The sequence below is a fragment of the Actinopolymorpha sp. B9G3 genome, assembly GCF_040120725.1.
GTDB lineage: Bacteria > Actinomycetota > Actinomycetes > Propionibacteriales > Actinopolymorphaceae > Thermasporomyces.
On the sequence record NZ_JBEEAB010000025.1, the window covers coordinates 1 to 57,671 of the forward strand.

50 protein-coding genes and 2 pseudogenes (1 of these 52 running past the window's edge) are annotated in these 57,671 nt (G+C 66.7%); 30 read left to right on the forward strand and 22 right to left on the reverse strand.

Annotation, left to right across the window (positions count from 1 at the left end; all coding sequences use genetic code 11):
- Positions 1–61 precede the first annotated feature (61 nt).
- The 4 genes from ABNF93_RS29340 to ABNF93_RS29355 form a co-directional block, all read right to left on the reverse strand.
- Positions 62–796: an alpha/beta fold hydrolase gene (locus tag ABNF93_RS29340; RefSeq protein WP_349331467.1), complete on the reverse strand. Its 735-nt coding sequence runs from the start codon at positions 794–796 to the stop codon at positions 62–64.
- 201 nt (positions 797–997) lie between these two features.
- Positions 998–1,624, reverse strand: a complete 627-nt coding sequence (locus ABNF93_RS29345) for a GGDEF domain-containing protein (protein WP_349331468.1) — start codon at positions 1,622–1,624, stop codon at positions 998–1,000.
- A gap of 182 nt (positions 1,625–1,806) precedes the next feature.
- Positions 1,807–1,908 (reverse strand): HRDC domain-containing protein, encoded by a 102-nt coding sequence (locus ABNF93_RS29350; protein WP_349331469.1) that lies wholly within the window; start codon positions 1,906–1,908, stop codon positions 1,807–1,809.
- 520 nt (positions 1,909–2,428) lie between these two features.
- Positions 2,429–3,517, reverse strand: a complete 1,089-nt coding sequence (locus tag ABNF93_RS29355; protein WP_349331470.1) for a winged helix DNA-binding domain-containing protein — start codon at positions 3,515–3,517, stop codon at positions 2,429–2,431.
- Positions 3,518–3,596: 79 nt separating this feature from the next.
- Between ABNF93_RS29355 and ABNF93_RS29360 the strand changes: the two genes are divergently transcribed.
- The 5 genes from ABNF93_RS29360 to ABNF93_RS29380 all read left to right on the forward strand — a co-directional run bounded on the left by ABNF93_RS29360 (position 3,597) and on the right by ABNF93_RS29380 (position 8,171).
- Complete coding sequence (locus tag ABNF93_RS29360) at positions 3,597–4,343, forward strand: phosphotransferase family protein (RefSeq protein ID WP_349331471.1); 747 nt, start codon at positions 3,597–3,599, stop codon at positions 4,341–4,343.
- A gap of 348 nt (positions 4,344–4,691) precedes the next feature.
- On the forward strand, positions 4,692–5,681 hold the full coding sequence (locus ABNF93_RS29365; RefSeq protein WP_349331472.1) for a pirin family protein: 990 nt from the start codon (positions 4,692–4,694) through the stop codon (positions 5,679–5,681).
- A 109-nt stretch (positions 5,682–5,790) separates the two neighbouring features.
- Complete coding sequence (locus tag ABNF93_RS29370) at positions 5,791–6,633, forward strand: hypothetical protein (protein WP_349331473.1); 843 nt, start codon at positions 5,791–5,793, stop codon at positions 6,631–6,633.
- A protein-coding gene (locus ABNF93_RS29375) for an IS3 family transposase (protein ID WP_349331474.1) occupies positions 6,596–7,890 on the forward strand; the annotation gives its coding sequence in 2 pieces (ribosomal slippage) (positions 6,596–6,869 and positions 6,869–7,890; 1,296 coding nt in all). Before ABNF93_RS29370 ends, ABNF93_RS29375 begins: the two co-directional genes overlap by 38 nt.
- Before the next feature lie 47 nt (positions 7,891–7,937).
- Entirely contained in the window at positions 7,938–8,171 is a 234-nt protein-coding gene (locus tag ABNF93_RS29380; RefSeq protein ID WP_349331475.1) for a hypothetical protein, read from the forward strand.
- 111 nt (positions 8,172–8,282) lie between these two features.
- Here the strand turns inward: ABNF93_RS29380 and ABNF93_RS29385 are convergent, their stop codons facing one another.
- Entirely contained in the window at positions 8,283–9,257 is a 975-nt protein-coding gene (locus ABNF93_RS29385; RefSeq protein WP_349331476.1) for an aminoglycoside phosphotransferase family protein, read from the reverse strand.
- A gap of 423 nt (positions 9,258–9,680) precedes the next feature.
- A complete protein-coding gene (locus ABNF93_RS29390) occupies positions 9,681–11,795 on the reverse strand; it encodes an outer membrane protein assembly factor BamB family protein (protein WP_349331477.1) in 2,115 nt (704 codons plus the stop codon).
- Positions 11,796–12,234: 439 nt separating this feature from the next.
- On the opposite strand from ABNF93_RS29390, the gene ABNF93_RS29395 reads away from it, so the two are divergent.
- The 4 genes and pseudogenes from ABNF93_RS29395 to ABNF93_RS29410 all read left to right on the forward strand — a co-directional run bounded on the left by ABNF93_RS29395 (position 12,235) and on the right by ABNF93_RS29410 (position 17,137).
- Positions 12,235–14,166: a hypothetical protein gene (locus ABNF93_RS29395; protein WP_349331478.1), complete on the forward strand. Its 1,932-nt coding sequence runs from the start codon at positions 12,235–12,237 to the stop codon at positions 14,164–14,166.
- 425 nt (positions 14,167–14,591) lie between these two features.
- Positions 14,592–14,939, forward strand: a complete 348-nt coding sequence (locus ABNF93_RS29400) for a site-specific integrase (RefSeq protein ID WP_349331479.1) — start codon at positions 14,592–14,594, stop codon at positions 14,937–14,939.
- 304 nt (positions 14,940–15,243) lie between these two features.
- Positions 15,244–16,377, forward strand: a pseudogene (locus ABNF93_RS29405) (transposase); the annotation flags it as partial.
- A gap of 16 nt (positions 16,378–16,393) precedes the next feature.
- Positions 16,394–17,137, forward strand: coding sequence for a DinB family protein (locus ABNF93_RS29410; protein WP_349331529.1), 744 nt, complete (start codon positions 16,394–16,396; stop codon positions 17,135–17,137).
- A gap of 198 nt (positions 17,138–17,335) precedes the next feature.
- Here ABNF93_RS29410 and ABNF93_RS29415 read toward each other — a convergent pair whose 3' ends face one another.
- From ABNF93_RS29415 to ABNF93_RS29440, 6 genes are all read right to left on the reverse strand, one after another.
- Positions 17,336–18,085: a sugar isomerase domain-containing protein gene (locus ABNF93_RS29415; protein ID WP_349331480.1), complete on the reverse strand. Its 750-nt coding sequence runs from the start codon at positions 18,083–18,085 to the stop codon at positions 17,336–17,338.
- Positions 18,082–19,305 carry a hypothetical protein gene (locus ABNF93_RS29420; RefSeq protein ID WP_349331481.1) on the reverse strand — a complete coding sequence of 408 codons (1,224 nt, stop codon included), beginning with the start codon at positions 19,303–19,305 and terminating at the stop codon, positions 18,082–18,084. The genes ABNF93_RS29415 and ABNF93_RS29420 overlap by 4 nt, the downstream gene beginning before the upstream one ends.
- Positions 19,302–20,258: an N-acetylglucosamine kinase gene (locus ABNF93_RS29425; RefSeq protein WP_349331482.1), complete on the reverse strand. Its 957-nt coding sequence runs from the start codon at positions 20,256–20,258 to the stop codon at positions 19,302–19,304. The genes ABNF93_RS29420 and ABNF93_RS29425 overlap by 4 nt, the downstream gene beginning before the upstream one ends.
- Positions 20,255–21,151 (reverse strand): carbohydrate ABC transporter permease, encoded by an 897-nt coding sequence (locus ABNF93_RS29430; RefSeq protein ID WP_349331483.1) that lies wholly within the window; start codon positions 21,149–21,151, stop codon positions 20,255–20,257. Before ABNF93_RS29430 ends, ABNF93_RS29425 begins: the two co-directional genes overlap by 4 nt.
- A complete protein-coding gene (locus ABNF93_RS29435; RefSeq protein WP_349331484.1) occupies positions 21,148–22,008 on the reverse strand; it encodes a carbohydrate ABC transporter permease in 861 nt (286 codons plus the stop codon). The genes ABNF93_RS29430 and ABNF93_RS29435 overlap by 4 nt, the downstream gene beginning before the upstream one ends.
- 83 nt (positions 22,009–22,091) lie before the next feature.
- A complete protein-coding gene (locus ABNF93_RS29440; protein WP_349331485.1) occupies positions 22,092–23,384 on the reverse strand; it encodes an ABC transporter substrate-binding protein in 1,293 nt (430 codons plus the stop codon).
- 132 nt (positions 23,385–23,516) lie between these two features.
- On the opposite strand from ABNF93_RS29440, the gene ABNF93_RS29445 reads away from it, so the two are divergent.
- The 3 genes from ABNF93_RS29445 (at position 23,517) to ABNF93_RS29455 (ending at position 27,306) form a co-directional block, all read left to right on the forward strand.
- A complete protein-coding gene (locus tag ABNF93_RS29445; RefSeq protein WP_349331486.1) occupies positions 23,517–24,284 on the forward strand; it encodes a GntR family transcriptional regulator in 768 nt (255 codons plus the stop codon).
- Between the two features lie 147 nt (positions 24,285–24,431).
- Positions 24,432–25,484 carry an endonuclease/exonuclease/phosphatase family protein gene (locus ABNF93_RS29450; protein ID WP_349331487.1) on the forward strand — a complete coding sequence of 351 codons (1,053 nt, stop codon included), beginning with the start codon at positions 24,432–24,434 and terminating at the stop codon, positions 25,482–25,484.
- A gap of 10 nt (positions 25,485–25,494) precedes the next feature.
- On the forward strand, positions 25,495–27,306 hold the full coding sequence (locus tag ABNF93_RS29455; RefSeq protein ID WP_349331488.1) for a metallophosphoesterase: 1,812 nt from the start codon (positions 25,495–25,497) through the stop codon (positions 27,304–27,306).
- 46 nt (positions 27,307–27,352) lie between these two features.
- Here the strand turns inward: ABNF93_RS29455 and ABNF93_RS29460 are convergent.
- Positions 27,353–28,560, reverse strand: a pseudogene (locus ABNF93_RS29460) (IS3 family transposase); the annotation flags it as partial.
- A 355-nt stretch (positions 28,561–28,915) separates the two neighbouring features.
- On the opposite strand from ABNF93_RS29460, the gene ABNF93_RS29465 reads away from it, so the two are divergent.
- The gene (locus ABNF93_RS29465) at positions 28,916–29,266 is read left to right on the forward strand and encodes a helix-turn-helix domain-containing protein (RefSeq protein ID WP_349331489.1); all 351 of its coding nucleotides are present in this window, start codon (positions 28,916–28,918) and stop codon (positions 29,264–29,266) included.
- A gap of 58 nt (positions 29,267–29,324) precedes the next feature.
- On the opposite strand, the gene ABNF93_RS29470 is transcribed toward ABNF93_RS29465, so the two are convergent.
- Positions 29,325–30,899: an alkaline phosphatase D family protein gene (locus ABNF93_RS29470; protein WP_349331490.1), complete on the reverse strand. Its 1,575-nt coding sequence runs from the start codon at positions 30,897–30,899 to the stop codon at positions 29,325–29,327.
- Positions 30,900–31,542: 643 nt separating this feature from the next.
- On the opposite strand from ABNF93_RS29470, the gene ABNF93_RS29475 reads away from it, so the two are divergent.
- Both ABNF93_RS29475 and ABNF93_RS29480 read left to right on the forward strand, forming a co-directional pair.
- Positions 31,543–35,196: an alpha-glucuronidase family glycosyl hydrolase gene (locus tag ABNF93_RS29475; RefSeq protein ID WP_349331491.1), complete on the forward strand. Its 3,654-nt coding sequence runs from the start codon at positions 31,543–31,545 to the stop codon at positions 35,194–35,196.
- 45 nt (positions 35,197–35,241) lie between these two features.
- Positions 35,242–37,419: a hypothetical protein gene (locus tag ABNF93_RS29480; RefSeq protein ID WP_349331492.1), complete on the forward strand. Its 2,178-nt coding sequence runs from the start codon at positions 35,242–35,244 to the stop codon at positions 37,417–37,419.
- 116 nt (positions 37,420–37,535) lie between these two features.
- On the opposite strand, the gene ABNF93_RS29485 is transcribed toward ABNF93_RS29480, so the two are convergent.
- Entirely contained in the window at positions 37,536–38,543 is a 1,008-nt protein-coding gene (locus tag ABNF93_RS29485) for an aldo/keto reductase (protein ID WP_349331493.1), read from the reverse strand.
- A gap of 258 nt (positions 38,544–38,801) precedes the next feature.
- Here ABNF93_RS29485 and ABNF93_RS29490 point away from each other — a divergent pair, with 258 nt between their 5' ends.
- Positions 38,802–39,656 (forward strand): sulfotransferase domain-containing protein, encoded by an 855-nt coding sequence (locus ABNF93_RS29490; RefSeq protein WP_349331494.1) that lies wholly within the window; start codon positions 38,802–38,804, stop codon positions 39,654–39,656.
- A gap of 74 nt (positions 39,657–39,730) precedes the next feature.
- On the opposite strand, the gene ABNF93_RS29495 is transcribed toward ABNF93_RS29490, so the two are convergent.
- From ABNF93_RS29495 to ABNF93_RS29505, 3 genes are all read right to left on the reverse strand, one after another.
- Positions 39,731–40,297 (reverse strand): sulfotransferase family protein, encoded by a 567-nt coding sequence (locus tag ABNF93_RS29495; RefSeq protein WP_349331495.1) that lies wholly within the window; start codon positions 40,295–40,297, stop codon positions 39,731–39,733.
- A gap of 83 nt (positions 40,298–40,380) precedes the next feature.
- A complete protein-coding gene (locus tag ABNF93_RS29500) occupies positions 40,381–40,611 on the reverse strand; it encodes a hypothetical protein (RefSeq protein WP_349331496.1) in 231 nt (76 codons plus the stop codon).
- A gap of 141 nt (positions 40,612–40,752) precedes the next feature.
- Positions 40,753–41,808 (reverse strand): DUF5005 domain-containing protein, encoded by a 1,056-nt coding sequence (locus tag ABNF93_RS29505; RefSeq protein WP_349331497.1) that lies wholly within the window; start codon positions 41,806–41,808, stop codon positions 40,753–40,755.
- A 430-nt stretch (positions 41,809–42,238) separates the two neighbouring features.
- Between ABNF93_RS29505 and ABNF93_RS29510 the strand changes: the two genes are divergently transcribed.
- On the forward strand, positions 42,239–42,589 hold the full coding sequence (locus tag ABNF93_RS29510; protein WP_349331498.1) for an ArsC/Spx/MgsR family protein: 351 nt from the start codon (positions 42,239–42,241) through the stop codon (positions 42,587–42,589).
- Positions 42,590–42,640: 51 nt separating this feature from the next.
- Here the strand turns inward: ABNF93_RS29510 and ABNF93_RS29515 are convergent, their stop codons facing one another.
- Entirely contained in the window at positions 42,641–43,603 is a 963-nt protein-coding gene (locus ABNF93_RS29515) for a phosphotransferase family protein (protein ID WP_349331499.1), read from the reverse strand.
- Positions 43,604–44,572: 969 nt separating this feature from the next.
- Here ABNF93_RS29515 and ABNF93_RS29520 point away from each other — a divergent pair.
- From ABNF93_RS29520 to ABNF93_RS29535, 4 genes are all read left to right on the forward strand, one after another.
- Complete coding sequence (locus ABNF93_RS29520; RefSeq protein ID WP_349331500.1) at positions 44,573–44,749, forward strand: hypothetical protein; 177 nt, start codon at positions 44,573–44,575, stop codon at positions 44,747–44,749.
- A gap of 175 nt (positions 44,750–44,924) precedes the next feature.
- Positions 44,925–45,665, forward strand: a complete 741-nt coding sequence (locus tag ABNF93_RS29525) for a DUF899 family protein (RefSeq protein WP_349331501.1) — start codon at positions 44,925–44,927, stop codon at positions 45,663–45,665.
- 152 nt (positions 45,666–45,817) lie between these two features.
- Positions 45,818–46,732, forward strand: a complete 915-nt coding sequence (locus ABNF93_RS29530; protein ID WP_349331502.1) for a phosphotransferase — start codon at positions 45,818–45,820, stop codon at positions 46,730–46,732.
- Positions 46,729–47,637, forward strand: a complete 909-nt coding sequence (locus ABNF93_RS29535; protein ID WP_349331503.1) for a phosphotransferase family protein — start codon at positions 46,729–46,731, stop codon at positions 47,635–47,637. The genes ABNF93_RS29530 and ABNF93_RS29535 overlap by 4 nt, the downstream gene beginning before the upstream one ends.
- Positions 47,638–47,773: 136 nt before the next feature.
- Here ABNF93_RS29535 and ABNF93_RS29540 read toward each other — a convergent pair whose 3' ends face one another.
- Positions 47,774–48,364, reverse strand: coding sequence for an ATP-binding cassette domain-containing protein (locus tag ABNF93_RS29540; RefSeq protein ID WP_349331530.1), 591 nt, complete (start codon positions 48,362–48,364; stop codon positions 47,774–47,776).
- 108 nt (positions 48,365–48,472) lie between these two features.
- Here ABNF93_RS29540 and ABNF93_RS29545 point away from each other — a divergent pair, with 108 nt between their 5' ends.
- The 5 genes from ABNF93_RS29545 (at position 48,473) to ABNF93_RS29565 (ending at position 51,922) form a co-directional block, all read left to right on the forward strand.
- Positions 48,473–48,823, forward strand: a complete 351-nt coding sequence (locus ABNF93_RS29545; protein ID WP_349331505.1) for a PadR family transcriptional regulator — start codon at positions 48,473–48,475, stop codon at positions 48,821–48,823.
- Between the two features lies 1 nt (position 48,824).
- A complete protein-coding gene (locus ABNF93_RS29550) occupies positions 48,825–49,514 on the forward strand; it encodes an HAAS signaling domain-containing protein (RefSeq protein WP_349331506.1) in 690 nt (229 codons plus the stop codon).
- Between the two features lie 316 nt (positions 49,515–49,830).
- Positions 49,831–50,343, forward strand: a complete 513-nt coding sequence (locus ABNF93_RS29555; protein WP_349331507.1) for a SigE family RNA polymerase sigma factor — start codon at positions 49,831–49,833, stop codon at positions 50,341–50,343.
- Entirely contained in the window at positions 50,340–51,677 is a 1,338-nt protein-coding gene (locus tag ABNF93_RS29560) for a TolB family protein (protein ID WP_349331508.1), read from the forward strand. Before ABNF93_RS29555 ends, ABNF93_RS29560 begins: the two co-directional genes overlap by 4 nt.
- 14 nt (positions 51,678–51,691) lie before the next feature.
- Positions 51,692–51,922, forward strand: a complete 231-nt coding sequence (locus tag ABNF93_RS29565) for a hypothetical protein (RefSeq protein ID WP_349331509.1) — start codon at positions 51,692–51,694, stop codon at positions 51,920–51,922.
- 265 nt (positions 51,923–52,187) lie between these two features.
- Here ABNF93_RS29565 and ABNF93_RS29570 read toward each other — a convergent pair whose 3' ends face one another.
- Entirely contained in the window at positions 52,188–52,526 is a 339-nt protein-coding gene (locus ABNF93_RS29570) for a lipocalin-like domain-containing protein (protein WP_502877648.1), read from the reverse strand.
- Between the two features lie 357 nt (positions 52,527–52,883).
- Between ABNF93_RS29570 and ABNF93_RS29575 the strand changes: the two genes are divergently transcribed.
- The 4 genes from ABNF93_RS29575 (at position 52,884) to ABNF93_RS29590 (ending at position 56,413) form a co-directional block, all read left to right on the forward strand.
- Complete coding sequence (locus tag ABNF93_RS29575) at positions 52,884–53,789, forward strand: helix-turn-helix transcriptional regulator (RefSeq protein WP_349331510.1); 906 nt, start codon at positions 52,884–52,886, stop codon at positions 53,787–53,789.
- Positions 53,790–53,972: 183 nt separating this feature from the next.
- Entirely contained in the window at positions 53,973–54,992 is a 1,020-nt protein-coding gene (locus ABNF93_RS29580; RefSeq protein ID WP_349331511.1) for a zinc-dependent alcohol dehydrogenase family protein, read from the forward strand.
- A 245-nt stretch (positions 54,993–55,237) separates the two neighbouring features.
- Positions 55,238–55,597, forward strand: coding sequence for a cyclophilin-like fold protein (locus ABNF93_RS29585; protein WP_349331512.1), 360 nt, complete (start codon positions 55,238–55,240; stop codon positions 55,595–55,597).
- 33 nt (positions 55,598–55,630) lie between these two features.
- Positions 55,631–56,413, forward strand: a complete 783-nt coding sequence (locus ABNF93_RS29590) for a glucose 1-dehydrogenase (protein ID WP_349331513.1) — start codon at positions 55,631–55,633, stop codon at positions 56,411–56,413.
- Between the two features lie 1,154 nt (positions 56,414–57,567).
- Here the strand turns inward: ABNF93_RS29590 and ABNF93_RS29595 are convergent.
- On the reverse strand, positions 57,568–57,671 hold the final stretch of the coding sequence (locus ABNF93_RS29595) for a HupE/UreJ family protein (RefSeq protein ID WP_349331514.1). The gene runs 1,078 nt beyond the window's last position; the window shows 104 of its 1,182 coding nt (coding positions 1,079–1,182); the start codon falls outside the window, past its right edge — the gene reads right to left on this strand; its stop codon occupies positions 57,568–57,570.

Below are 57,671 nucleotides of genomic sequence, written 5' to 3' on the forward strand. Positions count from 1 at the left end.
TACCTCAAACGTCAAATGTTCGGCCGCGCAAACTTCGACCTCCTCCGGAAACGAGTACTACTCACATGACACCACCACCAACAGTCACCGACCGGCCCACCGCCTCACGAAATTTGAGACAGAACCGATTCCGGTGCACACCGCCGGTACCAATGGAGATGTGATGATCTTCCCACTCCACCCAGGCGAGCGATGCGGCATCGCGTGTCGCCGAGACCGGGTGCCTCATCAGCTGTGCGTACGCCTCGATGAGGCGGCCGTGATCGCGCCGGTAGCCAATGCCGGCCTGTTCGGCGTGGCTGGCCAGACGATCCCAGGCCTCGGGGAAGATCGCACCTACAGTCTCGGTGATCAATTTGACCTGGAACCGGTCGGTCGTGGTGACAGCCATGGCCACGATGCCAAGGACTCGCTCCGGGTGAGCCTGCGCGTACGCGAGGGCGAGAGTAGAGCCCCATGACACACCGTTGACCAGCCACCGGTCGATCTGGAGGTGCTCACGCAACCGTTCGAGGTCGTCGATCAGATGGGCCGTCGTGTTCTGGGTCAGGTCGTAGCCCGGCACGGTGACATGCGGCGTCGATCGACCGCAGCCCCGCTGGTCCAGGCCGATGACACGAAACCTCGACGGATCGAACCTGTTCCGGTAGCTGCCCTGGCCGAGGGTGCCGCCTGGTCCGCCATGCAGATACACCGCAGGAACGCCGCCAGGATCCCCCGACTCCTCCCAGTAGACCTCGTGGCCACCACCGACAGCCAGCAACCCGAACGCCCGCACCTCTGCCTTCTCGAACACGACGCGCGACCCTACCCGAACCCCCAGACCGAGATGCTCCACCGCCGCTCTCCGACGTCCACAGCAGGCGTGTCAGTTGGCCACAACCCTAAAACGAACGGCGGGGGACATGATCGGCGTTCGGTTAGGGATCCCTCACCGGAGGCTACTCGGCCGCCAAGGTATGGCTCATAGGTGAGGCTGGTGAGCGCCCGTCGGGGCTCAGAGTTGGTCGCTGTACTTATCGAGCGTGTCGTCGAGCGCCTCTCGCAGCAGGGACGCTTCCGTGCGGCCCGTCGCCGCAGAAAGCTTGGCCAGCTTGTCGAGGCCTGCACGGCTGTAGTAGTTGCTCTTGAGGACCATCTTCTCCTCGACATAGATCGCGACCTGGTCCCGCCCTCCGCGCTTGGCACGCATGAGCGCTTGGCTCGCGCTGCGCCAGAGATCTTCAGCCGTCGTGCCGTGTGGCGGGTTTGCAGCGACGCCGACCGAGGCGGAGCTCCGCAGTTCGTCGCTGCCGATGCCCAAGGAGGCGAAGTGGGAACGCATCTCGTCGAGGAGGATGAGGGCGTTCTCTGCCGACAGTCCGGGGAGCAGGACCAGATACTCGTCGCCGCCGACCCGAACGGCCTGCGCATCGGACGGCAGGTTGCGGTCGAGCGTGGTCTCCCACGCGACCAGGACCTCATCGCCTGCCTGCTGCCCATGACGTTCGTTGAGAGTGGCGAAGTCGTCGAGGTCGGTCATCGCCACCGCGATGGCAGCGCTCCCGCGGTGGAGCGCCTTCTCGAGCGTACGGAGGGCGGTGGATCGGTCGATGATCGACTTCCTCTTCCTTGTAGTAGCCATCACATATATATGCCACGTGTACTACGACCCGTCAAGCCGGCTGGTGCTGTGTACGACGCGTCACAGCTTTCGATCGTGGCCCACCGGTACGAAGGCCGCACGGACACGAAGCGGGACGGCTTCGCGTTCAAGGATCCGGGCGCCAAACCCGCCGCCCTCAAGGCGATCATCAGGCTGACGGCCTAGTTGCGCACCTCCGCGATCGCGATCAGCGTGGCGTCGGTGAAGGTGCAGTAGGCCGGTAGCCGCTGAACCTGTGCCTGACCCGTCCGCCAAGTCCGCAAGAGCTCGTCGAGCTCCCCGTCCTGGGTGGCCGGACATGTGGCGCACCACCACGATGGCCTGCAACCTGTTCATCTCTCGGCCTTTCGTCGGTCATTCTCGTTGACGATTTCGACGATGCCGGGCGGGACCTCGTTGCGTCGCCGCGATGGCCGCCGAAATGGAACCCGACCTCATCCGCGAACGCACCCTCGACGGACTCCCCCGGAGTGGCACGCAACCGCAACACATGCCGCGATCGGGCGGCTGCCGCGTAGGCCCGTGATGCTCGGCCTACCGCCAGAGCATGCCTCGCGGTTCAACGCCGTCTCGACGACGAAGGTCATAGTCCGAGGCATGCCGGAGGGCCGGCGGTTGACGGGACCGTCCGTCCGCACGCCGAAGGGCATCCGCTTTGATCGTGTCCGGTCAGGGATCCAGCTTCGTACGCGGGAGGTTCCCTTGCGGACACGGGCGGACCGGCAGGGATCATTGGCAACATCGCTTCATAGCTGCCAGGCCGACCGGTCTTAGCTGAAGCCGTCAACCGAGGCTCGTTACCACCCGGTGGCGGAGGTTGAGGAAGGCCGCCTGGTGGGCTGCGGCGGCGTCGAGCGCGTCGGCTTCGGCGGGACTGAGCGCGCGGTGGAGCACTGCCTTGACCACCAGTGTGTCCCTCGCGGGCGTGCCTTTCCAGCGCCCGGTCACCTGCCCGTCAAGCAGCACCCTCCCGTTCGGCAGCGCCGTGCCGGGAGGGAGCGCCCGGGCGGCGCCGGAGACGTCGATTACGTACTTGCTTTCGGCGAACGCGACCACGTACTCGTCGTAGGCCTGGACGAGGTGGACCGTAGGTGACGGCGCGGCCGCCGTCTCCTGCCAGCCCGACCAATACGACACCCCGTCGACGAGCTCGCGGCGCAGTCGATCGCCGGTCAGCTCCACGCCCCGCGCGATGTCCCTGAGCGTGAGGCTGGACCACCACCGGAGATCCTTGGCGGTGGCTGGGCCGTGGCTGGTGAAATAGCGGCTGACCAGCTCGGCCAGCGCCTCGTCGGGATCGCGGGCGGGCGCCGGCGGCACGCGCCCCTCCAGCAGTGTGTATGTGTGGTGCTTGCCGCGCACCGCCCCGCTGCATATGAGCCCATCGAGCTCGGCGTGAATCAGGACGTACCCCAGGGCGAAGCCCGCGGTCGGCAGGCCCGCGCCACCGAGGACACCGGCCAGCTCCTTGCGGGTGCGGTGCGCGCCACCGTCAAGCGCTTCGGCGAGCAAGTCGTGTGCCTTGGCCAAGGCGTAGTCGTCAAGGCCGGCCCGGCGGTAGGCGTACGCATTCGCGGCGTGCACCCTCGGTCGGGTGAGCCGCAGCAGCCACCGAATGTCGTCCGGCGTCACGAAGTGCCAGGTCGGCCGCAGCACGTGCGTGCGCAGAAACAGCCCCGCATCGAAGGCGCGCTGAACCTCGGCATCGGTGGTGCCGGGCAGCCGCTGCCCGAGCGACCACTTGGCCGGTCCGAAGTCCTGTGCCTGCACCGCCCCGAACCACCGCACGACATCAGCCGGCGCGGCGGGCTGCGGCCCGTCGGCGAGCAGCGCGCTCCCCAGCCGTCGATCGGCGATCGACTTCAGGCCCAAGAGGCTAACGTGTGCGGGCTCACCTTACGTACGACCTCCCCGCCCGAGGAGAGCGGAATGGCGTACGGGGATGGCAGCGATGGACGACCCTGACCGTGCCGCGGCAAACGCCGCGCTACAGGTGATTCTTTCCGTCGATGAAGCCGTGAACGGCCAGCCAGAAGACGCCGTGCTAACGCTTGGTCGGGCACTCGAAGTGCTTTTCCCCTACGACCTAGCCGCGGCGTGGCGATCGACAGGCGAGGCTCTGCGCCGAGCGCACGATATCGATCAGCCAGTTGCAGGCGAGATCGTCGGAGATCGGATCGAGCCGTTCGCGGGAGGTTGGGCGACGTGGGCAAGTGAAGACGTCGCCGACACGCTGGGCTGGCTGCGCGAGCGGATCGGAATGCCGGCGCTTCGCGAAGAGGCCGGGCGATTCTCGCGGGCTACGCATTCGGTACTCGCCGATGCGCCGATCCGGCTGATCCACAACGACCTACTCCCGCAGAACATCATGGTTGCCCCGGGACCAGACGGCTGGCGATGCACGGGGCTGCTGGACTGGGAGTTCGCCCGCGCGGGTGATCCGCGGTGGGACCTGGCCACGTTAGACCTTCGCCCGGCAGAACTGGTGCCTCCGGCCTTCTATGAAGGGTACGGCGAGCGACCCGCCGAGCCGCACGCAACGATCTATGAAGTCCTGGCCATGGCCTGGAAGACCAAGGCGCAGCTGCAGGGACTCGGCGACTGGTGGTGGACACCGCTCAACGCCAGACTCGCGTACGTGGCAAACCTGGAACGGCACCTGGCCCGTGCCGTCCCCCCTCTTCCGGCGCAGCTATGAGCCGGACGTGAAACGGGCCGGGTCCCTAGACGGGCAGCTGCAACACGCGGTTCTGCGGGGACCCGATCCGATGACCCCGTACAGCTGGTGGGGATGGCCAAGGGCCCGCCCCCCACGGTTCCGTACGCCACCACGTTCCTCGCGTGTGCGTGGTGGACCTTCCTTCGCAAGGACGTACTGTCCTGACGTTCCCTGACGCCCCCGAACACCGGACGGAGTTTCGCCTCGGGCGCCCGGTTGGAGGGCTTTGTACAGGCTCGTTCCGATCCTTGGCTCGCGAAGGAATGCCTGGCGGTAGCGACGCGTTCCGGAGGGTGTACTTGAAGCTTCAACCAGAGAGAGGTTGATATGCCCGCCGTCACTGCCGACACTCTGAGGCTGCCGCGCGTCGCCGTACCCGATCCGGTCGCTGCCGTCCCGCGTCCCGTGCGGTCCGTGACGACCGCACCCAGCGGTTTCGAGGGCGAGGGCTTCCCCGTGCGGCGTGCGTTCGCCGGGGTGGCGCAGTCCGTGCTCGACCCCTTCATCCACATGGACCAGATGGGGGAGATCGAGTACGCCCCGGGCGAACCCAAGGGGACGCCCTGGCATCCGCACCGCGGCTTCGAGACCGTCACGTACATCATCGACGGGGTCTTCGAGCACCAGGACTCCAATGGTGGTGGCGGCACGATCACGGACGGCGACACCCAGTGGATGACCGCGGGCGCGGGCCTGCTGCACATCGAGAAGCCCCCGGAGCACCTGGTCGTCTCCGGCGGGGTGTTTCACGGCATCCAGCTGTGGGTCAACCTGCCCCGCGCGCACAAGTTCCACCTGCCCCGCTACCAGGACATCCGCGGCCGTGAGGCGGTGCTGCTGGCCTCGGCCGACGGCGGCGCGCTGCTGCGAGTGATCGCAGGCGAACTCGACGGCCACCAGGGCCCCGGCATCACGTTCACACCGACCACGATGGTGCACGCGACCGTCAACCCCGGCGCCCGGCTGGAGCTGCCGTGGAACCCCAGCTTCAACGGCCTCGCCTACGTGCTGGCCGGCCAAGGGTCAGCGGGCACGGAGCAGCGGCCGATCCGCAAAGGTCAGCTCGCCGTCTTCGGCGCGGGCGGCGCACTGACCCTCGACGCGGCGACAGCCCAGCCGCAGGCCGAGCCCAACCTGGAGGTGCTGCTGCTCGGCGGGCAGCCCATCCGCGAGCCGGTCGTCCACTACGGCCCGTTCGTCATGAACAGCCGCGCCGAGATCGTCCAGGCAGTGGAGGACTACCAGGCCGGCAGACTGGGCGTGGTCCCCGCCGACCGCGTCCCGCACGCCGACGGCCCCCTTCTCGGACAGGAATGACAGGAGCGACAGGAGGAGGCGAGGCGCCGCGTGGATGATGCCGAGAGCTCCAGGTCTGGCCACCACCGGCATTACGGACGGACTCTCTTGGGCTGGCATGATCGCGTGGGTGCTGGCTGCCAGGCGTGCCCGCTACGTGCGGGTCTCGGACTTCCTGGCCTCGCGTAGCGACGTTGAGCTTGCTGCGCAGGTGAGTGCTGGGCGAGTGGGCAGCGTGGGGGTGGGCGGCGGTTCGGTCGTTGTCGATGTCGACGGTGTGCGGGTGTTCGTCAAGCGTGTCCCGTTGACCGACCGGGAGTTGGCTCATCCGCGTTCCACCGCGAACCTGTTCGGCTTGCCACTGTTCTGCCAGTACGGCATCGGCGGCCCAGGCTTCAACGGATGGCGCGAGTTGGCCGCGAACGTGATCGTCACTGACGGAGTTCTGGCCGGTGAGACGGAGTCGTTCCCGTTGCTCTACCACTGGCGAGCACTGCCCGGCCGCCCTCCCGTCGCTGCCGAGCACGCCGACGTCGACGCAGCTGTCGCCGCGCTGGACAGCTCGCCAGCCGTGCGTGCCCGCCTGGAAGCGCTGGCCGCCGCTTCACACAGCCTCGTGCTGTTCTGCGAATACATCCCGTACCCACTGACCGGCTGGCTAGGGGAAGACCCAGCCGGCAAGGCCGAGATGATCGAGCGGCAGTTCTCGGAGATCGTGGCGTTCCTGCGCGGCCATGAGCTGCTGCACATGGACGGACACTTCAACAACATGCTCACCGACGGTGAGCGGATCTACCTCGCCGACTTCGGGCTGGCCACCTCGCCACGCTTCGACCTCTCGCCAGCCGAGCGCGACTTCGCCGAACGCAACGCCACACACGATGTGAATCGCCCCGGGTCTGGTGGAGGCTCTCAATCCATGGAGGATGAGAGTCATGGCAGCACCCAGGAAGTACCCCGACGAGCTGCGTGAGCGGGCGACCCGGATGGCGGTGGAGCTGCGGGCGGACCCGGCGACAAAGCAGGGCGCGATCGCTCGTGTGGCCGCCCAGCTCGGGATGCACCCCGAGACCCTTCGCAACTGGGTCCGGCAGGCCGAGATCGACGGTAGTGTCCGACCGGGCACCACGACCGCCGAGGCCGAGCGGATTGCCCAGCTCGAGCAGGAGGTCCGTGAGTTGCGGCGGGCCAACCACATCTTGAAGACGTCAGCGGCTTTCTTCGCGGCGGAGCTCGACCGCCCCATCAGCAGGTAGTGGCCTACATCGACGCCCATCGCCACGACGTGGTCGATGGGCGCGAGGTCGGGGTCGAGCCGATCTGCGCCGTGCTGAAGAAGGCCGGTGTGCAGGTCGCCCCTAGCAGCTACTACGCGAGCAAGACCAGGCCGCCGTCCGCGCGAGCGTTGCGCGATGCCGAGCTGGTCGAGGACATCAGGGCCGCGCACAAGGCCAACCTGGGTGTCTACGGCGCCCGGAAGATCCATGCCGGGCTGAACCGCGAAGGCATCACGGTCGCGCGCTGCACCGTGGAGCGGCTGATGCGTGCTGAGGGTCTGCGTGGCATCCGCCGGGAGAGGACGCGCAAGACCACCATCGGCGATGGCGCTGAGACCGAACGGCCTGGGGACCTGGTGAAGCGGAGGTTCGTCGCGACCGGGCCGAACCAGCTGTGGGTGGCCGATCTGACCTACGTCCGTACGCACGCCGGCTGGACCTACGTCGCGTTCGTCCTGGACGTCTTCAGCCGGGTGATCGTGGGCTGGCAGGTGTCTACCAGCCTGCGCACCGACCTGGCGCTCGACGCCCTGGCCATGGGGCTGTGGTCCCGGCAGCGGGCCGGTCAGGACGTCACCGGCCTGGTGCACCATTCAGATAGGGGAGTTCAATATCGAGCGATTCGCTACACCGAGCGGCTCGCCGAGGCCGAGGCCGTAGCGTCCGTCGGATCGAAGGGGGATTCGTATGACAATGCGATGGCCGAGGCGCTGAACTCGTTGTTCAAAGCCGAGTGCATCCGCAACCCGGTCATGCGTCCCAAAGGCGGCTGGAAGTCCGTCACCGACGTCGAGATCGCTGTCGCCGAATACGTCGACTGGTTCAACCACCGACGCCTTCACGGCGAAATCGGCCTCGTCCCACCCGCCGAGTTCGAGGCCAACCACGGGGCCAACACCACGACCCAGCACTACCCTCAGACACCCGTCCCGACCGGGGCTGGTTCCAAGTAACCAAGCCTCCACGAAACCCGGGGCGATTCAATGCCGACTACGCCGCCATGCGACTGATCAACTGGCTGGTAACCGCCACATGCGGCGTACCGGTGCCAACCACCGGCGGCCGCCCTGTGGCCCGCAACGAGTTCGTACGCCGGTGCGCGGACGGCCACCACCCAGATGACCTGCCACCGGCGGTCGCCGACATCCTCACCCGCCACGCACCAACCGCAGCGAGAATGAACACCCTCTATGAGCGGCTGTTCGGCGGAGATCTACACGCGCAGTACCCCTGACCGCAGCCGTCCGAGAGCTCGACATATGCGGGCGGCCCGGACCCGGTGCACGTATGTAGATCCCTAACGGGCATCCACAAGCCGTGAAGGTTGCTGTGCAGGAAGCAACGTTCAGCCGTCGGCGGCCTCAGTGGCTGGGCCGATCTGTTGCCGGAGCCTGGCGAGCCTCGCAGCGCCGAAGTCGTCGATCGGTCCGGTCGCGTTGCTCTCCTCGAAGTAGGCCAGCTCTTTCAGCGTGAACAGCAGGTGCACATCATGTGCGGTGGGCGGATCGGTGCCGAGTGCTCCGTCGAGCTTGGTGGTGTAAGCGTTCCACATCGCCTGCCGGAGCCTGGAGAACTCGGCTTCCCACCTGAAGATCGCGGCTCCCCATTCGCCGAAGTCGAAGTCCAGCAGTGGGTTGCCGAGGCTGGCAGTGTCCCAGTCGAAGACGGTGCGTACGTGGAGTTCGTCGTCGACCAGGAGCTGGTTCTCGCAGACGTCTCCGTGCAGGAGGACCGGCGGCAGGCTCGCCACCCGAAGTGCGGTCCGCCGCCACTGTTCAGCCCACGTCGGATTGGCGTCCAGCAGCCGGACCGCCTCATCGACGGTACGGTCCACGCGATCGGTGTCGAGGAGACGAGTCAGCCAGTGGCGATCCTGGACTAGCGGGCGCCGCAGATCCACGGGCAGCCGGGAGACATCGAGCCGGTGCCAGCTCGCGATCAGCCCGCCGAGACTGGTCAGCATCCGCTCGAGCCCATCCAGGCCGGCGGTATCCGCGAGCTCCGACCAGCCGGTACCGGACCGCCGCTCGAACGCGACAAAGGGTCCGGCGGCCAGCACGCCGTCCGGCCACCGACCGAGCACGCGTGGTACGCAGTCGAGTCCGAGGCGAGCGAGTTCCTCACACACGATCGCGCCGCGCAGCAACAGCTCGTCGCGTCCGCGGCGTGGGATCAGGAACACCTTGTCCGCGGTGAGAATCGCGAGCTTGCTCCAGCCGTCGAAGCACACCCCCAGCTCCGCACCACCGATGCCGGTGATCTCGCGGAACGCCCACAGATCCGGTGGCGGCAAAGGGTGTTGCCAGTGCTGCGGTTCCACGTGCGCAAAGCAGAGCAGCGCTACGGAGTCTGGGACCCAGCCTCCCGGTCTTGGCGGGGCGTAGGTCTGCCCGAAGACGAGGCTCGCGAGCTCGCCGACCAACTCAACATCGCCAACTCAAAGCACGGCACCCCGCCCGGCCGGACGCGCTCGCCTGGTCGACCCGCCTCGCGCCGTCGACATCGTCGTCAACGGCGCCTGGCACCCCGGCCAGCTCGACCTGAACCCTGAGCTGGTGGCCGCACTGGTGAACGAGTACGAAGCCTGGGCAGAGCGGTGTGGTGCCATCCCGCGAGCGCAGGTCCTCGAGCTCGACCGCCGCCGCGGCTATGGCCTCCCTGCGGAATGAGAGGCGGACCGTCCCGGTCAGGGCGCCCGGAGATCGCTCTACCGCAACGCTCATCCCGGGATGTGCGCGCCGCCTCACATCACGTCGCCGATGCGCAGTGGATCCTTTGCAGGCGCTCGGGCGGGTGCGAGTGCGGGCTCCGCGCAGTCAGGATCGACGCGGATACGGGCGAGATCGCGGCCCAGGATGCCCCACCCGTACCAGCTGCGTTCCATCGCCAGATGCGGGTTGGTGTACCACTGGTCGCCGAGCCCGCTGGCCACCACCCGGGGTTCGGCGAGGTCAGGACCGAGCTGGTGGATCTGGCCGGTGAAGACGGTGGCGAACACCTTTCCGCGGTGCACGAACGTCTCTCCGTAGCTGCCGATCGAGCCCTGCTGGCGGAGCTCCCGGTCGGCGAGATCCATCGCGAACCACGTGCCGGCGTCCCGCTTCATCACGCCGTAGAGCACACCGTCGTAGACGACGAGATCCTGCACGGTGCGGTGGCCCGCGAGGGGATCGACCTGCCAATGGATTTCCCGCGTACGCAGGTCGAACGCCGCCACCGACGCACTCGCCTGCGTAGGCGGCGTCCCGCCACCACCGATCACATCGCCACCCAGATAGGCAACGCCGTCGACGGCGTCGACCGACATCACCGCCTGGTCATCGATGATGCCTGGGTAGACGTCCATCCGTCCGGTCCGCGGGTCGAGTACGGTCAACGCGCCTTCGAGGAAGCCCGTCCCGGGTGCCGACGCCACGACGATGAGGCCGGTGCGTTCGTCATAGTCCATATCCCACGGCCGTTGCTGTCCATGCAGGATCGTGCCCAGGTCGCGCACCTCGCCGGTGGCCGGGTCGAGCACGACGAGCTGCGTACTCGGATACAACGCGAGGTAGAGCAAGTGGTCGTGCACCAGCATCGCCTTGACCTCACCGGGTACGCGGAACCGGGTTCGTTTCCCCGTGTCCGGGTCGTAGACCTCCAGCGCCCAGTGCCCGCCGATGTACACGCCGCGGCCCGGGTCGTGCACGATCGCCTGCGGGCGTTCCGGTCCGGGTGGGAGACCGGCATCGATGAGGTCGACGAAGGAGTACGTACCACTCTCGAGGTCCAGCCACCACACGCCACCACTGCCCGCCGCGCCGAACATCGTCCGGTCATCGAGCAGCACGATGGCGCGATGCTCGTCGTTGGCCGACGGTGTAGCGAGCTGCTCGAGCTCCGATGCGCCGGGTTGGTAGCGGTAGACCGAGCCGGTACGCCGCGTCGTGGCGTAGACCGTGCCCTCCGCGCCGACCGCAAACGCGTCGATGAGTGCCTCCGACTCCGGCAGCTCCACCATCGTGACGTCGGAACCGTCCGTACGCATGGTGAGGAGTTTGTGCGATGACGTCGTGACCAGCCGGTCCCGGTCGATGGTGAGGGGGCCGTAGACCGCGTCTCCGAGCTCAGGCGGGTTGAGATTGCGTACTGTTCCGGTCGCGCGGTCAATGGCAACAAGCCGGCCCGGCGTGTAGACCGACGCATAGACATGGGTTGCGTCGGCGGCGACGTAGCGCGCGTACTGCGCTCCCGGGACCGGTTGGGCGATGCGGCGGAACACCCGGGTGGTTGGGTCGATCTCCCAGATACCCCCGTCCGGGTAGGTCGCGGCATAGATGGTGCCGTCAGGGGCAGTGGTGAGCGCCCACACGAATCCCGATGACCCACCGAGCCTGGCCACGGTCTCGACCTCGCCGGTCTCCGGGTCGAAGCGGTGCACGTCGGGGACGGTGTACATCCCGGCGTAGACCTGTCCACCCGAGACGGTGGCAGCCCATCCACCCTCCCCGCTGGGCAGCGGTACGGAACGTACGACCTGGTGGGTGTCGAGGTCGATCTCGGCGAGCAGAGGCGGCACAAGCCCGCGGGTCACGACGTACGCATGACCACCGAACACAGTGGCGCCAACGATCGCGGCCGTGGTCGAGGCCGTGCCGAAGGTCTCCACCGCGGGGCCTGCACAGGTGTCGTAGCGGAGCCCTGAGGTCCCTTCGTGGCCTTCGCTTGCGGTAGGTGAGCCGGCGGCTGCCGGTCCGGGAAATGCCTGGCTCGTCAACGCTGCCATGGCCAGCCCGCCACCGGCCCACAGGATATTCCGCCGCGTGGGGTTGGCCTTGACTTGGTGCGTGGTGTCGCCGCTAGGTACCCGATCGTCCATGACGTCTCCTGTCAGGTCGTCATCCAGGCGGGCTGGCTCACACACATCGCCGGTGCGGAGGGACTCCTTCACCAGGGGCTGCTGCGGAGCGAACGTCGCCTCAAGACCCCCGATTTACGGTCGTGACCGTAGTGTTCGCGGTGGATAGCGTCAACCATCGAGGAACCCAGAGCTGTCAAGCGCTTGCCGCCGACAGTCGGATGCCAGCGCAAGCGTCGGCGAAGTGCGGACTGACCTGGTTCGGTCGCTGCGGGAGTCGATTATTGACGTGATCGACAACGATCACTACGGTCCTGACCGTAATTCGAGTCTCATGGGACCAACGCGGTTATCGCTGGACCGCAGCGAGCCACGTCACGATGGGCGCTCGGCTGTCGGCTGACGTCGACACGGCTCGCCTCTGGCGGCTCGATGTCGGCACCGTTCAAGGAGAGTGACGATGGCTGGGCCCGCACGGATGACGACTCGACGGGAACTGCTCCGCTCCTCAGCGCTCGCCGGAGTCGCGGGGTTCGTGGCGCCGATGGCGGCGTTGCGCGAGTCCTCGCGGGGCACCGTCACCGATCTTGGACCGGCCTCCTCTGTCACCTCCCTGTCCGGTTCGGCGGCCATCGCCGACAAGCTCTATGTCGCCACCGGGGGCGTGAGCCCCACGGTGGTCGGCGCCTACGACCCAGCACAGCAGAAGATCACCACGAAGTACCTCCTGCCCACCGGCGAAGGCGCCTGGGCAACCACAGCTGTGGGTAGCGACCTGTACGTCGGTACGTACGCTCCAGGCGATCTGTACCAGGTGGACAGCACTGGGACCGCCGTCACCAAGGTCGCCGACGCGCTGCCCGACAACTTCATCTGGGCCCTCGACTCCTCTCCAGACGGCAAGGTCTACGCCGGGACGTACCCGAGCGGTCTGGTCTTCGAATACGACCCGGCCACCGGCGTCAAGCGCAGCTACGGTTCGGCCGTACCCGGCGAGCAGTATGTCCGGAGCATTGCCGTCGATGACTCCACTATCTACGCGGGCGTCGGGGCACATGCCCACCTCATCGCCATTGACCGGGCCAGCGGCGAGAAACGGGACATTCTGCCGGCGGAGTTTCAGAACCGTACCTTCGTCGCCACTCTCGCCCTCGAGGGCGGGCTACTCGCCGCAGGGCTTTCCGCCACCGGCACTCTGCTGCTGATGAACACCGCCGACCCGGCTACGTACGACACCATCCAGGCTCCCGGCGACTCCTACATCACTGCCATCACCATCGACGCCTCGAACAACGACATCTATTTCGGCACCCGGCCATCGGGGAGCTTGTACAAATACGACCGGGACACCGGCGAGCTGACCAGACTCCTCGTGCCATACGACGGGGCTTACTTCTCCGGTCTCTTCCTTGCCGACGGACTCCTGCGCGGCGTTCTTACCAACACGATCCTCACCTACGAGCTGGCCACCGGAGCGCTTTCTGGCGTTGACGTGACGCAAGCGGGGATGCCGCCCGCACCTGAGCTGGCGATGGCGATCGCCACGGACGGCGCCCGGGTCTACGTCAGCGGCAAGGCGGGCATTCAGATCCACGACCTCGCGTCAGGAACGTCCCGGCGGACTTTCCTACCAGGAGAAGCGAAGGCGATGACCCCCGCCCGCGGGCAGCTGTGGCTGTCGGTCTACACCCTGGCGTACCTGTTCCGGCTTCCGCCAGATGGCGATCCCATCCGGGTAGCCACGCTTGACAACGACCAGACGAGGCCGCTGGACGCGACGTATTCCGCTGCCGACAACCTACTCGCCGTCGGCACCCAACCGGAGTACGGCAGGTACGGCGGCGCGCTCGGCCTCTTCGCTACGGACACAGGCCAGCTGGACGTCTACCGGGACATCATCAAGGACCAATCCGTCCGGTCGGTCGCGATCAAGCATGGCAAGGCATATCTGGGGAGCAGCATCCGCAACGGCCTGGGCACCACCCCGCTGGCGACCGAGGCGAGGCTGGTGACGTTCGACCTGGCGGCCCGGCGGGTGGAGCACGAACTCGTCCCGGTCCCCGACGCAAGGGAGATCGTCGACCTGATCGCCACTGGCAACCGCGTGTACGGCGTGACCGAGATGGGCCTCGCGTTCGAATACGACCCCGCTCGGCGCACGGTGGTACGCACCAGCCAGGTGTCGACTGGCAGCACCGCGCTCGTCGGTATTGGCGAGTCCATCTACGGCGCAGATACCCGACACGTGTTCCGGCTCGACCCGGCCACACTGACCACCACGACAGTGCTCGATGGTCTCGACACCGACAGCGGTGCGATGATCGCTGCGGCACCGGATGGCTCCGCCCTGTTTGCCCTGCGTGGCCGCAACCTCATCCGGATTGCGTTGTGAGGCACCGTGCAAGGTATGTCGACGCTCTGTCCTTGCGGCGCCGGCGCCGTGGCCGCTGTGGTGCCGCGGTCGGCCTCTGCGGTGGGCCCGGTCGTGACTGACCTCGGACCGCGCCTGGATCGGCACGTCCGGGGCAGACCGGCGAGACCCGATCCAGGTTGCCGAGGCCAGCTTCAAGAGGCCGGCAGCCCGTGGTCAACCGATCATGGGCGCCCCGAGGGCCGGGTCCGAGGAGGCAGTGGATCTGCACAGGAGACACGTGATCAGCCTTCCTGAGACACCGGAGTGGGGCGTGATGGTGCTCACTCACGCCGTACCACGTTCGGGGAGCCGTTGGACGAACAGCGGTCGGCCGCGAGAACGCCGCGGGCTGAAGCACCGGCCCGACGGGCGACACCCGCAGAGTCCCCATTCATCCCGACCTCGTGAAACTTCTGCGTGCCCACCTTGACGAGTTCGGCACCGGACCGGACGGTCGGATCTTTGTAGGGCCCCGCGGCGGGCACATCACTGACCGGGCATACCTCAAGGTCTTCCACGAGGCGAGAGCCGCCGCGTTCACCGCAGAGCAGGCTGCCTCGCCTCTGATTGAGGTGCCGTACTCGTTGCACCACGCCGCCGTATCGACCTGGCTGAGGACCGCGGAGGATCCTGCCCAGGTCGCCGAGTGGGCAGGACACAGCGTCGCCGTGCTGCTGCGGGTCTACACCAAGTGCATCGACGGGAAGGAGACCGAAGCCCTGCGCCGTATCTGGGACGCAACCCGCCACTGATCCATGCACGGGATCTCCGTCGCGGGCCGCCTTCGGCAAGACCGCGTGGACCACCAGCCAGTTGTCGGTCAGGCTGCTTCGAAGGCGCCTCGCGTCGTGGCCAAATCGTCCCACGGCGGAAGGGCACGAAGCTGTCAACCGCCCCCGCGTCACAGTAGTGTGGGCCTCTCCTGGTGGGGAGGCCCACACACCAACCCGCTAGCTACTTCGACCTGAAAAAGTCGGCGCGTTGATCATGGTTCGGGCGTGAGAAAGACGAGAGGATGGCCTCGAGCCCTTGGGCTAGAAGGGATCGAGGCCATCCGTGTTTCGTACAGTAGGCGATCAGCCTTCGTTGTTCGAGTCGGTGTTGCCGGAGCAGTTGCTGCGCCTGCCGGAGGAGCTGGCTCGGATCGATGGGTTGCTGGATGACCCGGCGTTCTTCGCACCGTTCGTGGCGTACTTCGATCCGCGGGTCGGTCGGCCGTCGACGCCGATGGAGACCTATCTGCGGTTGATGTTCCTGAAGTTCCGGTACCGGCTCGGGTACGAGAGCTTGTGCCGGGAGGTGAGCGACTCGATCACCTGGCGGCGGTTCTGCCGGATCCCGCTGGAGGCGTCGGTGCCGCATCCGACGACGTTGATGAAGCTCACCACCCGCTGTGGCTCGGCGGCGGTGGGCGGGTTGAACGAGACGCTGCTGACCAAGGCCACCGAGGCCAAGGTGCTGCGCACCACCAAGCTGCGGGCCGACACCACGGTGGTGCCGTCCAATGTGTCGTATCCGACCGACTCGGGCCTGTTGGCCAAGGCGATCGGTCGCATCACGGCCACCGGCAAACGGATCCAGGCCGCCGGAGGCGCGGTTCGCACGCGGCTGCGGGACCGGTGCCGTGCGGCGGGGAAGCGGGCGCACGCGATCGGGTTCAAACTGCGGTCGCGCAGCGCCGCGGGCCGTGACGCGGCACTGGCTGCGGTCCGGCGGACGACCGGGGAGCTGGCCGGCTTGGCCGAGACCGCCGCTACGGAGGCCGAACGGCTTCTGGTCAACGCGAAACGAGCGCTATGCCGGGCGCGGGCCAAGGCCAAGGCCCGAAAGGCCGGTGGTGAACACGACGCGGCCGCCGGACGCCGGCGGGGACGCCTGGCCCGCGCCATCGACGACCTGACTGACCTGGTCACCGCGAACCGGCAGATCGCCGCGCAGACCAGGCCGCGGCTGGCCGGGCAGACCCCGGACGGAGCCACCCGGCGGGTCAGCCTGCACGACCCCGACGCTCGGTCGATCGCCAAGGGACGGCTCGGCAAACCAGTCGAGTTCGGCCACAATGCCCAACTCGTTGGAGGTGACGACGGGGTGATCGTGGACCACAACGTCGAACGCGGCAACCCGGCCGACGCACCCCAACTGGCACCGGCGGTGGACCGGGTCCGCAAGCGTGCCGCCAAATCAAGCCGGGGAGGCTGGCTTGTCGGTGCTCGGACCTAGTATGCGGAGCATGACGCGGTATGTCGACGAGGATCTGCACGGTGCGGAGTTCCGCGAGTGCGATCTGACCGGGGCACGCCTGATCGGCGTCGTCATGCAGGATGCTGTGATCGACGGGCTCATTACCAACCTCGTGGTGAACGGTGTCGAGGTGACCGAGTACGTCGAGGCCGAGCTCGACCGGCGTCATCCGGTGCGGGTGCTGATCCGCTCCGAGGAGCCTGCCGATCTGCGCGAGGCATCGCGTCAGCTCCATGCCGCCTGGGCCGCCACGATCGAGCGAATCCGCCGTACGCCCGGTATCGAGCGCCGCAGCGTGAACGACGAGTGGTCGGCGGTGCAGACGATGCGCCACCTGGTCTTCGTCCACGACTCGTGGTTCCGCCGCTGCTGCCTGGGCTCGACGGAGCTGTTCACGCCGATGGGCATCGGGACGACCGTCGAGCCCTACCAGGGGGCGCACGGGCTTGACCTCTCGCTCGATCCGGCCCTCGACGACATCGTGAACGTGCGTGACGCACAAGCCGCCGAGCTCGAGGCCTGGCTCGACGAGGTCACCGCTGAGCAGCTCGCAGCGCGAGCGCCGGTGCCCGACGACGACGTCTGGCCGCCGTACGCCCGGGGCCGCTCGGTGCGGCAGTGCCTCGGCACGGTGCTCAACGAGACCTTCGAGCACCACGGCTTCTGCGTCCGCGACCTCGACCTGGTCGAGGCACAGGACGCTGAGTAGGTCCGACTACGGACTCAGCATCTTGCGGATGACGGCACCGCTGACCGTCTGCGCGGTGTCGAGCTGCTGGGCCCAGAGCCGGACGCGGTACTGAACCTTCCCGGGTTTGGCGCACACGTCCTTGATTGGGAAGGTGGCGCAATGCCGATGAGGTACGACGCGCAGACCAGGGCGAAGGCGACGGTTGGATGCGCGAGTCTATGGCTCGATCGGACGTACTCCTCGGCGGTAGCGCTCCTGGAACGTTCGGTTGTGAGCATCACCCGATGCTAGGTTGGCGGAGATGAACACGGGTACGTCATGACCCATGTCGAGCAAGTAGCGACACGTCAGTTCAGTGAGGACTTGCGCCACGAGAACACCGGTGAATGATGACACTGCGCCGACCCTCACGTCTGGAGCGATCTCGATGCTGGCGTCCCCTACTGGTGCGCAGTTGTCGATCACGACGTCCGCCAGGTCGGCCAGATGTGGTCCTTTGGTGTGTCGCGCGGCGGAAGACCGCGTGTGGGCGAAGGACGTGATCGCTACGAGGCCGTGTCCGCGGGCGTGCACGAGCTCGGCCATTTCCACGATGGCGGCGTTGAGACCGGAGTTCGACACGATGAGGAACGTGTCGACGGATCGGGGCTTCGCCAGTGCGTAGATTCGTTCGGCCACGCCCGTCTCTCGCTCGTACGTCGGGTCGAGGATCGCGGCGGGATTCTCGCCTCCGAACATCACGAGGTCCTTGACCGCAAGCATGCCCACTGGGGCGAGCCCGCCGGCGCGGCCGGCGAGCTCCAGCGTGACGATTCGCGAATGCCCGGTTCCGAATGCTTGCAGCACACCGCCGGCGGCGATTGATCCGGCCACCATCGAGGCGGCCTTCTGAATCGCCGGTAGCTGTGTGGTGACGACGCGGTCAACCAAACCTGCGGCCTGGGCCGCGTACTCAGACTCGATCACGTTCGCTCCTCTCCTCCTCTGACGGACTCGGCAATGTGCACCGCTGCGTCGACGACCTGCTCACCGCTCCCCAGCCGCACGGGGCTGACGAGTGTCTCGTAGGTGGGCGGCGTGCTCAGGCTGGGCAGATATCCGAGGTACCCGTTGGCGTAGCCGAGGACGATGACGTCCGAACCGGCTGCCCCGCGGATCGATTCGCCGAGCTCCAGGAACAGCTCTCCAGGTATCGCGACGAGCGTGATGCCGGCGAGGCTGACCGCCTGGATCTCCACGTCGTAGGCCTCAACACGCCTCTGCGTCGCGAGTTCTCTCGCGATGCGCCGCCCTTGCTCGAAAACCTCGTGGCTGCGGGCGTCTGCCTGGATCGCGGCCGGCGGGACGGCCGCCATCGCCGCCTCCACCTCGGCGGGGAGCTTGGGCTCCAACCGGATGACTCTGGACGCCGGCGGATGGATTGTGCCGTCGGGTGGCTGCGACCTTCGGGCTGCGTCGAGCTCGAGGCTGTTGGCAGCCACAGCTGCGAGTCGATCGATCTCGTTGAGACTTCTGCCTTGCCGGGTGTGCCGGGTGCTGATGTTGCCCGCGGCGCCGGTCGCGGCCACGACCCATCGCCCAGGAGCGTCGAGGACTCGTCGGATTCCACCGTTGAGGTCTGCGCTGACGTCGCTGTTGTCGGCAGGCAGGACGGTGGGGTGTACGGGAGAGACCGTGACGACACCGACGACGGTCTCCTCGTTCGAGACCACGATCGCGTCGACGGGAACGTCGATCGGCGTGGCATCTCCAGCGTTGCGCCTGCCGGCAAGGCCTGCGACCCACGCGCGCGTGTAGCCGAGCGACGTCGCCCGCTCATCGACGACGGCCGCCTTCGCTGCTGCAACCGCGGCTTCGACGATGCGCTCGCCGAGGGCTGGCGGGGTTGGGCTACCACCTGGCACGCATCCGGCCTCCGGGCTGGCGTGCGTGTGGGTGGCCGCAACCCAGCAGGAGTCGATCCGTAGCTCGAGAAAGGCCGCCCGGATCAGCTCGACGATGTCGGTGTTCACGCAAATCAGATCTGCTACGACGAGCGCGAACCGATGTGCCTCGTCCGCGAACGTGACCACATGGACTTCCAATGGTTCGAGAACGCTGCGGACTCCCTGGGAGCGGTCGGCATAGCCCCCCATCCGTTCACCGGCAACGACCTCGAGTCGCTGTGCGCCGTGTCCGACTCTCACGCACTCTCACCTGCCTCGAAGACGTCCGTACGCTCGCGCAGGTAGGCGACGACCGAGGCATACGGCCATCCGCCTCGCATCAACGTCAGGCCACCTTCCAGAGGGGAACTCATGGGCTCGACGAGCTCGAGCCCTCGCGCCCCGAGCTCGTCTCCTAGCCGACGGCGAAGGAACTCACCGGAGCCGACAAGCCGACCCGAGTGGGAGACGAGCCGGCCTGCGTCAGGCTGTCGCGTCGCAGCGGCTTCCGCCACAGCCACGAGGTCTTCCACGGCCGCTTCGCAGATGGCGTGTGCGACATCGTCCCGGTCTGCCGCGTCGACGACGAAGCGCGCGAAGCTGGAGACTCGTGCGGCGAGCTGCGGGTCGCGGTAGAACTGCTGCAGGCTTGCCAAATCCGTGCCCCCTACCGTGTCTGGGAAGTTCTCAGTGAGTGCGGTGCGCCGGCCCACTCCGTCGAGCGCAGCCGCCGCGGCCCGGAGACCAGCGAGTCCGATGGCGTACCCGCTGCCCCTGTCGCCGAGGATCGGGCCCCAGCCATCGAGGCTCGTGTACCCACCGGTGGCGCCAACGGCGAGGACGTTCGTGCCCGTGCCGACACAGAGCACCGTGCCTGGGCCGTTCAAGGCCCCGGCGTGTGCCAGGTAGACGTCCTCGACTACCAGGGCAGGACCCCGCAAGAGCACTTCGAGCCGCCGCGTCAGCTGCCGTCTAAGCCCGATATCGCCGGGAACTCCAGTCAAGCCCGCAACCACGCCCGTCACGTGAGTCGGAAGCTCGATCGCCGCGGCCGCTTCACGGATGGCGGCGACGATGCGATCGACTCCGTCCTCGCCCGGCTGATAGACCATGCCCGCGCCGACCCCGACCTGCCGGTGGTCCCCGGCTGCTACGAGGAGACGTAGCTGTGACTTGCCGCCGTCGATGCTGATGAACGTGTCGTGTCCGGTCACCGCGACATTCCCGCCGTGAGCCCGGAGACGATGTATCGAGTCGCCAGTGCGAAGACGATCGCCAACGGAACAAGTGCGATGACCAGACCAGCAAACAGGGTCGCCCGGTCAGCGGCGTACTCCCCGAAGAACCTGGTCAGGCCCACGGGCACGGTGTACTTCTCGTCACTGCGCATGAGCACCAGCGGGTAGAAGAAGTCATTCCAGGTCGGGGCGAACTGAAAGACCGTGACCACTGCGAGCGCCGGCCTCATGAGCGGCAATGCGATCGACACGAACATACGCCCCTCGTTGGCCCCATCGAGCCGCGCTGCCTCTTCGAGCTCGACCGGAAGGCCACGCATGAACCCCATGATCACGAAGATCGAGAACGGAACGCCGCTTGCCGCGTAGAGCAGGACAAGGCCGATCCGGCTGTCGATGAGCCCCAAGGATTGGTACATGTAGAAGACTGGCAAGAGCCCCAACTTCGCCGGGATCATGATGCCGGCGATGAAGAACGCCGCCAGAAACGCGCGGGCCCGGAACTGCCATCGAGACAGCGCATAAGCGGCCATCGCGGAGACCGCAACGCACAACGCCACGGACGCGGCCGTGATGCCGAGAGAGTTCACGAAGTAGGTCGACAGCGATGCCGTCTCCCAGGCCCGCTGATAGTTGTCGAGATTGAGCGACGTCGGCAGGCCCACCGGCTGCCGCAGGATGTCAGCGTTTGGCCGGAACGAACCCACCAGCACAAGCAGGAGCGGACCGAACGCGATGGCGGCATAGAGCCATAGCAGCACCTGGACGCCGAGCCTCCGTCCGCCGACACCGCGCTGTGCGGCTGGTGGATCGGACCGCTTCGATGCTGTCGGCGTCCCTCTTGCTGTCGCGGACAGGAGTGCTGTCACGGGGTCACCTCCCGGCGCCTGAGGAACCGCTCAAGAGCAATGGAGACGCCGAATATGAGCACGAAGATCATCATTGCAAGCGCCGAGGACTCCCCGACCGCGTTGGCGCCACCCTCGAACGCCGTCCGGTAGTAGAGGAGCCCGAGAACGTCCATGGCACCTCCCGGGCCACCGTCAGAACCGCCTAGCGCGTAGACGAGGTCGAAGATGTTGAAACAGCCGATGAACGTGAGAACCGTGATCACACCAATCGCAGGCGTGAGGAGCGGGAACCGGACGCTCCAGAATGTACGCGTGGCCGACGCTCCGTCGAGCGACGCGGCCTCCTCCAGCTCCTTCGGGATTCCACAGAGTGCCGCCAGGAAGATCAGCATGGGGCCGCCGATCCATTGCCAGGCGTTGACGAGGATCAAGATCGGGAGCGCCGTACCGGGTACACCGAGCCAGGGCCTGGCCCACGAGTCCAGGCCGATCGAGTCCAACATGTAGTTGATCGGCCCGAACGACGGGCTCAACAACAGCGACCAGATGTAGCCGACGATCAGAGGGCTGATCAGGTACGGCAGGGAATAGACCGCCTGGAAGAAACGCTTGCAGCGTGGGTTCCGGTAGAGCATCACCGCCAGACCCAGGCCGATCGTGTTCTGGATCGCCATCGTGCCGATGAAGAAGAGCACGTTGTGCCACAGCGCGACCGGGATCTCGTCACCCAGCGGATACCGGGTCAGGACCTCCTGGTAGTTGCCGAGCCCGGCGAACTCCGCTTTCCGAGTCCCCTCCCACCGGTAGAAACCGTAGTAGAACGCGGTCACCAGCGGGAAGACGATCAGCAGGCCGTACAACGTCAGGGCAGGCAAGCAGAATCCGGCGATCCAGCCCATTGGTGTGCGGTTGGCGCGAAAGCGTGGTCGGCTCCGCGCCGATCGCTTCGGCCCCGCGGCTAGGACGTCGGCTCGAACCATTGGTCAACGCCTTGCTGAATGTGGTCCCCGGCCTGCTGGGCCGACGACTGGCCGAGTACGAAGTTGGAGAGCCCTTCCGAGGCAAGGTCCCACGCCGTCGGCTCGCCGCTCGAGAAGTACGCGTACGTGACGTACGGGCTGGGGTTGGCCAGGTGCGCTTCCAGCGCTTGCGCGAGGAGCTCGTCACTGGGCTCGACACCTGGAACCGCACTGATCTGGCGCAACTCGTCGGTGAAGGCCTGCCCGAACTCGGGCGTGGCCATCCAGCGCACCAGGTCGAGGGCGGCCTCCTGGTCCGGAGACTTCGCGGAGACTCCGAACGAACCATCCACGTAGCCGGGGACAAGGGTCTCCGAGACGGCTGCGTTCGGGGGTGGGGGAACGTTGAAGATTCCCAGCTCGAGGTCGGGATTCGCTTGAGCGAAGACGGCAAGCTCCCAGATTCCACCTGGGAACGTGGCGGCCTTGCCGGAAGTGAACAATGCCTGTGCGTCGGCGTAGTTCACGCCTTCGAACTTGTGCTCCCAGAACTGACTGGTGTCCTTCCACGTCGTGAGTGAGTCGACCCAGGGCTTGTGGGTGAACGTGGCCTTCCCGGCAAGCATCTGCTCAAGATAGGCGTACCCCCCGTACGTACTCGCGCCGAAGATCTCCTGCTGGATCGGCAGCATCCACGTATCAGTGACCGTCGCCGCCAGCGGGATGACCCCGGCGTCTTTCAGGGTGGTGAACGCCGTGATCATGTCGCCCCAGGTTTCGGGCGGAGTGATCCCGTGGTCGTCGAAGATCGCCTTGTTGTAGATCACGTGCAAGGTCTGCAGAGCGAACGGCACACCGTAGATCTGCCTGTCGTCCACGCCTCGCGCGCCGTCCAGGATCTCCTCGGGAAACTTCGCCAATCCCTTGACCTCGTCATCGAGAGCCACGAGGCTCTCGGAAGCGACGAGCGGCTGAAGCAAGCCATACGAGCGCAACTGTGCGACGTCAGGTCCGCTCTTGTCGGACAGGCCGGTGCGAAGGATGGTGTCGTACTCGTCAGCCTTGTATGGGACGTACTCGACGGTTACGCCCGGGTGCGCGTCCTCGTAGATCTGAAAGATCTTCTCGTAAGCGGCGACATCCTCCTGCCGCCACCCCCAGACCTCCAGGGTGGTCTCGTCGCCGCGACTACTGGTGTCGGGGCCACCCTCCGACGCGCTCGGGCTGCATGCCCCGATGCCGAGAGCCAGCGCCCCGAGGACGGCGAGTACGCCGCATCGCCTGCCGATCATGTGGATCTCCTGGTCGAATGGATGACACCTGAGAGGGCAGAGTAATACTGGTCTATACCGCCGTCAATTGTCTGAGACGGTTGGGAGTCCGTCGTACGATTGACGTCCGCCTGGTCAGTAAGGAGCTGCACCATGCCAAGGCCGCGACACGAACTCCACCCCACCGCTCCGGATGTGTTCACCGCAGAACCGGACGGCCCGAAGGGCCAGCACATCAAGGACGTGCTGGCCGCACTGGTGCTGGAGTCCCGTGACGGTTCCCTGCTCCCCTCTGAACGCGTGCTCGCAGAGCGGTTCAGGGTGGCGCGCATGACGGTTCGCGGGGCGATCGGCGAGCTCGAGGACCGCGGGCTGGTCCGTCGCGTTCCCGGCCGCGGAACCTTCGTGCAACATCCCACCCTGACACATTCCGAGATCTTCAGATCCTTCAGCGAGGACATGCGCAACCGCGGCATGGCGCCCGGCTCCCGAAGCTTTCGGGCACGGACTCGCCCCGCGACGCGTGAGATCGCAATGCGGCTCGGCATCGAACCAGCAGCGTCGGTGCACTCCATCGAGCGGGTCCGCACCGCCGACGGCATCCCCATGGCCCTGGAACGGACGAACCTTTCAGCCGATCGCTACCCGGACCTACTCGCGGTGATGGGACGCGACCAATCCCTGTACGAAGTGCTGGCCAGAGTGTTCGGCGTACGCCTGGAGTCGGCCGAGCAGACGGTGGCGATCGCACGACTGAGCCCTGCCCAAGCCAAGCGGCTGGAGGTTCCCGAGTACGACTCCGCGTTCCTCATCGAGCGTGTGTCGGTCGACAACATGGGCAACGTCGTCGAGTTCGGCCGGTCGCTCTACCGAGGCGACCGCTACGCCATCCAGATGCACGTCAGTCGCCCAGCCGAGTAGTGCATAAACGACTCCTCCGCACGTGGTGAACGACCGGCGAACACCACCGTCGCCGGCTTCCGCTCCCTTGCCTGCGCCTCGACAGGGTGCTACGTTCCGGTGAAAATACCGGTCTAGACAGGAATCACCCACCTTGGAGGAGGCGTGATGAGGATCAAGCTGGTGGTCATGGCTGTGGCCGCTTGCGCGGCGCTCGCCGCTCCGGCCGCGACCGCGGCCGCGACAACCGAGGCTTCCGACGGTGCGACGTCGCAGCCGCAGGAGCGAGGCATCCGATTTCTGGACTTCAACTTCGCGGGGAACGGCTTCAACGGGGGCAGCACCGGAGCGCCGGTGGCCGACGCCGTGGAGAAGATCTCCAGCCAGGAAGCGGAAATCATCGGCCTCAACGAGATGTGCTACACGCAGTGGGTCGCGCTGCGGGACCAACTGAAGGCGAAGCCGGGGTATGCGGGCCTGACCGAGCACGTCGTGGTCACCAACTACAACATTCCCAACTGCTACGACCCAGTCGTCAACCCCGGTGGGTGGTACGTCATGGGCCTGCTCAGCAAGTACGACTCGGAGCGGGTCATGTTCGGCGACACGCCGTACCTGGACCTCGGCTACCACTACCGTCAGCGATTCCGCAAACTCGTCTGCGGCGACGTCTCCGTTCCGGACGCTGCCGTGATCCGCGCCTGCGTGACTCACACCGAGGTGCCGCTGCCGCTCATCAACGAGACCTCGTTCCCGAACAACCCAGACCTCGTGGACGATCCAAATTACGGGCGTTCGATCAACTACGCGCAGGCCAAGGTCATCGCCGAGGCGATCACGCCGATGGCGAGGCAGATGCCCGTGGCCCTGCTCGGCGACTTGAACGAGCTCCCGTTCCTGCCCTCCCTCGACTTCTTCTACGCGCATTGCGAGGGCGACGGGGTCTTCGAGGAAGTCGACGGCCGGGATCCGCGATGGCGCGGCAACATCCGTCACTTCAACCTCGGCACCGAGGACTGCCCCCTTCGACAGGGCGAGTGGACTATGGGCGCCGAGGGAGCCCCAGACATCTACGACAAGCCGTACTCGAGCAACCGGCACATCGACTACATCTTCGTCGACCAACGACACTTCAAGGTCGGCGAGGACTCCGGCTGGGTGATCTCCACACCGTTCTCCGATCACCGCATCGCCGTCGGTGACGTGACCTTGAAGTACTGAGGAGACCGCCATGCGCCATAAGAGGAGCACGCTCGTGGCCGCGAGTCTCGCGGCACTCATCCTGCCCGTCGCACTCGCCGCGCCGGCAACCGGCGCCGGCGAGTCGCAGGAACACTTCCGGATCCTGCCCTTCCTGCAGAGCCCCAGCGCCTCGGAGATCCGAGTCACGTGGTTCACCGAGAACGGCGAACCCGGACGGTTGACCATCAGCGGCCCAGGTCTCAACAGAAACCTCACCTACGACGTCGCCGGAGAGCTGCAACCAGCGCTTGCGTACACCGATGCCGAACGCTCCCAGCAGATCCCCGGCCTCGAGCAGGGTTCATGGCTGCTCGGGGCGGACAGCTACAAGCACACCGAACTCATCGACGGCCTCCGGCCTGGCCACCGATACGAGTACACCGTGCAGCAAGGAGAATCGACCTTCCAGGGTCGGTTCGAGACCGCCCCGACCGCTGACGACTGGCAGCATCTCCGGCTGATCGCCATGTCGGACTCGGAGACCGAGCCGCGAGGCCGGGTGCAGAAGCGGGAGTGGGCGCCGGGCGCCGTCGCGGATGACGGGGACGCTAGGCCGTCCGCCGAGCCGGGGTCCGCCTGGGATCAGGTCCACGGGACAACCACCCTGTCAGGGACACGCGTCCTGCGGTATCCGCTCACCGAGGACGAGGGCCTGCGCAGGAACCTCGCTGCCGTCGAGCAGCGGTCGCCCGATGCCGTGCTGTTCGCCGGTGATCTCGTCCAAGGCGGCGGATACCAGCCGGGGTGGGACGAGTTCTTCCGCCACACGGCCGGGCCTGGCGGCGACCTGCTGACATCGGTGCCGATCCTGCCCGCCTTCGGAAACTGGGAGAGCTTCGGCGCCGTCAACGGCGGCTACGGAACCCCCTCTGACCGGACGCCGGTCGTCCGGTCCCGCGCGAAGTTCCACGCCTACTTCGACGGGCCTGGCAACGGGACGCCGCAACATCAGGACAACTACTACCGAGTCGACTACGGTCCTCTCACCATCCTGACGCTGGACAGCAACAACGGGGAGCCGGATGACAGCGCCGCGCGCTACGCGCCCGAGGAGAAGCTGACCGGACGTCAATTCACCGGCCCGGGCACCGACACGCAGGAGAACTTCACCCGCGAGGAGTACGAGAGCGCGGGCGGCACCGACCTGTCCGACTACAACCCCGGCAGTCAGCAGTGGAACTGGGTCGAGCGGCAACTGATCGACGCCAGGGCCAACGGCCAGATCGTCCTCGTCCAGTTCCACCACGTCCCCTACAGCTCTGGTGAGCACGGACTACCCATGAATCACGTGCTCACCTCGGGCCAGGGCGGCACCCCCATGCGGGTGTACCACCCGCTGTTCGAGCAGTACGGAGTCGCGGCCGTGATCTCCGGGCACAGCGAGATGTTCGAGCGCAGCTTCGTCGACTCGAACGGCGACGGGCTCGGCGTCCACTACTACGACGTCGGAGTGTCCGGAGATGGTCTCCGTGGTATCCGCCGCGAAGGAGCGTCGCTCGACAGCGCGCCGCTCGGCTACAACCCGTTCAGCCAATGGACCGCGGACCAGAGCGAGCCCGAACGATGGGCGGTCGTCGACGGTATGCCGAAACTGCTCGCTGGTGGCAAGCACTACGGCCATCTGGAGATCAACGTCAACCGTCTCCGCGGTGACCGCGAGCGAACCGCACAGATCAGGCTCACACCGGTCCATCTGTTCCCAGTCCTCGACGAGGACTTGGACGTGGCCCGGACCGAACGCCGCACCTACCACGACGGGATCGTGATCGACATCGACCGCGAAGGCAGACCCATCAGGTGAGTACAAGCGGGCGACCTGAAGCGTCCCGGGTTTGGTGCACTGTCGGTTACGTGTGAGTGGCTGGTCGGCCGTCTCGGGTTGATGCATGGTAGTTGGCTTCGTACTCGGCTGGTGGTTGCCGGTCGAGTCGGTGCATGAGGCGGTGTGTGTTGTACCAGTGGACCCAGTCGGCGGTGATGGTTTCGACGTCGCCGAGGCTGGTGAGTGGTCCTGGTCGGAAGGGTGAGTCGGCGCGGATGCATTCGTGCTTGTAGAGCCCGATCGTGGTCTCGGCGAGGGCGGTCTCGAACGCGTCCCCGACGCTACCGATCGAGGGGATCATTCCGGCCAGCAGGAGCGATTCGGCGAAGCGTACGCTGGTGTACTGCGAGCCGGCATCGGAGTGGTGAATCGTGTGGCCCAGCAAGGGATTTCCCTGCCTGGCACGGAACGCCGCGGCTTGGGCGATCGCAGCCTGGACGAACCTGGTGTGCTTCGAGGTCGAGCACTCCCAGCCGACGATCCGCCCGGCGAACGCGTCGATCACGAACGCGGTGTAGACGAACACGCCGGTGACCAGCCGCACGTAGGTGAAGTCCGCGACCACAAGCCGGTTCGGTGCGGACACCCGGAACTGGCGGTCGACCAGATCCGGGGCACGGTCTGCGGCCGGGTCCGGCACAGTGGTGCGAACCTTGCTGGCCCGGCGCACGCCCTGCCAGCCGCCTGCCCGCATCAGCCGCTCCACCGTGCACCTGGCGACCCCGATGCCTCGACGGTTCAGGTGTGCCCACATCTTCAGCGACCCGTACAGCGGCTCCGGCGGACGTCGACCATGCTCGTCACCGACGTAGTAGCCGGCCAGCACCTCGGTGATCGTGGCATCCCACAGATCCCGCTTGCTCGGTGCTCTCGATGCCCAGACGTAGTAGGTTCTCGGGGCGATCTGGCAGCCGTGCCCAGACAACACACGACAGATCGGAGCGACCCCGAACCGAGCCCTATGCTCGGCGATGAACTGACAGATCATCGAACTCGCGGGTCGCTCTCCCGCACGAAGAAACTCGTCGCAGCCTTGAGGATCTCGATCGTCTGCTCCAGCTCGGCGTTACGGCGCTTGAGCTCCCGAATCTCCCTCGCGGTGGCGGTCGTCGTCCCGTCACGATCACCGGAATCGACCTCGGCCTGACGCAGCCACTTTCGCAGCGTCTCCGGGTTCATCCCCAACCGCCCAGCGACCGTCTTGATCGCCTCCCACTCCGAGGCATAGTCATCGGGCTGATCGGTGGATGCTGTAGACGGCCCGCCCGTCTACAGCGAGCGGCCCGGGTTGCTCACATTTTGCGCACGTAGGCATTGCATCTGATTCATATCAATGGCCATCGGATTGGATATTGCCTGCGTTTGTTGAGCGGCAGTTGGCAGTGGATGACAGCGGTCTTGTCCTGATGGTCTGCCTGCTTCCCCCTACGGAGTAGAAGGTCGATCAGACGAGCCCAACGATCAACGTGCGGCCCTGCCGGGGACCGATCTGTTTCATCTAGTGCCGCGCCAACTGGGGTTGTGTCGTAATCGTGTCGCCTTGTGTGAGGCCGTTTGGTGCTCGAGGCTTGCGTGTGGAGGCGGTCGTGTGGCGCGCAAGCCGGAGGTGTTCGCGCGGGAGTTGTCGGTTGATGAGGGTCGGCGGTTGCAGCGGATCGCGCGGTCGTCGAAGCAGCCGATCCGGTTGCGGCGGGCGGCGATCGTGTTGGCGTCGGCGGCGGGTCGGCCGGTGCCGGATATCGCCGAGTTGTTTCAGACATCGCAGGGCTATGTGCGGCGAGTGATCCACGACTGCAACGAGCACGGGTTCGGTGCTTTGGACCCAAAATGGAGCAGCGGGCCGAGAGCACGGATCGGCCCGAGCGTGCGTGAGCGGATCTGCCGCATCGCCTCGTGTCACCCGACCGAGCTGGGGTTGCCGTTCACTCCCCCACTGTGACGCGACCCCGACGAGGATCGGCCCTTCCCGCACTGGGGTCGGATGGCTCGGTTCTCACCTACTGGTCGACCTGCTGGATGCCGGGCACTCCCGCCTCAAGGTGGACGCGAGCCGCGGTCTCCAGTGGTGCACCGGGTTGGCTGACGTACGGCACGATCCGATAGTCGGTACGCCAAGTCTCCGGCGAAACCTCGCATCGGACGTATCCGCGCTGGGAGTTGTGGAACTTCATGTGGGGGTTCTCGCGCAACCAGATCTCCCCGAGCGCGTCCGTCGGCTGGCCGTCACGGCCCGAACTGATCGACGTACCAAGGAACTCGCTGCCGATCGTGGCGGACGACGAGTCGTTGAAGTCGATCTTCAGATCGGCGGCGACGCTGCGGTGGGCGTCCCCGGTGAGGATGACGAAGTTCTCGACGCCACGGTCGCGGACACCGTCGAACAAGCGCTGGCGCGCGGCGGCATACCCATCCCACGGGTCGAGGCCCCAGCGCACCTCCGGTCCGTCGGTGTGGTCCGCCTGCATCATGAAGACCTGGTTGCCCACGACGTTCCACGTCGCGTCGGAGCGGCCCAGCCCATCGAGTAACCACTGTTCCTGCTCCGGGCCGAGCATCGTGCGCTGCGGATCGTGCCGGTCGTCGGGATCGGTGACCTGGACGTCGCGGTACTGGCGGGTGTCCACCATAGACAGCTGCGCCAGCTGACCAAAGAACAGCCGGCGGTAGAGCTGCATGTCCGGACCTTCCGGCCGGGACGCCAGCCGCAACGGCTGGTTCTCGTAGAACGCCTGGAACGCGGCCGCGCGACGCTGGAGGAAGACCTCCGGATCCTGGTCTGGCTCGCTGTCGGGTTGCGAATGGCTACCGGCCCAGTTGTTCTCCACGTCGTGGTCGTCGAGCGTGACGATCCACGGGAACGCCGCATGGGCGGCCTGGAGGTCCGAATCGAGCTTGTATTGGCCAAAGCGTACGCGATAGTCGGCAAGGGAGAAGACTTCACGCGCGGGGAGATGGCCGCGGCCGATGGAGCCCTGTGCGCCGCCCTCATAGATGTAGTCGCCGAGGTGCACCACGAAGTCGAGATCATCCCGGGACATGTGCCGCAGCGCCGTGAAATGGCCTTCAGGGACGTTCTGACAGCTGGCGAAGGCGAAGGACAGCGAGGAGAGCACCGCATCGATCGCAGGTGCAGTCCGCGTGCGACCGGTGGAGCTGACGTAGTCGCCAGTACGGAATCGGTACCAGTACTCCCGGTCGGGCCGCAGGCCACTGACCTCAACATGGATGGAGTGGCCGAGGTGCGGTGTGGCCTCGGCCCCGCCCGCGCGGACGACACGGCGGAACAACGAGTCCTCGGCCACCTGCCAGTTGACCGGGACCACACTGTCCGGCATCCCACCCATGCCGTCCAATGAGGTCGGTTCGGGAGCCAGTCGCGTCCACAACACCACGCCGTCCGGACGCGGATCGCCCGAGGCGACCCCCAGGGTGAACGGATTACTCGGAAAGCGCGGGCTCGCCCAGGCCCTGCTGGACGAGGTCATCGCCGCCGTCAGCGCCAACGTGAGCGCACCGCCGCTCGCCATCGCAACGAACTGGCGCCTGCTGGACATGAGGCGTCTGCTCGCCATGCTTGTGCCCCTTCTCGCGACGTGTCGAAGTCGTGGGAGGGCATCACCTGACGGACGTCAGAGCCGCATCTCGCTGTCCCAACCCGCAGGGACTGTACTGGCGTAAACCACGCAGGTCAGCAGACACAAGGTGAACTCGTCCAAAACGGTCTGGCGCACCGCGGATCGTTGCTTCGGACGAACCTGTTCGTGCGACCTTCGCGGCTTGGCCCTGCGTGTGGCCGCAGCACTGTCCTGGCGGACCGAACGGCGCCTGCGGCAACACGTATCCGAGCCTCGTCGTGCTGGGTTTCCACGCGAAGCGGGAACAGACGGGCGCCAGAACCATCGGCTAGTCGAGGATTCCTACCGTCGTGTGCGCGCGCACCACTGGCAGCGTCGACTCGTCGAGAGGGCGCCGAGACGGACGGCGAAGGTGAGCTCCGCCCGCTGTGGTTGGACGACGATGCCAGTTTCCTCGCGCACTTCACGGACACGACCTGCTCCTCCACGATCGGAGGGAAGCGCATCATCAACGTTGCGGCTAGCCAGACTCAGCGGTGGTGCGGTGAGCCGAGCGCCAGAGCGGTGAACAAGGCTTGACCTGTCCACGTGCGCGTGCTCCTGTCTCGTTGGGATCGATGGTTGATCGTGGGGAGGGAACGTGGACGCTAGGCTGAATCGACGTAGGTTTCTCCAGGCCGGTGCGCTCGCCGCGAGCGTGTCCGCTGGCCTGTCGGGAGGGCAGCAACCGGCCGCCGGGGCCACCACCTTCCGCGGTGTCGCGAGACCAGAGCCGGAGGACGGGTATGACCTCTGGTTGCGTTACCGACTGGTCGGCGATGCCGGGCGGCTCGCCGAGTACCGTCACCTGCTGCCGGAGGTCGTCGTCGAGGGGGACTCGGCTCGGATCGGCTCCGTACGCACTGAACTGGGCAAGGCGTTACCCGGCCTGCTCGGACGCGACGTGCCCTTCGTCGAGGTGCCGACGCGACCGTCCTCGCTGGTCGTTGGTACCTGGGACGGTTCGCCCCTCGTTCGTTCGTTGGTGAGTCGCGGCGAGATCGAACGCGTCGGTCCGGAGGGATTTCTGATCCGGTGGCGGCTGGCTGGCGGTCGTCGCCATCTGGTCGTGGCCGGCACCGGTGGTGCAGGAGTACTCCATGGCACTTTCGCCTTGTTGCGCAGGCTGCAACGCCATCAGTCCCTGCGCGGCCTCGACGTCGACGAGCACCCTCGCATGCCGTTGCGGCTGGTCAACCACTGGGACAACCTCAACCGTAGTGTCGAGCGGGGCTATGCCGGGCGTTCCCTCTTCGACTGGAATGCGCTGCCGGCGCCCGACCCCCGCTACACCGACTACGCCCGCGCGCTCGCCTCTCTCGGCATCAACGGCACCGTGGTCAACAACGTCAACGCCAATCCGGCGTTCCTGACCTCGGACATGATCGTCCGCCTGGCCGGCCTCGCGGACGCCCTACGTCCGTGGGGTGTCCGCTTCCACCTGTCGGCCAACTTCGCAGCGCCGTTGGCCCTCGGCGAGCTGCCCACGGCCGATCCCCTCGACCCGGCCGTGCAGACCTGGTGGCGGGACAAGGCCGACGAGATCTACGCCGCCATCCCGGACTTCGGTGGCTTCCTCGTCAAGGCAAACTCCGAAGGCCAGCCGGGACCGACCGACTACGGACGTACGCATGCCGACGGCGCCAACGCCCTCGCCCAGGCAGTCCATCCGTACGGCGGAATCGTCATGTGGCGCGCGTTCGTCTACGACGCGAGCGACGGTGATGTCTCCACCGATGCCTACGAGACGTTCACGCCACTGGACGGTGAGTTCGCCGAGAACGTCGTCCTGCAGGCGAAGTACGGCCCGGTGGACTTCCATATCCGGGAGCCCGTGCATCCACTCTTCGGAGCGATGCCACAGACGAACATGATGCTCGAGCTGCAGATCACCCAGGAGCACACGGGCCACGCGACCGACCTGTGCTACCTGCCCACCTGGTGGTCCCAGGTTCTCGACTTCGACACCCGGGCGCGCGGGAAGGGCACGACCGTGGCACGCGTGGTGGACGGCACGGCGTACGACTACGCCCACTGCGGTGCGGCAGGTGTGCTCAACTGGGGCGACGAGCGAACCTGGTCCGGTCACCATCTCGCCGCCGCCAACGCACATGGCTACGGCCGGTTGATGTGGGATCCATCGACCCAACCGGCCGAGATCGCCCGCGAGTGGACCGAGCTCACCTTCGGCACCGACCCCGCCGTGGTCGAGCCGGTCCGCCAGATGCTGCTCGGCTCGTGGCAGACGTTTGAGAACTACACCTCACCGCTCGGCGTCGGCAACATGGTCGCGGCCTCCGGCGGGCACTACGCCCCCGACCCGGTGGGATCGCAGTCGGCGCACCGCTCCGACGCCGACGGCACCGGATTCGACCGCACGGCGGCGACCGGCACCGGCTTCACCGCGCTCTACCACCAGCCGTGGCGGCAGGCCTACGAATCGCTCGCGGACTGCCCCGACGAGTTGCTCCTCTTCATGCACCATGTGCCGTACGACCATCGGCTGCACTCCGGTCGTACCGTCCTCGACCACATCTACGAGACCCACTTCGCCGGCCTCGCCACGGTCGAGGACTACCGCAAGACCTGGGGTGAACTCGCTGACCGCATCGACGAACGCCGGCACGCGGAGGTTCTCGCGCGGTTCGATCAGCACGTCGGCCACGCCACCGCGTGGCGGGACAGCATCGTCGGCTACTACTTCGAGTTGAGCCGGCGGCTCGCGACGAACCGTTCGTGGGTCCAGATCACGGTGCCGCCGGAATCCGAACTCCTGTTGGGCGGTTGGCCAACGCGGGTGCCGATGAGGGCGGGGAACGCCTCACCCGACCGGCTGGATCTCACCGCCCGCGTCGACGTCTCGGACGCACCCGGTGGACCTGACGGTTGGACCGCCCGGACGGCGGCCGCCGCAGTCTCGTCGCAGGAGTTCGCGACCCTCGTCCCCACCGTGGTCCCACCCGCGGCGGGACTCGACGCGACGCTTGACCTCGACGTCGCCGCCGGCGACCTGCCGGTCATCGGTGCGACCGGCGTCGCCTTCTCCGTGGCGCCGGCCGCGCAGCTGTGCCACCTCGCCCTCGACGCGGGCGGGCCGAGCAGTCCGGTGTTCACGTCGTACGCCCGCCTCACCCCGAACGACGCCTGGGACGCCGACCGCGGCTACGGCTGGGTGGGTCCGCCGCCGGAGTTCCGCGACCGGGGCAGCGGACTCGACCCGCTCCGGCGCGACTTCTGCAACGCCACCCGGCCGGCCACCCTGCGGGTGCGGGTGCCGGCGGGAACGCATGAGGCGTACCTCCTCGTCGGGGACGTCGTGGGCTCCGCGCCCACCGTCATCTCCTCGGGCGGTGTCGAGCTGGGCCGCAGCGATCCCCTGCCCGGCGGGGTGTTCGCCTGGGTCCACTTCCCCCTTGACGGTGAGGCCGCCGGTCGCGACGTGGACCTCGAGCTCGCCAGCCTGCCCGGGGAGCACTGGCATCTGAACGCGTTCGCGATCGTCGACGCCACCGCCGCGCCGCCGCCGGTCGTCGTGGGCGCGGTGTCCGAACCCAGCCTGCGGCTGCTGCCCGGTGAGCCGACACCGGTGCGGTTCTGGCTCTACAACTTCACCGACGCCGATCAAGCGATCGAGCCGGTCCTCAGCGTCGCCGACGGTTATTCGGCCGAGCTGGAAACCCCGCACGTCGATGTACCAGGCGGTGGGGATGTCGAGGTGACGCTCACGGTCACCCGGGATCCCGCGACTGGCGGCGCCGGCGAACTGACGGTCACCATCGACGGCGACTCCCGCACGATCGGCCTCCAACCGGTCGACAACTGGCTCGTCGCCGCACAGCTGTCCGCGTCCAGCACCCACGCGCCATCGTCCGTCGCCAACCTCAACGACGGGAACACCGACTCTGAGCAGTGGGGTGGTGGTGGCGCAGGCGGATGGAACGACGGTACGCCCGGCGTCTTCCCCGACTCGGTCACCGCAGCCTGGCCGCATCCCGTGCCGCTCGGTCGGGTGACCGTGCACACGCTGGACGCGGAGGCGTTACCGGCTTCCGTGTACGGCGTCCGCGACTACGACGTCGAGATCCATGCGGTGGGTGGCGAGTGGCAGGTCGTGGCCGAGGTGCGTGGCAACACCACCGGAGCGGTAGGGAGCAGCTTCGACCCGACCGAGACCGACGCCCTGCGGATCGTCGTCCACGACAGCAACGACCATGCGTACAGCCGCCTCGTCGAGATCGAGGCGTTCAGCAGCTGAACGGACCGACGGGGCCGAGACCGAACGACGAGGGAGAGCGGTGTCATGGACAACGAGCGGCGGCCGGCACGGCTGGATCGTGCGACGTTCCTGAAGGTAGCCGGCGGGGTGGCCGCCGGCGGCGTGCTCGCTCCCTGGTGGCCGGCCGCCAGCCAGGTGCTGGCCGAACCGGCAAGCGAGAAGCTGCGCGTGGACCTGTCCGAGCCAGCGGGGAAGCCGACCTACTCCGCAACCGGTTTCCTGCACGGCCTCGGCGAGGACGGTACGCAACCACCGGACCCGTTGCTGCTTCCGTTGAAGGCGAAACTCTTCCGTGGCGGCGGGTCTACCCTGCCGGGCGGGGCGTGGTCGAAGGGCGGATACGACGGATACGCGGTGCGGTGGCAAAACGTCGTCGACCGTTACCGCCGGGTGGCGCCACCGCCGATCGAAGCCGAGTACTGCATCGTGCTGAGCGACCTGTGGGGCGCGGAGGGCGTCACGCTCCAGCCGACCGATCCGTACCCCGGCGACGACGGCGACTGGACGAGCTGGGAACGATTCCTCACCCAGCTCGTGAGCGACGCACACGCCGCGCGGCTGGACCCGGACCGGATCCAGTACGAGATCTGGAACGAGCCCGACTTCGGCGACCACTACTGGCCCCGCCCGTGGGAGCAGTACGTCCAGACGTGGCAACGAGGCGTGCGCCTGATCCGCGCGTTGGATCCGCGAGCCCGCATCGTCGGGCCGACCTTCACCCGGATGACGACCTCCGGCGACGGCGGCCACATGGACGACTGGCTCGACATGGCCGTCGCGAGCGACACCGTACCCGACATCCTGGCCTGGCACGACCTGATCCCGAACCGCGACCCCGTCGACCAGGCAGGGCTCGCCCGTCAGCTCCTCGCCGAGCGGGGCCTCGCCGGCGTCCGCCTCGAGCTGAACGAATACCTCCCAGGCGGCCAGCTCAATCCCGGCTTCAACGCGTGGTACATCGCCCGGCTCCAGCGGTCCGGGATCGACTACACGGCACTCGCGATCTACGGGCCATGCTGCATGTTCCCGCTCCTCGACGGCCTGCTCGTCGACGTCGACGGCGAGCTGGTGACCGACGCGCGCTGGTGGGCGTACCAACGGTACGCCTCCATCACCGGAACGCTCGTGACCACACGCCCCACCGGCGATGTCGACGCCGTAGCAGGTGCGGACCCGGAGAACCGGCGGGTGCGGGTCCTTGTGGGCAACCGGATCGGCGCCGCCAGCGGCGAACTCGCCTCGCCCTTCTCGGTCACAATCGACGGCCTTCGACACGCTCAGACCTACCTCCTTCGCGGCGGCAACATCCCGATACGGCTCGAACGCATCCCCCACAAGGCCGTACTCAGCGAACCCGAAGCCGTCAAGGACATCGACCTCACCCCCAAGGGCGGCGAAGTGACCATCACCTTCGACTGGGCGGACCCACGGGATGCCTACGTCCTCACATTGGGCAAACACGAGACCGACCTGCCCGCCTACGCCGTGGTCGAGGTCCTCCCCGAGCGCCCGGTGCTGCTGCCCGGCGAGCCAACAACCGTGACGTTCCGGATCCGCAACTACACCGACACCGACCTGACGCTCGAACCGAGAGTGTCAGTGCCGGACGGGTACACCGCCGCCACGGCTGCATCGGTCACGGTGCCCGCGGAGGGAGATGCCGAACTCCAGGTGACCGTGACCCGTGCGACGACCGATCTTCGCGAGGTGGAGCTGCGCCTCGACGTCGGCGACTTGATGTCGCTGGTGAGGCTCGAGCCAAGTGACAACTGGGTACGCATCGCCGAGATGACGGCGTCGAGTACGCACAGTCCGTCCTCCCCGGCATTCCTCAACGACGGCCGGACCGACCCCGACGATTGGGGCGGCGGCGGAGCGAACGGATGGAACGACGACACACCCGGCCAGTGGCCCGACACGATAACGGCGACCTGGACCCATCCGATCACCCTGAACCGCGTCGTCGTCCACACCCTCAACTCCGCCGTCTACCCCGCCTCGGCCTGGGGAGTACGCGACTACGACATCGAAATCCAGGCCAATGAGACCTGGCAGACCATCGCCCAGGTACGCGGGAACGTGACGGGCGTGGACGAAAGCAAATTCACCTCGGTCGAAACTGACACGTTGCGCATCGTCATCCACGACACCAACGACCACACTTACAGCCGCCTCGTCGAAATCGAGGGATACCACAGCTGACGGAGCGGCTCGAGCTCCGCCCCGTCGACACCCGGCGACGTCCTGGACAGCTGGGGTGAGGACCTCGAACTTCTGCGACCAGCGTAGGCCCCAAGGCGCACAGTCGGTGCTTTCGCTCAGCCGCGCCCGGGAGCAAAGTAGTCCAACAGGTTGAACGGGTACGGCTTGGGTTGCGTACTGACCTGCGCGAGCAGGTCCTGGTGCTCGTCACTCAGGCTCCATCCGCTGGCGCCGAGACTGGAGCGGACCTGTTCGATCGTTCGTGGGCCGATGATGGGGGCGGTGACGCCCGGCTGCTGCATCAGCCAACGAATGGAAACCTGTGGCACCGATCGTCCCGTCTCGGCTGCGACCTTCTCGACCGCGTCGAGGATGGTCCAGGTGCGTTCGTTGTTGTACTGCTCCCAGGACATGTCGAACGGTATGTCCGAGCTGTCCTGCACGCGGCTGGACTGCGGACGCGGCGCGTCGCGCTTGAACCTGCCCGACAGCCACCCGGCCCGCAAGGGACTCCAGGGCAGTACGCCGAGGCCCTCGGCAAGGCACACCTGCAGGGAGTCCCACTCGATCTCTCGGTCCAGCAGGTTGTAGAGCGGCTGCAGTGCGACGTAGCGGGCCCAGCCGTTGCGTTCGCTGAGGTCCAGCGCCTTCTGCAACTGCCATCCGGCGAGATTGCTGGCTCCGATGTAGCGAATCTTGCCTGCCGTCACCAGGTCGCTCAGCGCCGACAGTGTCTCAGCGATGGGTGTGGTCTCGTCCCAGGCGTGGGTGTAGTAGAGGTCGATGTAGTCGGTGCCCAGCCTCGACAGACTGGCGTCCACGGAGGAGAAGATGTTCTTGCGGCTGAGGCCGGTGTTGGCCGGACCGGCTGTCCATCTCCCCAGCAGTTTGGTGGCGATGACGAAGTCGTCCCGGTCGCGCCGGGCGAGCCAGCGCCCGAGCACCTCCTCCGACCGACCTTCGGTGTAGCCCTTGGCGGTATCGATGAAATTTCCACCCTGATCGGCGAACTCGTCCAGGATCTCGAAACTGGTCTCCTCATCACTGGGGCCGCCGAAGTACATGGCGCCAAGGCACAGCTCGCTCACTTTCAGTCCGGATCGGCCGAGCAGACGATATTCCATAGAGACAACGCCTCGTTTCTGTAGTCAACCTGGGTCGAGCCAACGCTATGACTTCGAGCGCGCTCCAGGTCAACTCACGTGCGAGCGCACCATCGGGAGGCAAATGGCGTGAGTCGACGGTAGCGAGCCGCTCGTCGGATGCCCGACTGGTGCGTTGACCGTGAGCGCCAGGTCAAATCGTTGGCGAGAGCGACTCTCCACTGGTAAGCAGGTCGCCATGCAGATCACCACTCGTCAGCCACCTGATCGTGAGGCGCGATGAGCCTGCCGAGTTTTGTGGTGATCGGGGCGATGAAGGCGGGCACCTCGAGCCTTCGTCACTACCTTGATGGGCATCCCGACGTCTTCGTGGGTCGCGGCGGAATGCTCGGCGAACCGAACTTCTTCGTAGCTGAGGACAACTGGCGCCGCGGCCGTGGCTGGTACGAGTCTCTCTTTGACGACGCCGACAGCGCGCTTGCGATCGGGGAGTGCTCTCCGTGCTATACGTGGGCCCACGTCTATCGCGGCGTGCCCGAGCGGATGGCACAGGTCGTTCCCGAGGCGCGTCTCGTCTACGTGGTGCGCGACCCCATCGCTCGCATGCGTTCGATGTACATGCACCAAGTCTCGGCCGGGCGGGAGAGGCGCCGCGCGAAGGAAGCTCTGCTGGATGAGCGTTATATCGGGCCAAGTTTGTACGGCTTCCAACTCGCGGCGTTTCTCGATCACTTCGATCGGAGTCAGGTCCTCGTGGTCGCGAGCGAGGTGCTTCGCGACAGACCGCGTGAGGTGCTGAGCGCGGTGTTCGCCCACCTCGCCGTCGATCCCGCCGCGGTCGACCTCGACAAGCGGCATCACGACCACCGTTCGATAGACAAGCCCGTCCCGCGCCTGCACGATCTCCAGTGGCTGCCGCGACGTCAGGTCAAGCTCCTTCCGCGGTGGCGACCTGATCAACGCACCGGGCTGGCTCGGTTCCTCACCACCCGACGTGCGCGCGCCGACGACTCCGCGATCCCGCGCGAACTCCGCGACCGGCTTGCCGAGCGACTGCTCCCCGACATCCGCGGCTTCGAGGATCTCCTCGGTCACGAAATACCCAGCAGTTGGAAGTGGACGACGGCGCATTAGTGGAAAAACCGTCCTCCAGGACAACGCGACTACCATTTCCGTCGCCAGCTTGAGACGTAAGAGCCTCAATACCCCTAACTGCTGGGTGTACCCATCGTCTTGTTCTCGTGCGGAAACTCGATGCCCGGAATCGGCTCGCGCAGGAATCCGCACAGCTTCTCCCACCCGTCGCCGGTGGTGATGTCCAGGACCAACAGACGCTCGGGATCTACCGTGCCGATCACCGCTTCATTGTGCTCGCGGAAGCGCTTCCTGAACAGGAACTCGTGTGCCACCGGCGATCCGTACGCGAGGTTGCGCAGCCGCCACCGAAACGTGTCTCTCACCGGGTCAGTGACCGGGTGCGCGCGGTTGAAATGGTGTCCTACGCTTCGCCACCACGCATCTTCAGGTCGTACCGTGAGGATCACGAGCAGGTCTGGATAGGCATCTACCAGCTCACGATAGAAGTAGGCGGTTGGCAGGTCGGTGACAGCGTCCACGTCGTCGTACAGTCGGAAGTTCGGATCGTTATCCACGCCGTAGATGATGTCGTTCAGCCGTTGCTGGTCGCAGTGAAGAGTTTCATATCCGAGGATGCCCAACGCGCGAGCGAGGGAGGTCGTACCGGTCTTGCTCAGTCCCGCCCCGAGAATCTTCATCCGATCATTCCCTCAATCGCCGTGACTGGCCGACGCAGCGTGACTCGTCGGGTTCCCGGTGGTGATGCGCGACCTCGGCTGGCCTATTGGTAGCCCCGTGCCTGGAGATGGTACAGCTCGGCGTAGTGGCCACCGGCGGCCATGAGCTCTGCATGCGTGCCGATCTCCGAGACGCGGCCGTGGTCGATGACAACAACGAGGTCGGCGGCGGCGACCGTGGAGAATCGGTGTGTCACCAGCAGCGGCGGACCTGCCCACGAGTTCGCGGAGTTCGTCGGCAACCTGTGAGAGGCGACCAGGCTGGGCTGGGTCATGGGTGAACCACGACCGCAGTCGCACATAGGTACTCATCGTTGGCAGTGTGGTTCAGGACCCGCTGCTCCGCACTCCGATTTGTCGACGGACTCCGCGCGACACCCGTCGAATGGTGAGCCGCGGCGGATGGCCCGGTGCGCTTACTGCGTGGTGAGGTGGATGTCGACAAACCGTGGGCGGTTGAAGTTGGCGTTCGTCTTGATCACGTCGAGCCCACCGGACGCGTTCACGTTGTACGAGATCGTCAGCGTGCCCGGCTTGCTGATGGCTGGGTGCGCGGCGATGTTGTACGGCGCGTACAAGCCTTCACCCGAATGCGCCTCCGGCGCGACATAGACCGCCTGGCGACCGTCGAACGGTCCGGTCGGTGAGTCTGCGACTGAGACGTAGATGGTGTCCCCGAGCAGCGAGTCGGAGGTGGTCAGCACCCACTTGCCTTCCACCGGCGTCACGCTGTACGACGCACCCATCTCCCGGGCAACGCGCGCCGAGGCGCCGGGATCGCTGGTCCACGTCTCGCCGGTGAAGTACGTCCACGAGTCGATGTCGGCAAGATGGCCGACGCGGGTGCGGGCGACGTGCATGTGCTTGTCGAGCCAGACGGATTCGACACCGTAGATGTAGAGGAACTGTCCACAGCGGACCACGTCGACGCCCCAGGCGACGTCACCATCCATCGGCACCGTTGTCACGGCATCGATGTCGAAGTCCTTGTCGAACGTGACCAGTGTGGTGCCGATCCATGCGAAGTTGAACGGTGGCGGATCGTCGGTGGGGCCCTGTTCGTACTCGAAGACCTGCAGTTTGCCGTCGTCGACGATGCCATCACCGTTCCACTGCCACAGCGGGCCGGCAAGGGAGGTCGGATCATCCCGGGTTCCGCCGGTGATGGTGAGGTCGGGCAGACCGTCACGACCGCCCAGGACGGCGGAGTTGTTGACGAGTCCAGGCGAGTCGCCGAGGCTCTCATCGTCGTTGACCGGGCCCAGCCAGGTGTCGTTGAACAGCCAGACGACCTGCTTCCCGGGCAGGAGGGTCGAATAGGTGCCGTCAGCCGCGGCCCAGCCGCCTTCGTTCTCCCAGCCCCCACCGCTGTTGCCGAACTCCCGCCACGCCTCGGTGAGCTCGACGTTGGCTGTCGCGTCCTCGACCACGACGTCCCTTCCCGTCGGGAACCCGATGCACGTCCCCGGCATGGGGTCCGTCGACCGCGGATCTGGACCGGTCGCTGATGCGGCAGTGGGAGCCAGAATCGCTGTCAGTGCCGCTGCGGCTAGGAGGGATACCCCACACCTGAACCGAAGTCGTTTCTGCATGAGGTACCTCCAGGCTTGGTGTCCCTGTGCACGCGAGCGCCGCGGCATGCGCGCCAGGACACAGTGTCAGGAGGTCGACCAGGAATGTCCACGCCGACGTCGAAGTAGGCCCGTCAGACGTCCTGAATCGGCTCACTGGAGGCCCTGCTGCGGGTCACGCCCCGCACATCGACGCTGTGGGGCCGGCATGCGCCGCCATCTGGTGTCGTGAGGCGCCGGGCTGGCGATTCACGGCGGGTTGCTGGTACTGATGCTTCTCGAAGCCGACCCGACACCTTGCTCACCTTGCTGACCCCGGAGGACCTCAGCTGTGGAGATCTGGATCAACCCGGCATGTTCGAAGTGCCGTGCCGCCACCAAGGCCCTCGACGAGGCCGGGGTCGTCTACACGGTTCGCCGCTACCTCGACGATCCGCCCACCGCGGACGAGTTGAACGATGTCCTGTCGCGGATGAAACTCGAGCCCTGGGATCTCGTTCGGCACAACGAGCCTGCTGCCCAACCTCTCCGTGACCTTCCCCGCGACGCCGCTCACCGCGAGGCGTGGATCGAAGCGATGGTCTCCCAGCCCATCCTCATCCAACGCCCCATCCTCACCGCCGACGACTCCACCACCGCGGTCGTGCGAGACCCCGAAACGCTCGCCACATTCCTGCCGTGACGGGGACGGTCCGCCGTGACTTGACCGCGGAGCCTGCGCTGCGATCGGCGATCACGACAAGCGCTCGGTGATCAGGGTGCGGATCAGGTGGCCTATCCGCTCGATGCAGGCCCGGTCGCCTTCAGTCACGCCGATCGCGAGCGATCCCAGGGCGATGATCAGTGTGTGGAAGTCCAACCGTCGCCGGTACGTCTCGTCTGTCGGCGCGGCGTAGCCGGCCAGGAGCGGTGGCAGGTCCAGCCGCGGGTCGCGAACTCGGAGCACGGCCAGGTCGTGGACCGGGGCACCGGGCAGCCAGTCGCCGAAGTCGATGATCCCGCTGACCCGTACGGTCGCGCCGTCCGTACCGTCACCTGTCACGAAGATGTGCTTCGGGCTGAGGTCCCCATGACACAACACCCACTGCTCACAAGGAAACGCACGGACGTATCCGTCCACCAGGTCGAGCATCCGATCGAACTCGGGGACCGTAAACCCGGCGGCGAGGATCTTGTCCCCATCCTCGTATCGGCGAGCCAACTCGGTGCCCATGACGGTGGGCCAGTCAGGTCCGTCATGGACAGCGACTGCGTTCATGCGTGCTATCAGTCCGCCGATCTCTACGAGGACCCCGTGGCGTTGCCGCATCGAGAGTCGATCAACGACGTCGCCGAGCGGGCGGCCGGGCACGGTGCGCTGCACCATCACGGGAAATTCCGAGCCGTCCATCTGGACCGTCTCCAGCAGCAGGATCTCCGGGACGGGCACGCCGACGGCACGGGCCGTTTCGATCGCCCGAGCCTCGCCGGCCGAGCGGGCCGGAGTCGTGACATCATCGAAGCGGAGGATCCGGACCACGACATCCTGGTTGTCGACACATCGCACCCGGTAGACCTCGTTCGAGTACCCCTCCACGATCCGGTCCAGCCGGTCGATCCGGGCTCCCACGGCATGACGTACGAGCTCGACCAGCACCGAGCGAGGCGTACTCGCCTGAGCGAGCTGCCACTCCACATACGAGCCCAGCGGCGACATGCGGCCATTCCAACAAGCCGGCCGCCCAAGGACCAGAGGGTTTTGTCCGACGGGAGCCTCACCCGAGGTGCGGGTGGGCTCAATTCAGGCTTTGGCGATCGAGTGCTGCCCGAAGCTGCTTGAGCGCCTCGCGCCTCCAGAATTCCCGGTGAGGGTACTGGTCGTTGCGGTTCCAGCGCATTGTCGTGACGCCGGCCCACATCAGGATGCGGAACCTGTTGGACGAGATGGTGATTCGCCCAGGGGTAGAGCTCGGCGACCTGACCTCCACCCGCCCGTGCCCGAGCCGGGATTCCATGAGTAGGAATCCGTTAGCTGCGGGACTCCTCTGCCTACACCAATAGCCTCCGGCAGGCGCGGGTGAAGATCCAATAACCGCTGGTAATGCCCTGCCAGCGGCGACCCGTCGCGCACGACACGACCCGCGTCACAGTTGCCGGACGAACCGCTCGACGGCGGCATGCCATCAGGAAGCCGGCGCGACAAGGATTCGAGTCGTGGGTGGTCGGGCTCCCAGCCGCGCGGCTCCGCCCTCTGTCCTGATAGGTCGCCTCAAAGTGGGCCGAGCGAACGGTACGGCCAATCGGCCATCGCCGGTATCGGATCTCACCAGCCGAGCGAGGTCACGACCTTGACGTCGCTGCGCAACCGATCATCAACCATCTCCCAGAACCAGCCGGTCCGGCTCACGGCCGACGGCTCCAGGCGTCGACCGATCGACGACCACCTGCGCGCGAGTTCTCCGGGCCAGACCGGGCTCGCCTTGGCAATACATCGACGGCACGGACATCATCCTGGCGGCCATGCCCACAGAGCGCTTTACAGTATCCAAGACCACGATCGCACTGCGGACCGAAGACTGTCGCGGTGGCGTATGCGATTTTCGATACGCCCGCGATATGCGGACGCTGGTAGGCATGGCCACCATGACGAACCAGCCCGCATGAATGACACCGGTTCCGCCTCGCCGTGGCGTCGGCGCACGCTGCTCGGCACGCTCGACGCCGCGCCGTTGGCCGCTGGAGGAGTTGGGTCGGCGTCGTCCTCAGCGACTACGACGACCTCCAGGAGTTCGGGGAGATCGTCGACCAGGAGCAGCGGGCCATCACTGGCGGCCAGCCAAATGACGCACCAGGCGGCGGCTGACGAGCGGCCACGGCTGGCCGACGCCAAGAGCAGGGTTCCCCCCTGCCATTCTCGTGGGTAATGGGAGCACGCTCGGTCTGGGCCATGGCAAATGAAAATGTGAGCCACCAGATGTCGAATCCCGTATAGCCCCGTTCGTCGGTGGGTAAACCGCAACGGATGCATGGAGGCGATCATGAACGACCAACCAACCAGCACGGGCCTCCCGCCTGTGGTGGACAGAAGGACCTGGCAGGAGGCGCGGGAGGCACTGTTCGCACGGGAGAAGGCGCACACCCGCGAAGGGGACGCGATCGCGGCGGCGCGGCGGCGGCTGCCAATGGTGGAGATCGACGCCACCATCGAGGTGATCGGTGCTCACGGGCCGATCCCGATCCTCGACGTCTTCGAAGGTCGCAAGCAGCTGATCGCTTACTTCCACGCCTGGTGGCCCGACCAGCCCGCCACGGAGCAGTGCGAGGGGTGCACGTTCTTCAACTGCCAGGTCCGCGAGCTGTCCTACCTCCACTCCCGCGACATCACCTACGCCGTCCTCTGCAAGGGCCCGTACGCCGAAAGCGTCCGTTACCGGGACTTCCTGGGCTTGGATATGCCGTGGTACTCGGCCGAGAAGACCGCGCCACGACTCCTGGAGGGTCGCGACTGGCAGACACACCATCTCGTCTGCTATGTCCGCGACGGGGAGCGGGTGTTCGAGACGTACTACACCGGTGGTCGCGGTGTCGAGATCATGGCCCCCACCCTCGGGCTGCAGGACATGACCGTCTACGGGCGCCAGGAGGCGTGGGAGGACTCCCCCGGCGGCTGGCCCCAACCCTGGTACAGCGCCGAGAATCCCGATACCTGGCGTACGAACGGACGCCCCATCGCCCAGTGGTCACGCATCGAAGCCGGCCGCTCTGACCAGCTGACCTAACGATCAGCTCGGACGCGTGTCCGTTGCGGATCCGCATGCGTACGCCGGGTCCGGGCCGCGCGCATGCGTCAAGCCCTCGGATGGTTGTCGGTTGCGTCCAGCTAGTGGTCCGTGTAACCGTCGGTGCTCACCACTCTGCGACGGGAGCCGCCATGACTGAGCATCGGCTTGAGTTCAGGATCTCCGAGAATCCTTGGGCACCCGCAGCCGCAGTGGTCGAGATCAACGAGCGCTGCGGCTGCGGACTGGAGCTCGTTGGCTTGGCCGAGCAAGAGGGAGGCGTGAGCAGTGCGGCGTTCGTTCGCTGGCCCGATGGCCGCGACGGTGCGATCAGCAGGTCCAAGCTGCCGTTGGCCCGGATGCGTCAGACGGCTGAAGCGGTGAACCTTGCCAAGGCGGCTGGGCTGCCGGTTGCTCGACATGAGCTCGTCGTGCAGCTCTCCGACGGCCTTGTGGCCATCGTCCAGGAGCGCCTTCCCGGCAGGCATGCAACTCGGATCGACGCACGTGTGATTGACGCGGTGGTGGAGACGAACGAGCGGTTCGCACATCTGCTTGCGGACCGGCTCGACATACCGACGTCTGCCGCCTTTCCGACGCCGGATGGTGGCGGCCACCGATGGGAGGAGACGCTCGGCCAGTACAGCGACCGCACGAGACGCGTACTCAAGCGGCTCTACGAGATCGATGGTGGTGAGCTCTACGCCATGACCGGCGACGATCTCATCCACACCGACTACTCCCTGGGCAACCTGCTCTTCGACGAGCAAGGAGAGATCAGCGGCATCGTGGACTGGAACTTCGGAGCAGAGCGCGGCGACCGACGTTACGCGCTACTCGGGATGCGCGGCTACCTCGCCGGCGATGGGCGTTGGCACGAGGGACACGACGCGGCGTCCGATCGGCTCGAGGAGGTGCTCGCCACCATGATCGAACCGGCATTGCTACGAACCTACCTTGCGCACAGGGCGGTTCACGGCCTGCACGGATCGATCGAAAACTTCCCACACAGACCCGACCGCATCGAGCGAGATCTCCGCGCCGCGGAGATGCAGCTTGCCACGTGACGCGCGACCTGATGGCCAGCGATCACCCCGGGTGGGCGGCGGTGGTCGCCGAGACCGTGCCATGTGCCTCGGTACGCGGGGTCTGCCGCATCGGTGGTGGCATGGCCGCCGAGACCTTCGCGATCGAGACCACCGACGGGTCAGTCGTCGTCAAGCGGTTCCGGCGTCGGCGTAGCAATGCGGTTCGGTTCGAGTGGGAGCGGCTTGGCTTCGCTCAGCGGGTGGACGCTCCGGTGCCGCGGCCGCTCACCCTCGACACCGAGGGCCGCTGGCTCGACATGCCGTCACTCGCCATGACCCGACTGCCCGGGCGCCTGAACCTCCGTCCCACAGACGTCGACGGGTGGCTCCAGCAGCTCGCGTACGCACTCGTCGCCATCCACCACACCGACACCACCGGCGCCGAGGGCCCGCTCCTGCGTCCGTCGTGGGTCCAGACCTGGCGGCCGCCCAAGCTACGCAGTCCGAGCCCCTTGACCGACCAGACCGTCGCGGCGATCCAGCGCCACCTTCCCGGCGTGTCCTGGCAGCCGGTCCTGATCCACGGCGACTTCCACCCCGGCAACACCTTGTGGTGCCGCGGCCAGCTCACCGGCATCGCGGACTGGTGCGAGTCCCGGCTCGGCCCGGCATCGTTCGACCTCGCCACTTGTCGGGTGGACATGGCCCTCCTCCTCGGGCCCGCAGCCGCCGACCGGCTGACCCACCACTACGCCGCCGTCGCTGGTGCGGAACCGGCCGACCTCCCGGTCTTCGACCTCATCTTGGGGCTCGACGCCCTCCGCAAAATGACACGGGTGCTCAGGGGCTACCGACTGCAGGGAGTCATCGTCAATCCGGAGCAGTTCACAGACCGGGCGACCGTCTTCCTGCGCCACGCGCTCGCCGAGCTGGGAGCATCCTGACCGGACGTTCGCTACGTCACACCGCTCCATAGTTTCTGGTCCCTCCGCGGCTCGATCCTGCACGAAGACGCGCCACTTGTCGCAGGAGACACCACCCGAAGCACGTCCGGCTTTCGGGCGCCGGGCGCACGATGCGCTACCGATAGGAGCGGGCTTGGAGGTTGAAGAGTTCGGCATAGAGGCCGCCGTGGGCGAGGAGCTGGTCCTGGCTGTCGGTTTCGGTGATGCGGCCGCGGTCGAGGACGATGATGTGGTCGGCCATGCGGACAGTGGAGAAGCGGTGGGAAACCAGGATGGTGATGGCGCCGGTGTCGTGTCGCAGCTGCGTCGCTGCGGAGGTCCAGCGTTCGAAGAGGCGGTGTTCGGTGTCGGCGTCCAGCGCCGCGGTCGGCTCGTCGAGAAGTAGCAGGAGCGGGTGGCGACGCATCATGGCACGGCCGAGTGCGATCTTCTGCCATTGTCCGCCGGACAGGTCGGTGCCGCCAGGCCAGTTGGGCCCGAGTTGGGTGTCGAGGCCGGCGGGAAGAGTGTGGGGAACATCGGTAGCGCCGGCGCGGTCGAGTGCTGCGGCGACTGCACGTGGGTCGTCGATGGAGGTCAGATCACCGATGCCGACGGCTTCCCGGGCGAGGAACTCGAATCGGGCGTGGTCCTGGAAGCCGGCGGAGACGCGTTGCCGCCACCGGTCGGGGTCGAGTGCGGCCAGATTCGCCCCGTCGATGCTGATCCGGCCGGTGGGTGGGTTGGTAGAGACCGGCCAGCAGTTTGACCAACGTGGTCTTGCCTGCACCGTTGTCCCCGACCGCCGGACCCTCCCGACGCTACTATGCGACGCATGGAACCAGGCGGTGCACGCAATGTGCTCACGCAGATGCGGCGCGGCACTTTGGCCTACTGCGTCCTCGCCGTCCTCCGCGACCGGGAACGCTACGGCTTTGAGCTCGTACGGGTACTCGGCACGGTCGACGGGATGGTGACGAGTGAGGGGACGATCTATCCGCTGCTCGCGCGGTTACGACGACAGGGACTGGTTGAGACGACCTGGCAGGAGTCCTCGGCTGGTCCGCCCCGGCGCTACTACCGACTGACCCGTGCTGGCCGGGGTTCGCTGGACGACTTCGCCGAAGAGTGGGTTCGCTTCCGCGACGGTGTTGACCTATTCCTGGCAGGTCGAACGGAGAGCTGACATGAACGACGCCGCAACCGTCTTCGACGACTACCTCCGCCGGTTAGAAGGTGCGGCGCAGAAGCTCCCGGCCAGCCGGCGCGAGGAGCTGCTGTCCCAGATCCGCGAGCACCTGGACGAGGTGAAGACCACCCTTGCCCCTAATGACGATCGTCGAGCACGCGAAGCCGTCGAACGGCTCGGCGATCCAGAGCACATCGTCCTAGAAGCGATGGACTCAGGCGCCCCCGCGGACGGAGCCAGACCAGTCGCGGCCGATGAAGGCCCGCCTCCGGCGAATACCAGGACTCCAGTCTTCGAGATGATCGCGGTCATACTTCTGCTCGGCGGCGGATTCCTGCTCGGCGTCGGCTGGATTGCCGGTGCCGTCATGACGTGGGTATCAACCCGGTGGTCGGTACTCGACAAGCTTCTCGGCTCCCTCGTATGGCCAGGCGGCCTGGCGGCAGTGTGGTTTTCGATGTCGATCACGACCAAAACCTGCACGGAATACATCGACACCGACTTTGATGAAGCAGGCAAGCCACAGACGACCGAGACACTTACACGGTCCTGCAGCGGATTTGCCCTACCGGAGTGGCTCGGCACCCCGCTGCTGGTGATTCTGCTCCTCGCACCGATCGCGGTGGCCCTCTACCTGTTGCGCCGCGCTGCCCGTCAGAGCCCTCTGAAGAACCCACACGGCCGATGAAGATCAACAGGCGGGTGTTCGTAACCTTCGGTTCCGCTGGGCGGCCGGACCGATCCACCTACTGCTCCCCGCATCATGTGGCGGCTTGCCCACCCCTGCCGTACCGCGACTGCGGCCTCCGCTCCGACGAAGCCGGTGACTGGGTCCAGGTCGCCGGCCCTGCCAAGCCCGGACAGGTGCCGCTGTACATGGCTCGTGCCCGGCGCCTGCAGTGAGCCTGCCATCGTCAGGTTCTGTGTCGTGTCGCGATTTCTCCGGTGCCGGTGACCTCCGGCGGGCGAGGTCACGTCGTCTAGGTCTGTGAGGGGAGGTGCCCGTGGAGATCACGCAGGAGGAGGCGTTCAACGTGTTCGTGTCGACCCGTTCTCAGGCGTTGATGCGGACGGCGTATCTGCTCACCGGCGACGCGCAATTGGCGGAGGACCTTCTGCAGACTTCCCTGTTCAACACTGCTCGGCGGTGGAGCCGGATCGATGGCGCCCACGAGGCGTACGTACGCCGGGTGATGTACCACGAGAGCGTCTCGCGCTGGCGCCGCCGACGGGTCCGCGAGTCGGCGTACGACGAGCTATCCGACGACCGTGTCACGACCGACGCCGACGTCGCCATGCGGGTCACCCTCGCCAAAGCGCTCGCACGGCTGACGCCTAGGCAGCGGACCGTGCTGGTTCTCCGCTTCTACGAAGACCTCACCGAACGGCAGACCGCGGCGGTGCTCGACATCGGCGTCGGCACGGTGAAGTCACTCACCCGGCAGGCCCTGGCCCGTCTGCGGGTGCTGGCGCCCGACCTGGCCGGGTTGGTGGGAGCCGGCGGTGAGCCGGAATGACCGAACGACTCCATGATCTACTCGAACGGCTCGCCGACGACGCTCCCCGGCCGCGTGTTGACCACGACCTGTTCCGACGCGCCAGGCGGGCCCGACGCCGCGACCGGATGCTGGTCGCCGCGGGCGCGGTGGCCCTCGTGGTTTTGATCGTGGCGGGCATATCGGTGCTGAGCGCCGACGGCAAGTGGCGCACCGACCTCGTTACACCCGTAACCGAGAACGACGTCCCGGCCATGCCGTCGCGCCTCTATCGCGTCCCCGAGCACGTCAACGGCGTGGAGGACAACCTCGCGATAGGACCCGTGGCAGTGGCGTACTACGGCGATTCCGAGGCAGTTGTGCTCGTCTCCGCCGTGGACGGCCAGTATCGCCGGGTGCGCCTACCAGGCCTGATCGAGTTCGCCTACATGATCGAGCACCGCATGATGGCGCTCTCCCCTGATGGCACGAAGCTCGCCTACGCCTGGCACGCTGCAGTGCCCGAGAACGACAACCCCCGCGTCCCCAGCGGAGTTGCCGTCGTGGACCTGATGACCGGTGAGGTGCGGCGCTATGCCAGACCCGGTGGTCAAGGTGTCGAGGCAGGCCAGGTCTCCTGGTCACCCAACGGCAGGTTCCTCACCTACACGCTCACGAACCACAAAGTGTGGGACGGCAGCAGCGCCGATGGTCAGATGCGCATTGAACGGCTCGACGTCCACGATGGATCGGCGACGGTGCTCCCCTTCCCCCAAGCCGACGGCAGCCCCGCCGTCAGCGATGACGGCCGGGTTGGTGTCGTCGGGTTCGACTTCGCGTGGTCGTGGGATCCCGACCACCGTCCCCAGCTCACTCGAGTGGAGTTGGGACGACCAATGGGCACTGCCGCGTGGTCCCCGACCGGTGCACGGATCGCCATCGGATCCGACGACCTGAACGAGGACGCGCCCATCGTTGTGATCGACCCACGCAACGACTCCCGCCTGCATATCGACAGGCCCGGACTGAACCAGGTCGCAGCGTGGTTGGACGACTCGCGCATCGTGGTGCTCCATGTCGAACCTCAGGCATTGGGAGCTGAATCGGAGACTGACGTACCAGACAGGTCGCTCCAGGTCCTTGACGTCGATCGCGGCACGGTGAGAACTCGGCTACCCCTCGGACAAGCCTCCGACGAGTACACGTTCGCGACAGCGCTGCTCCAGCGGCCGTCGCGAGACTTTTCCGAGCCGGACTGGCCCCCTAACTGGGGTGCCATCGCGACCACCACCATCAAGATCGGTCTTGCACTGCTGCTCGCATCATCTGTCGCAGGATCGCTCATCCAGCAACGGCGCCGAAGGCGCGACCCATAAGCGCACAGTCCAGCTTGGGTCGGGATGACTTCGCTCCGCTGACCGTGTCGATGCGGATGTCGTTCTCGCCGAACCCCGTCTTCGACACCGGCGACCAAGAGAATGCCCACATCCGCGTACGACAACTGGGTGCCGAGGTGCTCGTCATCGAACCCGACGAGCGTTCCTCGCGCGCTCCCGCACCGTCGGCGTCGATCCGGCACAGGTCGCGGCATGGGCAGGCCACAGCGTCGCGGTCCTCCTGAGGGTCTACGTACGGTGCGTCGCGGGCCGGGACGAGATCGCGAGGAAGCGCATCGAGCGGGCCCTCGAGGAGGATGGGCGCGACGGCACCGACCCCCAGGCACGCCTGACCTGCACGAACGTCTCCACGACGCAGCCTCTCGGGGCGCATTCGGGACAGTGACGGGTTAGGCGGCTCGTGCGTGCCTTTGCCTGACCATTTCTGGGCAGGCGATCGCAAAGGCCAGCGCCGCTCGGCCGCCCCGCTGGTGAGCGGCGCCGTTCCGGCTAGATGCGCTCGTATGTGGCTCGCCAGCCTTCTGCTGGATCTGGCGGCGTGAGGACCAGTGTGTCGCCTGACACTTCGAAGACGCGGGTCAGGCGCTGCCCGATCAGGTCGCGCACCAGTGACGACTCGACATTCACGGCGAACGTGCCGGCGGATCGGTCGACAGAGACGGTCCCGTAGAAGGCTTCGTAGCCGTTCAACGTGTACGGCGTGTCCGGAGCGTCGGGCTCGGGGTTCATGGCCTGAACCGACATGGTGCCGGACTTGGTGAAGACGATCTGGCCGGAGTACGGCACAGGTTCGAGGTTCCCTTCGGTGCCGACCTCCAATGAGGTCATTCGCCACGCGCCAACGAGGGGAGCCGTGCCCTGTGAAGACATGCTCTGCTGGGCGAACGATGGTGCAGAAGTCAGGAGGGCAAGCGCAAGTGCAAGTCCTAGTGCAAGCGAGGCGATCTTTGACTTTGTCGTCACTGTCGAGTCCTTTACTTCTTCACGGTATTGAGTGATGAGGGATATTGATCCGCTTTGTCGGGTGTCCAATGGCTTGGTAGCCGGCAGCGGCGGTCGAGCGGGATCCGTCCGCGGCTCGGCCGGTTACAGTCAACGCCGCGCGGAACCGATGAGGGAGTCTCTGTCGAGGGGCGTACTGATAGGGCATCCCAGCCGGCCGGGACGCGTCGTACGGTCGGTGCTGTGGATAACCGTGCCGAGGTCCGTGAGTTCTTGATCTCGCGGCGAGCCAAGATCACACCCCAGCAGGCAGGTATGCCCGACGTCGGCACTCGCCGGGTGCCCGGTCTACGCCGCGCCGAGGTCGCCGCGCTCGCCGGGGTCAGCGTCGAGTACTACGCCAAGCTCGAACGCGGGGCGCTCGGCGGCGTGTCCGCCTCCGTCCTGGACGCGATCGCCCGCGCCCTGCAACTCGACGACGCCGAACGCGCCCACCTGTTCCACCTGGCCCACGCCGCCGACGGCACCAGCGCCGGGATGCGTCCCCGCCGCCGCGCCGGCAAGCGCTGGACGCCACGCCCGAGCCTGCAATGGGTACTCGACAGGTTCACAGCGGCCGCGATCGTCCGCAACGGCCGCATGGATCTGCTCGCCTGCAACCACCTCGGCCGCGCCATGCACGCCTCCCTTTACGACACCACGGTCGCAGATCCCAATGGTGGCCGTGGTGCAGTAGAACGGCCCAACTTCGCCCGGTTCACCTTCCTCGACCTCGATGCCGCCCACGACTTCTACCCCGACTGGGACGGTGCCGCCGACACCTGCGTCGCCATCTTGCGCACCGAGGCCGGCCGCGACCCCCACGACAAAGATCTCCACGACCTCGTTGGTGAACTGTCTACCCGCAGTGAGGAGTTCCGCCGCCGCTGGGGCAGCCACAACGTGCGCTACCACGGCGCCGGCACCAAACACTTCCATCACCGCGACGTCGGCGACCTCGAACTCGCCTACGAAAGCGTCGACCTGATCTCCGACCCTGGCCTGACTCTCACCCTCTACGTCGCCGAGCCCGCCTCATCCACTGCCCGCGCCCTCGATCTCCTCGCCTCCTGGACCGCTACCGCCCCGCACGCTCGCGCCACTCCGTAGTCGAGGCGTCCGACCGGTCTGCTGGCGGTCATCGCGAAGGGTGCCCTGTGGGTACACCCATCGACAGGGACTTCCACCGCGGCGACCGGCCACGTTCACTCGAGACGTGGCCCTTCACCGGTGCCAGGCAACCCCAGTAGCCCGATCACGGGGTTACGACGTCACGCCTAAGAGGAGCGCACGATGCACCAAGTAGTCATGCACAAGCCCGGGGACGTACGGGTGGAAGACCGCGACGACCCGAAGATCATCGAGCCGGCCGACGCGATCATCGGCTTGTCGGCGACCTGCATCTGCGGCAGCGATCTGTGGCCCTACCGAGGCGCCGAGCCCGTCGACCACCAGGTGATGGGCCACGAGTACGTCGGCGTCGTCGAGGAAGTAGGTCCACAGGTGCGCAACATCAAGGTCGGCGATTTCGTCGTCGGTTCCTTCTGGGCCTCCGACAACACCTGCGAGATCTGCCGAGCCGGCTACCAGGCCTACTGCGTGAACCGCGTCCTGATGGGCACCATCGGCACCCAGTCCGAGCGAGCCCGCATCCCGCTAGCCGACGGCACCCTGGTCGCCACCCCTGGAACGCCCGACCCCGACCTCATCCCGTCGCTGATGGCGGCATCCGACGTGCTCGGCACCGGCTGGTTCGCCGCCGTCGCCGCTGAGGCCGGCCCGGGCAAGACGGTGGCCGTCGTTGGCGACGGCGCCGTCGGGCTGCTCGGCATTCTTGCAGCCAAGCAGCTCGGCGCCGAGCGGATCATCGCCTTCAGCCGCCACGCCGACAGACAGGCCCTCGCCCGGGAGTTCGGCGCCACCGAGATCGTCGAAGAACGAGGGGACGCCGGTGTTGCCCGGGTCAAGGACCTCACCGATGGCCTCGGTGCCCACTCGGTCATCGAAGCCGTTGGCACCCAGGAAGCCATGATGCAGGCCATCCACTCCACCAGGCCGGGCGGTCACGTCGGGTTCGTCGGCGTCTCTCACGACGTCACCATTCCCGGTGATGAGCTGTTCATGGCCGGAGTTCACGTCCACGGCGGCCCGGCCCCGGTGCGGCAGTACCTGCCCGAACTCATCCAGCTCATCTGGGACCGCAAGATCGACCCTGGCAAGGTCTTCGACCTCACCCTGCCGCTGGAGCGGGCAGCCGAGGGCTACCAAGCCATGGACCAGCGCACCGCCACCAAAGTCCTTCTCACGGTCTGACCGATCCGACCTCGACCGGTGCCCCGACCTGCCGGAGAGAACCAATGAAAGCCGTCCGCCGTACCGCCACGGTCGTGCTGACCTCGTGCGTCGCGTTAATCCTGGCTGCCTGCGGACCCAACACCACCCCCGACGACCCAGGTCACACCGGTCAACCCACGGCGACAACCACCACCGGACCATCAGGCCGTAGCGAAACAGCTGGGCCCAGCTCACAGCCGACGCGCCGCACTCAGGAGGGCGCAATGAGAATTCACATCACCATTCGTGATCAGCGATTCCAAGCCACCCTCGACGACAGCGCCGCCGCGCGCGATTTGGCTGCGCAACTGCCGCTCACCGTCGAGATGACCGACCACGGTTCGGTGGAAAAGACAGGGCCGCTGCCCTCCCCGTTGTCCCTGGAGGGTCAGCCGGCCGGTGCGGACCCCGACGTCGGTGACGTCGGCTACTACGCCCCCGGCAACGATCTCGTCCTCTACTACGGCGACCAGTCCTACTACAACGGCATCGTCGTCCTGGGCCACATGCACGATGACGCGGCCGAGCGCATCGCGGACATGGACGGCCCGATCACCGCCACCGTCACGACTTTCGACAACTGACACCCCGGCCCACCCCAGCAGCAGAATCACGTCGTGCAGGAGGACGCAGTGAATCCGACCTACGACTTCTCCGGGCAGGTCGCCCTGATCACCGGCGCCAGCTCCGGCATGGGCCTGGCCACCACCCAGGCCTTCGCCGCCGCCGGCGCGGCCGTAGTGATGGCTGACATCAACACCGCCGCCCTGACCCAGCACGCCGACGCCCTCACCGCTGCCGGTCACCGCGTCATGCCCGTGCCGTGTGACGTCGTAGACGAGGCCAGTGTCGCCGCCGCCGTCCGAACCGCGGTCGACACCTACGGGCGTCTCGACATGGCATTCAACAATGCCGGCATCCAGGTACCGCCCACCGACGCTGCCGACGAGGCGGCCGAGATCTTCGACCGCGTCAACGCCGTCAACCTACGAGGCGTCTGGGCCTGCATGAAACACGAGTTGGCCGCCATGCGCGCCCAGGGCAGCGGCGCCATCGTCAACTGCTCATCCCTCGGCGGCCTCGTCGGCCTGCCCGGCCGTGCTGCCTACCATGCCTCCAAGCACGGGGTCATCGGACTAACAACGAGCGCAGCCCTCGAATACGCGCCCCGCGGCATCCGCATCAACGCCGTCTGTCCCGGCACCTTCGCCACCCCCATGGTCGACGACATGATCGCCAAAGGCGAACTCGACCACGACGAGGCGATCGCGAACCAGCCCATCGGTCGCCTCGGCCGGCCCGACGAGATCGCAGCCGCCGTCCTCTGGCTATGCAGCCCAGGAGCAGGCTTCGTCACCGGAATCGCTCTCCCCGTCGACGGCGGCTACACAGCTCGGTGACGGCGGATCCACGTGAGCAGCCGACGCTGCCCGCCGCCTTCACACGTACTGGCGGCTGGAGTAGCGTCCTCGGGTCCACGTACGGCCCGGCCGTCGTTCCCGACTCGCCGTGTCGCATCTCGGCCGCCGTCGCGCCAGCGCTCCCGCATCCGTCGACTGGGCTGGGTTCTCGCCGACGCGGGCACCCGCATCGTTGCCCGTCCGCACAGGCCTTCCTCACCAAATCTGTCCCTCCTGTCCCGCGACCACCTCTCACCGGCGCAAACATCGCCGATCAGGAGGGACAGCTGTGTCAAGCCGGGTCGCGAGCATGGGTCGCCGGCTCAGCAGGACGCATCAGTCCCGCACCCGACGGCATGCCTGCGACGCGGGCTGAAGCAGCTGCCAGCCGATGAATGTTTCATCCGCTCCTTTGGCATGCAGCTGCGGAGCCCTACACACGCGATGTCGCATTCACGTGGCGGCCCGGCCTGGGGCCCGCCGACTCACCCCGACCTTGGGGCGTATTAGGGGCAGGCGGCCGTAGATCATCGGATCCGGTCGGGTCCAGCCGGGTATGACATGAAGAAGCCTCCGACCTGAACGTGCAGGTCAGAGGCCGTTTCAGAGGTGTGGCAGGTACTGGGTTCGAACCAGTGTAGGCGAAGCCGACGGTTTTACAGGCAGTGGGCATCCGTCATGTGACCAGCAGCTTCGCCAGCCGACGTCGGATCTCGCCGCGTACACGCCGTGCGGCGAATGGCAACGCTGGGGACTAGGTGACCAGCAGTGGGTAACGCCGTCGCTGTGCACCGGGTTTGACGGTGCGCGAGTTGCTCGCGCATCTCACCGCCGCAGCGAGCCTCAACCCGCGCGGTTGCATGCGGGCGTGATCCGCTGACGGTTCGGCTTCGACAAGCAGGTTGCCATGCGGCTGGCCGAGCAGCTGGACGCACGCTGTCGAGACACGTTTACGGAGCGCACGGACCTACTGCGACGAGCTCGGAGGGAGACGGTGTCGCGACCATGCGCGACTGTTGTGGGATGGCCAGCTGATCCAGTCCAGCGAACCGGGCGGTATACGCACTGCGGATGGCACGAGTACCAGGCGCCGTTGGACGACCGAGCCACACTGATTCCGAAGCCTGCCTCAGCCGGTGTCCGCGGTTCCCAGGTCAGCCCCCAACTGGCCGCTCGAGAAACCAGATCATGCCGATGGCTGCGGCCGCGACGGCTACCGTGGCGATGGCCCGGTCGCCCACCGAGGTTCGACGCAGCA

Excerpts from the sequence above, each read along its gene's own strand:
- ABNF93_RS29345 (WP_349331468.1), bottom strand. The coding sequence starts at position 1,624 with ATGGCTACTACAAGGAAGAGGAAGTCGATCATCGACCGATCCACCGCC.
- ABNF93_RS29360 (WP_349331471.1), top strand. The coding sequence starts at position 3,597 with ATGGACGACCCTGACCGTGCCGCGGCAAACGCCGCGCTACAGGTGATT.
- ABNF93_RS29365 (WP_349331472.1), top strand. The coding sequence starts at position 4,692 with ATGCCCGCCGTCACTGCCGACACTCTGAGGCTGCCGCGCGTCGCCGTA.
- ABNF93_RS29380 (WP_349331475.1), top strand. The coding sequence starts at position 7,938 with ATGCGACTGATCAACTGGCTGGTAACCGCCACATGCGGCGTACCGGTG.
- ABNF93_RS29390 (WP_349331477.1), bottom strand. The coding sequence starts at position 11,795 with ATGGACGATCGGGTACCTAGCGGCGACACCACGCACCAAGTCAAGGCC.
- ABNF93_RS29395 (WP_349331478.1), top strand. The coding sequence starts at position 12,235 with ATGGCTGGGCCCGCACGGATGACGACTCGACGGGAACTGCTCCGCTCC.
- ABNF93_RS29440 (WP_349331485.1), bottom strand. The coding sequence starts at position 23,384 with ATGATCGGCAGGCGATGCGGCGTACTCGCCGTCCTCGGGGCGCTGGCT.
- ABNF93_RS29445 (WP_349331486.1), top strand. The coding sequence starts at position 23,517 with ATGCCAAGGCCGCGACACGAACTCCACCCCACCGCTCCGGATGTGTTC.
- ABNF93_RS29450 (WP_349331487.1), top strand. The coding sequence starts at position 24,432 with ATGAGGATCAAGCTGGTGGTCATGGCTGTGGCCGCTTGCGCGGCGCTC.
- ABNF93_RS29455 (WP_349331488.1), top strand. The coding sequence starts at position 25,495 with ATGCGCCATAAGAGGAGCACGCTCGTGGCCGCGAGTCTCGCGGCACTC.
- ABNF93_RS29470 (WP_349331490.1), bottom strand. The coding sequence starts at position 30,899 with ATGGCGAGCAGACGCCTCATGTCCAGCAGGCGCCAGTTCGTTGCGATG.
- ABNF93_RS29480 (WP_349331492.1), top strand. The coding sequence starts at position 35,242 with ATGGACAACGAGCGGCGGCCGGCACGGCTGGATCGTGCGACGTTCCTG.
- ABNF93_RS29485 (WP_349331493.1), bottom strand. The coding sequence starts at position 38,543 with ATGGAATATCGTCTGCTCGGCCGATCCGGACTGAAAGTGAGCGAGCTG.
- ABNF93_RS29490 (WP_349331494.1), top strand. The coding sequence starts at position 38,802 with ATGAGCCTGCCGAGTTTTGTGGTGATCGGGGCGATGAAGGCGGGCACC.
- ABNF93_RS29495 (WP_349331495.1), bottom strand. The coding sequence starts at position 40,297 with ATGAAGATTCTCGGGGCGGGACTGAGCAAGACCGGTACGACCTCCCTC.
- ABNF93_RS29500 (WP_349331496.1), bottom strand. The coding sequence starts at position 40,611 with ATGACCCAGCCCAGCCTGGTCGCCTCTCACAGGTTGCCGACGAACTCC.
- ABNF93_RS29505 (WP_349331497.1), bottom strand. The coding sequence starts at position 41,808 with ATGCCGGGGACGTGCATCGGGTTCCCGACGGGAAGGGACGTCGTGGTC.
- ABNF93_RS29515 (WP_349331499.1), bottom strand. The coding sequence starts at position 43,603 with ATGTCGCCGCTGGGCTCGTATGTGGAGTGGCAGCTCGCTCAGGCGAGT.
- ABNF93_RS29525 (WP_349331501.1), top strand. The coding sequence starts at position 44,925 with ATGAACGACCAACCAACCAGCACGGGCCTCCCGCCTGTGGTGGACAGA.
- ABNF93_RS29530 (WP_349331502.1), top strand. The coding sequence starts at position 45,818 with ATGACTGAGCATCGGCTTGAGTTCAGGATCTCCGAGAATCCTTGGGCA.
- ABNF93_RS29545 (WP_349331505.1), top strand. The coding sequence starts at position 48,473 with ATGGAACCAGGCGGTGCACGCAATGTGCTCACGCAGATGCGGCGCGGC.
- ABNF93_RS29550 (WP_349331506.1), top strand. The coding sequence starts at position 48,825 with ATGAACGACGCCGCAACCGTCTTCGACGACTACCTCCGCCGGTTAGAA.
- ABNF93_RS29560 (WP_349331508.1), top strand. The coding sequence starts at position 50,340 with ATGACCGAACGACTCCATGATCTACTCGAACGGCTCGCCGACGACGCT.
- ABNF93_RS29570 (WP_502877648.1), bottom strand. The coding sequence starts at position 52,526 with ATGACCTCATTGGAGGTCGGCACCGAAGGGAACCTCGAACCTGTGCCG.
- ABNF93_RS29580 (WP_349331511.1), top strand. The coding sequence starts at position 53,973 with ATGCACCAAGTAGTCATGCACAAGCCCGGGGACGTACGGGTGGAAGAC.
- ABNF93_RS29585 (WP_349331512.1), top strand. The coding sequence starts at position 55,238 with ATGAGAATTCACATCACCATTCGTGATCAGCGATTCCAAGCCACCCTC.